General features: G+C 40.3%; 44 protein-coding genes and 1 pseudogene. 6 read left to right on the forward strand and 39 right to left on the reverse strand.

From position 1 onward, the window contains the following. Positions 1–81: 81 nt before the first annotated feature. The 17 genes and pseudogenes from O3793_RS07755 to hprK form a co-directional block, all read right to left on the reverse strand. Complete coding sequence (locus O3793_RS07755; protein WP_371446612.1) at positions 82–267, reverse strand: hypothetical protein; 186 nt, start codon at positions 265–267, stop codon at positions 82–84. A gap of 219 nt (positions 268–486) precedes the next feature. Then, positions 487–564, reverse strand: a complete 78-nt coding sequence (locus tag O3793_RS07760; RefSeq protein WP_371446675.1) for a hypothetical protein — start codon at positions 562–564, stop codon at positions 487–489. A 34-nt stretch (positions 565–598) separates the two neighbouring features. Then, positions 599–772, reverse strand: coding sequence for a hypothetical protein (locus O3793_RS07765; RefSeq protein WP_371446613.1), 174 nt, complete (start codon positions 770–772; stop codon positions 599–601). Then, positions 753–1,190: a DUF6883 domain-containing protein gene (locus tag O3793_RS07770; RefSeq protein ID WP_371446615.1), complete on the reverse strand. Its 438-nt coding sequence runs from the start codon at positions 1,188–1,190 to the stop codon at positions 753–755. Before O3793_RS07770 ends, O3793_RS07765 begins: the two co-directional genes overlap by 20 nt. Positions 1,191–1,232: 42 nt before the next feature. Further along, positions 1,233–1,544, reverse strand: a pseudogene (locus tag O3793_RS07775) (minor capsid protein); the annotation flags it as partial. 167 nt (positions 1,545–1,711) lie between these two features. Then, positions 1,712–1,927, reverse strand: a complete 216-nt coding sequence (locus O3793_RS07780) for a hypothetical protein (RefSeq protein ID WP_371446677.1) — start codon at positions 1,925–1,927, stop codon at positions 1,712–1,714. 215 nt (positions 1,928–2,142) lie between these two features. Next, entirely contained in the window at positions 2,143–3,687 is a 1,545-nt protein-coding gene (locus O3793_RS07785) for an ABC-F family ATP-binding cassette domain-containing protein (protein ID WP_371446617.1), read from the reverse strand. A gap of 111 nt (positions 3,688–3,798) precedes the next feature. Beyond that, positions 3,799–5,511 (reverse strand): ABC transporter ATP-binding protein, encoded by a 1,713-nt coding sequence (locus O3793_RS07790; protein WP_371446620.1) that lies wholly within the window; start codon positions 5,509–5,511, stop codon positions 3,799–3,801. Then, the gene (locus tag O3793_RS07795; protein WP_371446679.1) at positions 5,508–6,905 is read right to left on the reverse strand and encodes an MATE family efflux transporter; all 1,398 of its coding nucleotides are present in this window, start codon (positions 6,903–6,905) and stop codon (positions 5,508–5,510) included. Before O3793_RS07795 ends, O3793_RS07790 begins: the two co-directional genes overlap by 4 nt. Before the next feature lie 791 nt (positions 6,906–7,696). Next, a complete protein-coding gene (gene rpmG, locus O3793_RS07800; RefSeq protein ID WP_005607156.1) occupies positions 7,697–7,849 on the reverse strand; it encodes a 50S ribosomal protein L33 in 153 nt (50 codons plus the stop codon). A gap of 120 nt (positions 7,850–7,969) precedes the next feature. Then, complete coding sequence (locus tag O3793_RS07805) at positions 7,970–8,995, reverse strand: branched-chain amino acid aminotransferase (RefSeq protein WP_048711970.1); 1,026 nt, start codon at positions 8,993–8,995, stop codon at positions 7,970–7,972. 20 nt (positions 8,996–9,015) lie between these two features. Then, complete coding sequence (locus tag O3793_RS07810; RefSeq protein ID WP_371446623.1) at positions 9,016–9,441, reverse strand: hypothetical protein; 426 nt, start codon at positions 9,439–9,441, stop codon at positions 9,016–9,018. Between the two features lie 167 nt (positions 9,442–9,608). Next, on the reverse strand, positions 9,609–10,553 hold the full coding sequence (gene trxB, locus O3793_RS07815) for a thioredoxin-disulfide reductase (protein WP_371446625.1): 945 nt from the start codon (positions 10,551–10,553) through the stop codon (positions 9,609–9,611). Positions 10,554–10,650: 97 nt separating this feature from the next. After that, on the reverse strand, positions 10,651–11,544 hold the full coding sequence (galU, locus tag O3793_RS07820; protein WP_048781810.1) for a UTP--glucose-1-phosphate uridylyltransferase GalU: 894 nt from the start codon (positions 11,542–11,544) through the stop codon (positions 10,651–10,653). Between the two features lie 22 nt (positions 11,545–11,566). Next, on the reverse strand, positions 11,567–12,586 hold the full coding sequence (locus O3793_RS07825) for an NAD(P)H-dependent glycerol-3-phosphate dehydrogenase (RefSeq protein ID WP_371446628.1): 1,020 nt from the start codon (positions 12,584–12,586) through the stop codon (positions 11,567–11,569). A 12-nt stretch (positions 12,587–12,598) separates the two neighbouring features. Further along, positions 12,599–13,456 carry a prolipoprotein diacylglyceryl transferase gene (lgt, locus tag O3793_RS07830; RefSeq protein ID WP_048781807.1) on the reverse strand — a complete coding sequence of 286 codons (858 nt, stop codon included), beginning with the start codon at positions 13,454–13,456 and terminating at the stop codon, positions 12,599–12,601. Between the two features lie 11 nt (positions 13,457–13,467). Beyond that, positions 13,468–14,397 (reverse strand): HPr(Ser) kinase/phosphatase, encoded by a 930-nt coding sequence (hprK, locus tag O3793_RS07835; protein WP_048711442.1) that lies wholly within the window; start codon positions 14,395–14,397, stop codon positions 13,468–13,470. Positions 14,398–14,592: 195 nt separating this feature from the next. Between hprK and O3793_RS07840 the strand changes: the two genes are divergently transcribed. After that, complete coding sequence (locus O3793_RS07840) at positions 14,593–15,042, forward strand: DUF3290 domain-containing protein (RefSeq protein WP_371446631.1); 450 nt, start codon at positions 14,593–14,595, stop codon at positions 15,040–15,042. 1 nt (position 15,043) lies between these two features. After that, positions 15,044–15,676 (forward strand): DUF421 domain-containing protein, encoded by a 633-nt coding sequence (locus O3793_RS07845; protein ID WP_371446633.1) that lies wholly within the window; start codon positions 15,044–15,046, stop codon positions 15,674–15,676. Between the two features lie 140 nt (positions 15,677–15,816). Here the strand turns inward: O3793_RS07845 and O3793_RS07850 are convergent, their stop codons facing one another. The 4 genes from O3793_RS07850 to O3793_RS07865 form a co-directional block, all read right to left on the reverse strand. Continuing rightward, positions 15,817–16,776 (reverse strand): ketopantoate reductase family protein, encoded by a 960-nt coding sequence (locus tag O3793_RS07850; protein ID WP_371446634.1) that lies wholly within the window; start codon positions 16,774–16,776, stop codon positions 15,817–15,819. A 78-nt stretch (positions 16,777–16,854) separates the two neighbouring features. Further along, positions 16,855–17,193 carry a phage holin family protein gene (locus O3793_RS07855; protein ID WP_371446635.1) on the reverse strand — a complete coding sequence of 113 codons (339 nt, stop codon included), beginning with the start codon at positions 17,191–17,193 and terminating at the stop codon, positions 16,855–16,857. Beyond that, entirely contained in the window at positions 17,193–17,492 is a 300-nt protein-coding gene (locus O3793_RS07860; RefSeq protein ID WP_371446637.1) for a PspC domain-containing protein, read from the reverse strand. The genes O3793_RS07855 and O3793_RS07860 overlap by 1 nt, the downstream gene beginning before the upstream one ends. 5 nt (positions 17,493–17,497) lie before the next feature. Further along, positions 17,498–18,934, reverse strand: a complete 1,437-nt coding sequence (locus tag O3793_RS07865; RefSeq protein WP_371446639.1) for a DUF4097 family beta strand repeat-containing protein — start codon at positions 18,932–18,934, stop codon at positions 17,498–17,500. Positions 18,935–19,148: 214 nt separating this feature from the next. Here O3793_RS07865 and O3793_RS07870 point away from each other — a divergent pair, with 214 nt between their 5' ends. Genes O3793_RS07870 through rsmI form a run of 3 tightly spaced genes read left to right on the forward strand, consistent with a single transcriptional unit; the run spans position 19,149 to position 21,098 of the window. After that, the gene (locus tag O3793_RS07870) at positions 19,149–19,913 is read left to right on the forward strand and encodes a tRNA1(Val) (adenine(37)-N6)-methyltransferase (protein WP_371446641.1); all 765 of its coding nucleotides are present in this window, start codon (positions 19,149–19,151) and stop codon (positions 19,911–19,913) included. Next, positions 19,910–20,233, forward strand: coding sequence for a GIY-YIG nuclease family protein (locus O3793_RS07875; protein WP_371446643.1), 324 nt, complete (start codon positions 19,910–19,912; stop codon positions 20,231–20,233). Before O3793_RS07870 ends, O3793_RS07875 begins: the two co-directional genes overlap by 4 nt. Continuing rightward, entirely contained in the window at positions 20,208–21,098 is an 891-nt protein-coding gene (gene rsmI / locus O3793_RS07880) for a 16S rRNA (cytidine(1402)-2'-O)-methyltransferase (RefSeq protein WP_371446645.1), read from the forward strand. The genes O3793_RS07875 and rsmI overlap by 26 nt, the downstream gene beginning before the upstream one ends. Positions 21,099–21,206: 108 nt before the next feature. Here the strand turns inward: rsmI and O3793_RS07885 are convergent, their stop codons facing one another. The 18 genes from O3793_RS07885 to tetA(60) all read right to left on the reverse strand — a co-directional run bounded on the left by O3793_RS07885 (position 21,207) and on the right by tetA(60) (position 39,381). Further along, positions 21,207–21,992 carry a sulfite exporter TauE/SafE family protein gene (locus O3793_RS07885; protein ID WP_371446646.1) on the reverse strand — a complete coding sequence of 262 codons (786 nt, stop codon included), beginning with the start codon at positions 21,990–21,992 and terminating at the stop codon, positions 21,207–21,209. Next, positions 21,992–22,843 carry a formylglycine-generating enzyme family protein gene (locus O3793_RS07890; protein WP_371446648.1) on the reverse strand — a complete coding sequence of 284 codons (852 nt, stop codon included), beginning with the start codon at positions 22,841–22,843 and terminating at the stop codon, positions 21,992–21,994. The genes O3793_RS07885 and O3793_RS07890 overlap by 1 nt, the downstream gene beginning before the upstream one ends. 1 nt (position 22,844) lies before the next feature. Then, complete coding sequence (locus tag O3793_RS07895; RefSeq protein ID WP_371446650.1) at positions 22,845–24,308, reverse strand: arylsulfatase; 1,464 nt, start codon at positions 24,306–24,308, stop codon at positions 22,845–22,847. A gap of 124 nt (positions 24,309–24,432) precedes the next feature. Beyond that, the gene (locus O3793_RS07900) at positions 24,433–24,774 is read right to left on the reverse strand and encodes an initiation control protein YabA (RefSeq protein ID WP_048713589.1); all 342 of its coding nucleotides are present in this window, start codon (positions 24,772–24,774) and stop codon (positions 24,433–24,435) included. 15 nt (positions 24,775–24,789) lie between these two features. Further along, positions 24,790–25,740: a DNA polymerase III subunit delta' gene (gene holB, locus O3793_RS07905; protein ID WP_371446652.1), complete on the reverse strand. Its 951-nt coding sequence runs from the start codon at positions 25,738–25,740 to the stop codon at positions 24,790–24,792. A 10-nt stretch (positions 25,741–25,750) separates the two neighbouring features. Then, positions 25,751–26,080 carry a cyclic-di-AMP receptor gene (locus O3793_RS07910; protein ID WP_048713579.1) on the reverse strand — a complete coding sequence of 110 codons (330 nt, stop codon included), beginning with the start codon at positions 26,078–26,080 and terminating at the stop codon, positions 25,751–25,753. A gap of 12 nt (positions 26,081–26,092) precedes the next feature. Then, entirely contained in the window at positions 26,093–26,740 is a 648-nt protein-coding gene (tmk, locus tag O3793_RS07915) for a dTMP kinase (protein WP_048781779.1), read from the reverse strand. A gap of 518 nt (positions 26,741–27,258) precedes the next feature. Continuing rightward, complete coding sequence (locus O3793_RS07920; RefSeq protein ID WP_239681712.1) at positions 27,259–27,441, reverse strand: hypothetical protein; 183 nt, start codon at positions 27,439–27,441, stop codon at positions 27,259–27,261. Next, positions 27,438–29,678 carry a 1,3-beta-galactosyl-N-acetylhexosamine phosphorylase gene (gnpA, locus tag O3793_RS07925; protein WP_371446654.1) on the reverse strand — a complete coding sequence of 747 codons (2,241 nt, stop codon included), beginning with the start codon at positions 29,676–29,678 and terminating at the stop codon, positions 27,438–27,440. The genes O3793_RS07920 and gnpA overlap by 4 nt, the downstream gene beginning before the upstream one ends. Before the next feature lie 23 nt (positions 29,679–29,701). Next, a complete protein-coding gene (locus O3793_RS07930) occupies positions 29,702–30,580 on the reverse strand; it encodes a carbohydrate ABC transporter permease (RefSeq protein ID WP_048712180.1) in 879 nt (292 codons plus the stop codon). 11 nt (positions 30,581–30,591) lie between these two features. Beyond that, complete coding sequence (locus O3793_RS07935) at positions 30,592–31,476, reverse strand: carbohydrate ABC transporter permease (protein ID WP_371446656.1); 885 nt, start codon at positions 31,474–31,476, stop codon at positions 30,592–30,594. 110 nt (positions 31,477–31,586) lie between these two features. Further along, positions 31,587–32,942, reverse strand: coding sequence for a carbohydrate ABC transporter substrate-binding protein (locus tag O3793_RS07940; protein WP_371446659.1), 1,356 nt, complete (start codon positions 32,940–32,942; stop codon positions 31,587–31,589). A 202-nt stretch (positions 32,943–33,144) separates the two neighbouring features. Beyond that, positions 33,145–33,747, reverse strand: coding sequence for a YitT family protein (locus O3793_RS07945; protein WP_371446661.1), 603 nt, complete (start codon positions 33,745–33,747; stop codon positions 33,145–33,147). Positions 33,748–33,758: 11 nt separating this feature from the next. Further along, positions 33,759–33,938: a hypothetical protein gene (locus O3793_RS07950; RefSeq protein WP_371446663.1), complete on the reverse strand. Its 180-nt coding sequence runs from the start codon at positions 33,936–33,938 to the stop codon at positions 33,759–33,761. Then, positions 33,925–34,611 (reverse strand): NAD(P)H-dependent oxidoreductase, encoded by a 687-nt coding sequence (locus tag O3793_RS07955; protein WP_371446665.1) that lies wholly within the window; start codon positions 34,609–34,611, stop codon positions 33,925–33,927. Before O3793_RS07955 ends, O3793_RS07950 begins: the two co-directional genes overlap by 14 nt. A gap of 1 nt (position 34,612) precedes the next feature. After that, a complete protein-coding gene (locus O3793_RS07960) occupies positions 34,613–35,761 on the reverse strand; it encodes an amidohydrolase (protein ID WP_371446667.1) in 1,149 nt (382 codons plus the stop codon). 144 nt (positions 35,762–35,905) lie between these two features. Beyond that, positions 35,906–37,645: a tetracycline efflux ABC transporter Tet(60) subunit B gene (gene tetB(60) / locus O3793_RS07965; protein ID WP_371446669.1), complete on the reverse strand. Its 1,740-nt coding sequence runs from the start codon at positions 37,643–37,645 to the stop codon at positions 35,906–35,908. Further along, positions 37,642–39,381, reverse strand: coding sequence for a tetracycline efflux ABC transporter Tet(60) subunit A (gene tetA(60) / locus O3793_RS07970; protein WP_371446671.1), 1,740 nt, complete (start codon positions 39,379–39,381; stop codon positions 37,642–37,644). The genes tetB(60) and tetA(60) overlap by 4 nt, the downstream gene beginning before the upstream one ends. A gap of 322 nt (positions 39,382–39,703) precedes the next feature. On the opposite strand from tetA(60), the gene O3793_RS07975 reads away from it, so the two are divergent. Next, complete coding sequence (locus O3793_RS07975; RefSeq protein WP_371446673.1) at positions 39,704–40,687, forward strand: rhodanese-related sulfurtransferase; 984 nt, start codon at positions 39,704–39,706, stop codon at positions 40,685–40,687. Positions 40,688–41,010: the final 323 nt, after the last annotated feature.

Genomic DNA, 41,010 nt, shown 5'->3' on the forward strand with positions numbered 1-41,010 from the left:
TCATACGGTTAGATTTCTATTTTTAAAGTTTTGAGCATCAAAAAAGCACTTAGATTTCTCTAGGTGCTTAATTGTTTTATACTATACTGCGTAATCAAAACCAATTTTAGATTTAATAGTATCGAACAAATCCAAAACAGACTTAGGAGTTCCTTGTTTAAAAGATACAAGAGGTTTATCTTGATCTGGATAAACTTGGTCAACCCACTCATCGATTTGATTATAAAAAATTAACAATTCGTTATTTGGAACAGCCATTACTTCCATCTCAATACCTCCTTTACCTTTTGTAGTAATATTTTATCAATTACATCGTCTCCAATAACCCCAACTTCTGCAACTAGTTCATTGATATTGTTGTGATACATAAAGGCGTTGTACGCGTTCAAGCTAATATTTTTTAAGTAACCGCGATCTATAGATTGTTGTTGTTTTACATAAGTAACTAAATCTGAATTCAACGCAGTCATCGCTTGTTCAATATTATTATAGCGCTTTTTTATTTGCTTTGTAAAATGCTTTAGCAGAATCCCAATGTTTTTTATGCGTTAGTTCATGAACCATGGTATCTTTAATGTTTTGAGCAGCAAAAAAGCACTTAGATTTCTCTATGTGCTACTTTTTCTATTTCATTGATTGTAATTGTTATGGTATCCCAATCTTTGGGTGAATCGCCTATATCAGCAATAAAAGTATCTTCGCTTAGCTTTTCTACAACTGCTGCAGATTGGCCGTTTTTTAAAATGACTGTATCAAACTCTTCTATCTTCATCAGAAACCTCCTTGATATAAGTAGACGTAAGATGGGCACCTTCTTCAGTAACATTCCATGCAACAACAACATTTACAGGATTGTTCTTTATACCATACATTACCATTTTTTGTTCATATCTATGTCCATATTCATCTTTAGTTTTCGCTTTCGTTGGATATTTGGGTGCTCTATTTGATATTTCTTCAATCATCTCGCGATAATTGTTCAAGTCATATCCTAAAAGACGGGTAAAATTCTTACCTTTAGCAAAACCTTTTGGATTATCAGGATTGAAAAGATAATGAGTAAATTTCTTCTCATTTATGATCATATTATCTACCTTAGGTAGTGTTAGTTGCGGATTTTTTTGTAATCTAGTCTGACGCTTAAAATCCAATTGAATCATACTAAACTTATTAACATCATTATACTTCAAATCATAAAAATCTCCAAATGATTGTGGAATATTTTCAGAATCTTAGACCAGTCTGTATTTCATGAATTGCTCTTTAATTCTACGGACTTTTTCCTTGTCTGATTGTTCAAATTGCAATATTTCCTTGTCTACTTTTTCATCTCTACCTAAGCGCTTTGAATCTTTCCTAAAATGCGGAACCGTCGTGCATCGACAGTTAGGATGAAATGGTGGTGCGTTCAATGCTGGAACCAACTCAGATACTTTAAATATCTTCCCGTTGAACGGTTGGCAAATCTGACACGCTTTTAATTCGGTCATGACTTCAAACCATTCAACACCATTAGCCTCATAGTTGGCCTTCTGTGCCTCTGAGTATACCCTTGCGGCTTACAAAATACTTCGCGCTACAAACATTGTTTTGTAGCGTTTTTTGATGTGCAAAAAATATCCACCGGCTAAGCCGGTGGTTTTTCAGTTTCGGGCATAGCCCTGATCTCAGAGCGACGCCTCAAGGCTCTCGTGTTGCCTGCGACGAGCACCTATTTACGTTTTCCTGTAAACGAATCTTCCCATTCTAATTCAAATTTTTCTGCTATATAATCCTCTTTTAATTGATTCCGTGTACACTCTCCAATAGCTTTAGAATTCTTTCTCACCGCATCTACATAATACCCTCTAGACCAAAATGATCTATTTTGATACTTACAGTTCCATTTCGTGTGTGATAAACTGTGTAAGTCATCGGTATATCCTATGACAAAACCTCCTTATTTTTCCGTTGTAGTTTGCAGACCACAAACGAATCACAACTAAGGAGGCTTTTTTCATTATCACTCCGCTAAAGCCTTTTGGCCCCCGGACAATCCGGGGGTTTTAATTAGACCAAAAAAGCAGAACTTGAACTAAATTCAAGCCCTGCTTCGAAAACGGTTGTATCAACTTTCTTCCCTAAAAGTGAAGATTTTAATTTTTATGCGAATTTTGAGAAATCCCAAATATCTGTCACTAATCCTTCGTAAAATTCAGGCTCGTGACATACCATTAATATACTTCCTTTATATTCTTGTAATGCACGTTTTAACTCATCTTTAGCATCTACGTCTAAGTGGTTCGTTGGTTCGTCAAGTACGAGCACGTTTGATTCTTCGTTCATCAACTTACAGAAGCGCACCTTTGCTTGCTCTCCCCCACTGAGTACTTGCACTTGACTCTCGATGTGCTTACTTGTTAAGCCGCAACGAGCGAGCGCCGCACGTACTTCTGGTTGTGTCATTGATGGGAAGGTATCCCAGATTTCTTCTAGGGCTGTCTTACGATTGCCTTTTGGCGTTTCTTGTTCGAAATACCCAAGATCGATATAGTCACCACGCGTTACTTTTCCATTCAATGGCTTAATAATCCCTAATAAGCTCTTGAGTAGTGTCGTTTTACCGATACCATTCGCCCCAACAATCGCAATTTTTTGGCCACGTTCCATCTCAAGATTCACATGTCCTGTTAATGGACGGTCATATCCAATCACTAAGTCTTCGGCTTGGAAGATGTAACGACCAGGCGCTCTAGAAGTCTTGAACTCGAATTTTGGTTTTGGCTTCTCACTAGCTAATTCGATGACTTCCATCTTATCCAGTTTCTTCTGACGAGACATCGCCATATTACGTGTTGCCACACGCGCCTTATTACGGTTTACGAAGTCCTTCAAGTCCGCAATCTCTTTTTGTTGACGGTTATACGCCGCTTCTAGTTGAGATTTCTTCATCGCATACACTTCTTGGAACTGATCATAGTCCCCAACATAACGGTTTAACTCTTGATTGTCCATATGGTAAATCAAGTTCACGACGCTGTTTAAGAATGGAATATCATGCGAAATCAGGATAAATGCATTCTCGTATTCTTGCAAGTAGCGTTTCAACCATTCGATATGTTCTGCGTCCAAGTAGTTTGTCGGCTCGTCGAGTAATAAAATGTCTGGTTTTTCTAATAATAGTTTTGCCAGTAACACTTTTGTACGTTGCCCTCCACTGAGTTCACTTACGTCGCTATCCATCCCAAATGCTGCAACGCCTAATGCACGCGCTACTTCATCGATTTTGGCATCAAGAATATAGAAGTCGTGGCTATCTAATCGCTCTTGCAACTCGCCCACTTCTTCCAGCATTGCGTTCATTTCGTCTTCGTTTGCGTCTCCCATCGCCATATACAGTTCATTAATACGCGCTTCTGCCACAAATAAATCGTCGAAGGCTTTTTGAAGAACACTGCGAACCGTCATTCCTGGTTCAAGGACGGTATGTTGGTCCAAGTATCCCACCTTTACATTTTTAGACCACTCGATTTTCCCTTCGTCGGGTTGTAATTGACCTGTCACGATATTCATGAAGGTTGATTTCCCTTCACCGTTTGCTCCAACGAGTCCGATATGTTCCCCTTTTAATAGACGGAAGCTCACATCATTGAAGATAGCTCTTTCGCCGAAGCCGTGTGTTAATTTTTCTACATTTAAAATACTCATCAACGTTCTCCTTAAGTTTTCTCTGGGTCATTGTATCATAGTTTACGATAAATTCAAAAAAGCTAAAACAAATACGGAGCAAGAAACGAATCCCTACTCCGCATTTTTCTACTATTTAAATTGTGCTTTGTATAAAGCCGCATACGCACCGTTTTTCGCGAGCAATTCTTCATGCGTGCCGTCTTCTGTCAGTCCATCTTCTGTCACCACAATAATACGATCTGCATTTTTAATCGTAGCAAGACGGTGAGCAATAATAAAGGTCGTTCTACCTTCTGCCAACTCGTCAAACGATTGTTGAATAAACTTCTCGGTTTGCGTATCGAGCGCGCTCGTTGCTTCGTCCAAGATTAAAATAGAAGGATTCTTCAAGAAAATACGAGCAATTGAGAGGCGTTGTTTTTGTCCGCCTGACAATTTCACACCGCGTTCTCCGATATGTGTATCCACGCCATCTTCTAAATCTTCAATGACTTCTTTCAGTTTCGCTTGCTCGATGGCACGATCTACTTCCTCATCTGTCGCATCGAGTCTACCGTACAATACATTCTCGCGAATCGTTCCATTAAAGAGGAACACATCTTGTTGCACGATACCGATTTGTCGGCGAAGAGACTGTAAGGTGAAACGATTGATGTTGGTTCCATCAACCAAGATTTCCCCTTCTTTTAAATCATAGAAGCGAGGCAATAAGTTCACGAGCGTTGTCTTCCCAACCCCACTTGGTCCAACGAAGGCAACCGTTTGACCTGGTTCCACCGTCAAGTTGATATGTTCCAACACCTTCTTATCTTCTTCGTATCCGAATCCAACATTTTTATATTCCACACGTCCTTCAAACGCAGGAGCCGGAATGGCATCCGGTGCATCTTTGATATCGATTTCGACATTCATTAATTCTTTGAAACGACGGAAACCTGCGAACCCTTTTGGATACAATTCAATCATCGAGTTCATTTTATTAATCGGTCCCACGAACACATTGGATAGTAAGATGTAGCCGACTAATTCTCCCGCTGTTAGATCACCAAGGACCGTGAAGTACGCTCCTACGATTAAGCTGAAGAGATTAATACTGCGCATTAATAAGTAGTTGAAACTACTGCTTGTCCCCATCGTACGATAGAACGCGATTTTATTCGAGCGATACTCTTGAATGAGTTCTTCGAAGAGTTGTTGCTCATGACTTTCATTCGCAAAGGCCTTCACCACACGCATTCCGCTCAGTACATTTTCTAGTCCTGCCGTATAGTTGGCTAACCCCTTATAGATGTTTCGATTGATACGAGACATGCGACGATTAAATACCGCCAGTGCCACCGCAATAATCGGAACGAAGAAAATCGTCAATAGCGCAAGCGTTGGATGCACTTGATACATCAACACAAACGAACCGATTAAGGTCATAATGGCGATGAAGAATTCTTCTGGCCCATGGTGCGCTAATTCGCTAATATCGAATAAATCACTCGACAATCGGCTCATTAATTCCCCGATTTTCATATTGTCAAAAAACGAGAAGGATTGTTTTTGAACCTTCGCGAATAACTCACGGCGCATATCCGTTTCGATGTTAATCCCTAAAATATGCCCCATGTACACTACGATAAAGTTCAAAGTTGTCGAGAAGGCATACAGCGCAAGTAGCCCTGCACCCACGAGTATAATTTGTTGCAAGTTTTGAGACGGCACGATGTTATCGATGACACTTCTCACCATTACTGGAAAGGCAAGTTCGAGAATGGCCACGATTACCGCACAGGTAAAATCGAGTAAGAATAATTTTTTATACGGTTTGTAATAATGAATAAAATCTTTAATCACGACTGCTCTCCTTTCGCATAATGTAATGTGCTCCAGTCTTTTGTCTTATAGACGATATGTCCATAAAGAACCGTTAACGCGTTTGATAATAACATGGCAATCCATACACCGGTTGCCCCGAGTGCTGTAAAGGCTCCAAGCACCCAAATAATCGGCAAGCGTAATACCCAAAGTCGTCCCACTGACATATTCATCGAGTATTTCGTCACGCCACACCCTTGGAAGAATCCGTTGTACGCCGAGAACATTCCCATGAAGAAAATGATAAAGGCGGTATAGTTTAAATACTCAACGGCATTTGCCCAAAGAACGGCATCGCTTCTATCTTTAATGAAGACTCCAAGAATCGGAGACTGGAAGAAGAAGACGATGATACAGCCAACTGTTGAAATCATGAGCACCCATAGTAGCGCTCGTCTAAAGATGGCGTGTGCACGATCATAGAGACCAGCACCCATGTTTTGTCCGATGATAGCTGTTAGCGCCGCCCCGATTCCCATCTGTGGTTGCGTTAGTAAATCCGAAATACGGTTTACCATCGAATACGCAGCAAGTACTGACGTTCCATACGACTGAATAAGTCCATTTAAGACGGTGAATCCTAATGCAGCTCCACCATACCCGAAGGCAGATGGCCATGCGACTTTAAGGATTTCTTTCATCACTTCTTTGTCAATTTTGACATGTCTTAAGTAGATTTGAATATCTGATTCCTTACGAACGGCACGAATGGCAAGCGCTAATAATAGTACTTTTGCAATAACAGTCGCCCATCCTGCCCCTTCAATTCCCCAGTTCAAGCCAGTGAGGCCGACAAAAGGAATCGTCGCAAAAATAAAGATTGGATCTAGAATAACGTTAGCAATCGAAGACGCCGCACTGATCATCGTAATCGTACGCGTTCTTCCTTGTGCATTTAATAAGGACTGATAGCCGAAGTAGCAGAAATCAAAGAACAACCCAATGAAGTTAATCTTCAAATAAGCTACGGATTTTGCCAGGAAGGTCCCCTCTGCTCCCATCAATTCCACGAATAATGGTGCAAGGAAATAACCAAGTACGGATAGCACAAACCCAAAGAAATACGTTAACACCATCGCATTCCCTGCATAACGCTTCGCATCTCTATATTTTCCTGCTCCAAAATACTGAGCAATAAGCGCCGTCGCTCCGACACTAATCCCCATTCCAAGAGAAATAAATAAGAAATTCAACGGCCAAATAAACGCGGTTGCCGCAAAGTCTTCTGCAGAAAGTTGCGCCACATAAAGCCCGTCTGTCAAATTGTATAAAGTTCGAATTAAATTATTAATCATTAACGGAGTCGCAATCGTTAAAATCACCCGATTAATGTGCCCCGTCGTTATAAAATTTTGTTTTTCCAAAATAATCACCTGTTCTAGTATACATGATATCCCCACTGCTGTGAACACATACAGTGAACAAATCCACTTTTCTGCTTTTCTCTAAGAGTATTTGAGCTCGCTTTTGGGACACGGGATGTCTTCATAATAGCTGTAATAGGGCACCGGTTCGAGCCGAAGTCTCTCACCTCTAAAACTCAAAGCGGGAGTAAGGAAACCTTCCTAACTCCCGCTAATTCGCTTTTAGCGCCATCCCCTATTACTGCTATTATAGAATCCCATGTCTCCTCGCGAGCCTCACTGCATCTTATAAGGTAGAAAAAGTATCCTTCTCTGTCTCTATTCACCAGATTTGGTGAATAAACTACTTCTTATGATTTTGCAAAACAAAATTTCAAAGCACGTGATTTTAAGTAGTACCTTATTCTATTTCTAGCCCGTACGAAGCACGCACTACCTCGCTTCCGTCCCTCCGAGACAAAATTTCTAAACACCTTGTTCAAAGAAACAAAAAATAAGTAATTCAAAAAGTTAAGCACTCCCTAACTTTTTTTGCAAGCAGGTCTGAAGAATCATTTGGTCCATAGTAGCAACAATAGCGAGTGTAATCGATGCGAATTAGTAGGAGTTAGGAATTGATTCCTTACTCCTACTTTGAGGCTCGATAGGCGGTGAGACGAAAGACTCACGCCGGTACAGCTATTGTAGCAACTATGGAATATCCAAATGATTCGTTAAAGACCTGCGGTCTTTTCTCAAAAGCACAAAAAACAAAATAAAAAGAGTTAGGCAGCAGCCTAACTCTTCCGAATTTCTCAAAATTATTTTTTAGTTTCTTTGAAGACAACGTGTTTACGTAATTTTGGAGAATATTTTTTTAATTCTAAACGCTCTGGATTGTTACGTTTGTTTTTGCTTGTTAAGTATAAACGTTCACCTGTTTCAGCACATTCTAATAAAATGTTGATACGCATGGATGACACCTCTCATTCAATTTATTTCATTAACTCATTGAGTTTCATACTGGTATATATTAACAAATGCAGTGCACTTTGTCAATTCAGATTACCACGGATTTTTTGAAAAATTTATTCTTATAAAACTTTTTGAATCCAACCTTCTGGAGCCTCTACATCTCCGTATTGGATGCCTACTAATTCATCGTATAAACGACGTGTGACAGGACCTACTTCTGTTTCAGAATAGAATACATGGAAGTCGTCTCCGTTTTGAATACCGCCAACTGGAGAAATAACAGCTGCAGTACCACAAGCCCCTGCTTCTGCAAAGATATCTAATTGGTCTACATATACATCGCCTTCTTTAACAGTCAACCCAAGACGGTGTTCTGCTAACCAAAGTAATGAGTATTTTGTAATACTTGGTAAGATTGATGGAGAGTAAGGTGTGATAAATTGGTTATCTTTAGTAATACCAAAGAAGTTCGCAGCCCCTACCTCTTCAATTTTTGTATGTGTCAATGGATCAAGGTAAATACAGTCACTGAAATGACGTTCTTTCGCTTCTTTACCAGGAAGTAAGCTTGCCGCATAGTTCCCGCCGACTTTAGCAGCCCCTGTACCTACGTGTGCTGCACGGTCGTATTCAGAAACGATGAAGTTCGTTGGTGTTAATCCGCCTTTGAAATATGCCCCTACTGGCATTACAAAGATTGAGAAAATATATTCTGTTGCAGGACGTACCGCAACATTATTTCCTACCCCAATCATGAATGGACGGATATATAAGCTTCCGCCAGTTCCGTATGGTGGTAACCATTGTTCATTTGCTTTTACCACTTTTTTCACGGCTTCGATAAAACGTTCTTCTGGAAATTCAGGCATGAGTAATCGACGGCATGAACGCGCCATACGAGCAGCATTTTGGTCGACACGGAATAAATTGATGCTACCATCTTTACAACGGTATGCTTTTAACCCTTCGAAACATTGTTGTCCGTAGTGAAGTGCTGTTGCAGCTTCGTCTACTTTTAAGACATTATCTTCAATCAACGCACCTTCGTCCCACTGACCATCTTTGTAATAGCTGATGTAACGTAAGTCTGTCTTAATGTAATCAAATCCTAAATTATTCCAATCTAAATTTACTGTGTTTGTCATATAAACCCTACTTTCCGAGATTACTCTACTGATTTAAATTCCCCAGTGGTACTATCCATCTCTTCTAACTTTTTATCACTGGCATGATAGCGGAAGAACCCATAAATGGAGGTGTTCGAATTCTCTACATGACGTACTTGTACGTCAACCGAGTCATTCGTTTGTGCCTGAATGATAATCTCATAGTTCTCACCTAAAACGACATTTTTGCGTTTTTCAATTTCTGCAATGGCCTCACGCGCTAAATTATTCGCATTACGTGTCGTATCGCTTGTTGTTTCTTGTGCAGCCGTTGTAGATTGAGCTGTAGTAGATTCAGCGTTATTTTTAGAAATTTGAACGACTGGAGCCGAGTTATTGGCTGTTTGCTCTGGTCTGCGAGAGCAAGCCATCAATGCTAGTACGATAACTGCAATTCCTAATCCTTTTATGACTTTGCGATTCATTCATTCACCACCTTCTTTATTTTATCTATTCTATCACAATTTTTATAAAAAGTATTTTATCCCATGAATTTGTAATGATAATGAAAAATTTTATATAAATTTGGTTCTTTTCATTTCAAAAATAAAAAAACTCTAATGCAACACGAGTCACACTAGAGTTTCTTCGATTATTTAGCTAATTTTTCTTTGATTTCTTCAACATAGTTATAAACCATGTGTCCTGCTTGTCCGCCATCTCCAACAGCTGTTGTGATTTGACGTAATGTTTTTTGACGAACATCGCCCACTGCAAAGATTCCAGGAATAGAAGTTTCCATTTGCTCGTTTGTCACGATCCAACCTTCTGCATCTGTGATGTTTAAGTCTTTGAATGGATCAGAAACTGGTAATAGGCCTACATAAATGAAGACACCATCCGCTTCATGCGTTGTTACTTCTCCTGTATTCACATCTTTTACGCGAACGCCTGTGATTTTAGAACCGTCTCCTACGAATTCTTCAACGGTTGAATTCCATAAGAAGTCGATTTTTTCGTTGGCGAATGCACGGTCTTGCAATACCTTTTGCGCACGTAATTGGTCACGACGGTGAACGATGGTTACGCTTTGTCCGAATTGTGTTAAATACGTTCCTTCTTCTACGGCTGAGTCTCCCCCGCCGATAACAAAGATTTTCTTATCTTTGAAGAATGCTCCATCACATACCGCACAGTATGAAACGCCACGTCCAGCGTACTCTTCTTCACCTGGAACTTCTAATTTACGGTGATAAGAACCAGTCGCAATCACTACTGCATAAGCATAGTATGTTTTCTTGCCGGCTGTGATCACTTTAAGGTCGCCCTCTAATTCGATTTTTGAAACTTGACCATATGCATATTCAGCACCGAATTGCATCGCACCTTTATACATATTGTCGGCTAATTCTGGTCCAGAAATCGTTGGGAATCCTGGATAGTTTTCAACATCTGAAGTATTTAATAACTCTCCACCAGGAACACCTTTTTCGAGGATTAATGTTTTTAAATTTGCACGAGAAGTATAAAGCGCTGCGGTCATCCCACCAGGGCCGCTTCCGATAATGACTACATCATAAATTGTTCTTTCTTCCATCAGAGATTCTCCTTTTGTATAAACTAAGAGCGCTGAGACATAGTCCAACGCTCCTCTTCATTTTTTAGTTTAAGATACTCTCTTTAAAACGGCAACTTTATTGCTCATCTAAAGTTCCTTCGAGTTTTTTACCTAATTCAATCACGTATTGTTTTAAGCTGTCTTTGATTTCAGGATGTTCTAATCCAAATTCAATACTTGTCTTCATAAAACCAAATTTATCACCCACATCGAAACGCTCACCCTTGAATTGTTTTGCAAACACTCTTTGTGTAAGGTTCAATGTATCAATGGCATCTGTTAATTGAATTTCGCCACCCGCACCTGGTTCTTGTTTTTCTAAGATTTCAAAGATTTCAGGAGTTAATAAATAACGACCAATAATCGCTAAGTTACTTGGCGCATCTTCTGGTTTTGGTTTTTCTACGAAACGACGTACATTATATAATCCCTCTTCCACTTGGCTTTCAGGATCGATAATTCCGTATTTATACGTTTCTTCATGAGGAACTTCCATTACAGCGATATTTGACGCATGTGTTTTTTCGTAACCTTCAATCAATTGTTTTGTTAAAGGTACTTCATCACGCATAATATCGTCCCCAAGCATAATCACGAATGGCTCGCCACCCACGAATGCTTTGGCTTGAAGAACCGCGTCCCCTAATCCTTTTGGATAAGATTGACGCACAAAGTATAAGTTAATTCCTGTTGTTTCTTGAACAAGTTCTAACAACTCTGTCTTCCCTTTTGCTTCAAGGTTTGATTCTAATTCGATGTTTGAGTCGAAATGGTCCTCGATTGGACGTTTGCTCTTACCAGTTACGATTAAGATATCCTCAATCCCTGATGCTAGAGCTTCTTCAACGATATATTGAATCGTTGGTTTGTCTACGATTGGCAGCATTTCTTTCGCCATCGCTTTTGTTGCTGGAAGGAAACGAGTTCCGAGTCCTGCTGCTGGAATAACGGCTTTTCTAACTTTTGTCATAGGTCTTTTCCTCCGATTTGGTTTATTGGTGTTCTTTAATTGATGCTTCTGATTTAAATTCACGACCCATTAGGCGTTGAATCTCTTCGCGAACATCATGTCCTTTATATAAAACATTGTAAACAGCAGTTGTAATTGGCATTTCGATGTTCTTCTCTTGTGCCAAAGCGTAGACGGCTTTACACGTTTCTACCCCTTCTACAACCATTCCCATATTTTCCAAAATCGTTGGAAGCGGAATGCCTTTCCCGATTTGGTCCCCACATCTCCAGTTACGAGAATGAATACTCGTACATGTTACGATTAAATCGCCCACACCACTAAGTCCAATAAAGGTCAGTGGATCTGCTCCAAAAGCAATTCCTAGACGACTAATTTCTGATAATCCTCTTGTCATTAACGCAGCTTTTGCATTGTCCCCATAGCCTAAACCATGAAGAGCCCCTGCTCCAACCGCAATAACGTTTTTAAGTGCAGCTCCCATTTCCACTCCGACACAGTCCGTATTTGTATAAACACGGAAGAAAGAATTACTGAAAAGAGTTTGCACGTATTTAGCAGATTCCAAGTTTTCGCATGCTGCAGTGATGGTTGTAATATCACGGCGCGCCACTTCTTCGGCATGACTTGGTCCAGATAACACCACGATATCCTCGTAGCTGTCACGGTCCAATTCTTCTGCTAAAATTTCTGAAATACGTTTAAACGTTTCTTGTTCTAACCCTTTACTTGCATGAATAATCATCGGTTTGTTTTCAAGCAATCCATTTAATTGTTTGGCTACTAAACGAATGACTTTTGTTGGGAGTACGAATAAGACCGCATCCACACCCTTCACGGCTTCGGCTAAATCTAAATAGCCTCGAATTGCTGGGTCCAGAAACACCCCTGGAAGGTAATGTTCATTCGTATGACGCTCATTAATTTCTTGAATTTGAGCTTCGTTATTTCCCCATAAGCGAGCTTCATGATGGTTTTCTGCGAGCACCATTGCCAGTGCTGTCCCCCATGAACCTGCTCCTAAAATAGCTACTTTTGTCATAGTTGTTCTCCTTTACGCTTTTCCAAACAATACTGGAGATTGTGGATCGTCAATCGATACATAATCTGGCACGGCTGGAACTCTACGTCTTCTCACCACGATAATAGCGATGCCTAATAAGAATAACACAATTGAGACTAATTGCGAAATTCGGATAATACCAAACATCCAGAGGCTATCTGTACGCATTCCTTCAATAAAGAAGCGCCCAAATGAATACCATAATAAGTATCCTGACATGATTTCTCCGACTTTTACGCCTTTACGTCTGCGTAAGTAGAATAAAATTAATACGCCGACAAAAGACCAAAGTGATTCATATAAGAAAGTTGGATGGTAATAAACACCATCAATATGCATTTGCTCAATAATAAAAGTTGGTAAATGCAAGCCTTCTAGGAATGCACGCGTTACAGCTTCTCCATGCGCTTCTTGGTTTGTGAAGTTTCCCCAGCGCCCAATCGCTTGTGCGAGTAAAACGACAGGTGCCAAGATGTCTAAGAGTAATGCAAACGATACTTTTTCTTTTTTCGCAAACCAGTAGACAGTTGCTGCACCGGCAATGACACCACCGTAGATGGCTATTCCTCCATGCCAAATTTGGATGATTTCACCAGGATTTGCTAAGTAGTACTGCCATTCAAATAGAATGTAGTACAAGCGAGCTCCGACAAAGCCAAGAGGCACAGCCCAAAATACTAAATCAATGATAAATTCTTTTCGATACCCTTTACGAGTGGCTTCTTTATCCGCCAATGTTGTTGCTAAGTAAATTGCAAAAGCAATAATAATCCCATACCAACGCACTTGTAATCCACCGATTTCAAACGCAATCGGATTAATGGCCGAAACCATTTCTAAAACATTCATGTAACTAACCTCTAAACTTCTTTATTTTCTGCAATTAATTGTGTTAAACGATTCGTGAAGCTTTCTGTTGCATCGAATCCCATTTTCTTCGCACGGAAATTCATACATGCCACTTCTAAGATAATCGAAACGTTACGACCAGTCTTCACTGGGATGCGGATTTTTGGAACCTCAACACCCAACAATTCAACATTTTCCATATATCCACCTAAACGGTCATATCTCTTATCAGGTGTCCAGTTTTCAAGATGAACCACTAAATCGACTTGTTTTTGATCCAGAATTGCCCCTGCACCAAAGAGCGTCATCACATCCACAATACCAACACCACGGATTTCGATTAAGTTGTTCAAGATTTCTGGTGCTTCCCCGATTAATGTTAATTCATCGTATTGATACAATTCTACTCGGTCATCCGCAACAAGACGGTGTCCTTTTTGCACAAGCTCTAACGCCGTTTCAGATTTACCGACGCCACTTTCCCCTGTAATCAACAGACCAATTCCGAATACATCGAGTAATACACCGTGTACCGAAGAACGCTCCGCCAATCTTCCTTCTAAGAAGTTTGTAACACTACTTGATACTTGTGTTGTCTTCGAAGTTGCTTCTAAGATTGGAATTTGCGCTTTTTCAGCAGCTTCAACTAATTCTTTTGGTGGCTCTAATTTTCTTGAAATAATAAAACATGGTGTCTCTGGTTTACAAAGACGTTCCATCACTTCTAATCGAATCCCTTCATCCATGGATGCCACAAAAGAAGTTTCTGTACGACCTAATAACTGGATACGTTCTGCTGGATAGAAATTTAAAAATCCTGCTAATTCTAATCCCGGTCTTGAAATTTCACTTGTAACGATTGGACGGTCAAGATACTCCTCTCCATAAATTGGTTTTAAATGAATATTCTTGATTAATTCTCTAACCGTAACACTTTTCATATTATCCCTCATTTCTTTATACCCTTCTACTATACCATATTTGAGCGCTTTCTTGTATGCTTTTAGAATTTATTAATCTTCTGTTCATTCTGCCAAATAATCTAAAAAATATTTTTTAAAAAAAATTGAGCAACCTACTTGAATATTTTATAGGATTTTATATAATAGTCTAAGTTTCTGAATAGGAGGAAAAACATGGTATTTTATTCATATGAATTTTTAAAAAGTAAAGTTCAACAAATTGATTATATTCAATTAGGACTGACACTTTTTGTCATTGTTATTTTAGCAATTGCCTTATATCGTTATTTTAAAAATAAACAAGACACAAAATTTCGCGAATTAGCATTAATCGCCGTCATCGGTATCTTAATTCTTGCTGGTTCTAAGATTGCTGACTTACAGTCTTCTAAAAATTCAGAAAATCAATATTCTGGAGCCCTTCGCTTCGTTGAAACTATTGCGGAGGATTTACATGTTAATAAAGAAGATGTCTATATTAATACTGAAGCCGCAAAGGATGGAGCCATCGTCAAAGTTGGCGATCAATTCTATCGAGTATTAACAGGAGATAGCCCGGAACATTACCTACTCGAAAAAATGGAATTGCAAAATCCAAAAGTTACGATTAAGGAGGCTGAATAAGTTGAACCTTTCATATATCGATGTCGCAATCAAACTTGCACTTGGACTATTATCATTAATTGTTGTAATCAACTACACTGGGAAAGGAAACCTCGCCCCTACATCTGCAAGTGACCAAATACAAAACTATGTACTCGGGGGAATTCTCGGGGGTGTGATTTATAATCCATCCATTACCATCTTACAATACTGCATCATCTTATTAATTTGGTTTGCGTTAGTACTAACCCTTCGCTGGGTAAAAACAAATAATCGTACAGTGAAGAAGATGCTTGACGGTGAACCTTTACAATTAATTAAACATGGGAAAATGGATGTTGAAAATGTGCGTTTAGCTGGTCTAACGGCTCAAGAAGTTGCTTTTAAATTACGTTCACAAGGAGTCTTCTCTATTCGCGATGTAAAAAGTGCCATCTTAGAACAAAACGGTCAACTCATCCTGACAAAATTTGGAGAAGAAAATCCAAAATATCCAATCATTACAGATGGTGTCATTCAACAAAATATACTTGATGTTATCGATAAAACAGAAGATTGGGTTACTGAACAACTTGCTGCCCAAGGTATTCAAGATGTTTCAGAAGTATTCCTTGCAGAATACAATAGCGGCCAATTAATGGTTGTGAAATACTAATTAAAATTAAAAGATTCCGTAGAAATTTACGGAATCTTTTTTGCTTAATTTACAACTATCTGATGATATAAAATAGGCACCTTCAGTTAGATTTGAAATTAATATTTCAACCCTTACTAAAGGTGCACTTTTTATTATTATCATTCTATTAAAGTTCCTATCCCAGCCAAATTAGATTCCATAAAAGGCATATTCACACCTAATTTACGGCCAGTCTGATAAACACTTTCACAGCAATATAAAATATCCTGTTTATCATTATGAAGAGTCATGATTTTTCTTGTCAACTCATTCTTAGCAAACATAACTTTCATCGCTCTACTTGCAATACAAATAGGAATTTTATACGGTAATAATTCTGATTTATACAGCTTCAAATCCACACCACGAGCTTCCACAACTTTAAGGGCTTCTCGAATAGTTTTAATTGCTAAAGATAATTCTGAAGAATTATTCATTAAATTCAAAGCTAATTGTTGCGGATCATCTAAATTTCCTGAACGCGCAGCAGTCGATGTAACACCAGAATTAATCGCCATGTGAATCCAAATCCACTCAATCATGTCATGGGGAATCTCACACTTCAAATCTGCAGAAGTGAAAAGTGATATTAATTCCGCATAATTTGGAATCTGTGCGTTTCTCTCACTTTCCAGCATCAGATGATCAAACAAGACGCCTTCCAGATGGCCGGCCTCCATATATCCTCCTGCTGTTGGGAACGCGATGATATAGTTATATCCATCCGCCCACTCTTCAACCTCTTCTCTAGAGTTCCAGAAATTACAGAAAAAAACTAATGTCCCTCTGATATCATTTTCTTTCAAGGTTTTCACAGCTTCTTTTATCAGACCGTTACGTACACTTAGAAAGATAAAATCATATTCTGTACCTGGATTAGCGACTTGAACAGTATAAGTATCCTGCTTAACTTCTCCTTTAGAGTTATAGCGTCCATCCAACAAATCGACAGTTAAACTATCTGGCGCTTCTTTACGTTTTGCTTCTCTTAAGATATGTTCGCCTTGATGACCAGCTTTTTGAAAAGCATAGGCATATGTTGTCCCTATAACTCCAAGCCCCAATATAGCTATTTTCATCTTTAAGTTAATTCCTTTCCTAAATTCAAATACACTATCGATCCATCGTTAAATAAAATCGGGTATCTTTCAACTGCTTTAGTCTACTAGATTTTCAACAAAGCGTTGGAAAATCGTTAACAGAACGCTCACCACTAAGGTAATGAATGGATTCGCAAATGAGAATCCAGGTCCTACAAACCATGATGTTAAGCTTAACATCATCGCATTTAACACAAAGCTAAAGCATCCAAACGTTACAATTGTGACTGGTAATGTTAAAAGGAATAAAATCGGTTTAACAAATAGGTTTAGTACCGCAAGAACGATACTTGCAACAAGCGCTGCTACCCAGTTCGTAACGTAAAATTGTGGTACAAACCACGCAATCACCAAGAACCCTAATGTGTTAATGGCAATCTTTTTAGTAATTGACACTAAAAATCACTCCAATCGTCGTCATCATCTTCCTCTACGCGGCGCGCTGTTTTACGCGGGCGAGAGCTTCCAGAAGTGTAATAGTAAGTATTTCTGCGTCTATTGTCACGATAATACCCTGTGCTTTCTTCTGGAATAATGATAGCAAGTAAGATGTAAAGGATGATAGGTAAACCTGAGAAACTACAAATGATAAACAGCACACGTACAATTGTTGGATCTACATCAAAGTATTCGGCAATACCGCCCATAACCCCACAAACGATTCTGTTCTTTCTTGAACGTCTTAATTTTTTCATTTTGTTTATCCTTCTTTCTTGCTACTTGAATCTGATTGTAGCTGATTTACTTGTATATTTCCAGTTGTAGTTTCTGCGACTACTCTTGTCATTGAGTTTCGAGTTTTACGAATCAATGCACTTCTTTCGGCTAAATCCTTCGTTTGTCGAATCACTTCGAAGACTGTTTCATCAAAGCGAATCGAACCAAGAGATGTTTCAATTTCGGCTTCAAGACCAACTTCTTCAGCAACTTCAATTTTAATATTTCCGTTTACTGTTTCAACGTCTACTTTTTTCGTTTCAGGATGTGCTACTGCTACTTTAATATTCCCTGTCACCGCTTCTAGTTTTGTACCAAGGAACTTACCATCGAGATGGATATTCCCGTTTACTGTTTCAGACACGATATCTTTAAATTCGAGATGTTCGTATTTAAGATTTCCGTTCACTGTTTCTGCTTCAAGAAGAACTCCTTTGACATCCTTCAAGCGAATATCTCCATTATCCACTTCGAAGTAATAATCTTTTCCTTCTAATTCTTTCAAATGAATAGTTGTATTCAACCCTTTGATGGCAACATAATCATACACTTTTTGCGGAAGTGAAATCGTCCAGTCACAGTATACGCGCTTGCTGACACTCTTGATGACAATCTTATCGTCGTCTACGCCCACCTTCACACGGTCACGAACAAATCCTTCCGCATCGAAGAACTCTTCGTCTTGCGCAGCCACGCGGCAATTTCCTTCAATCGTCATTGTATTGTCAGGAACAGTCTTCACACGAACAATTCCGTTGGCCACTTTGAAATCGAGAATACTCGCATCATCAATCACTTGATGGAAATGAAACGGTACTTTCTTCCCATTTTTGGCTTCTAAATAAGGCATGTTCACTTCTGTATTTTGAATAACTGATCCCACCGCTGTCACAATGGAGTCTGCGAATTTTGCAGCCCATGAAGAGATATTTCCCGCTGTTCTACGAGTTTTATCTTCCCAGTCAGTGTCTTGCACTTTCTTCTTCGCTTTCTTAAAGCTTTCTTCCCATTCTTCTTTCTTTTCAGCTTTCATTTTGGCATCGGCTTGTTTCTTCTCTTGTAACAAGCTCTTATATTGGTTGTTCAACTGTTCCGCTTCTTCTTGCAGACGAACGAGTTCCATCTCTTCATCTACTGTCAACGGTTCAAGTTGCTCAGCCGTTTTGATTTCATCGATACGACGATCGATTTCTTTTGTACGTTTTAAAACCGCTTGAATCGATTCATTTGTTTGGTCGCTTTGAGCTGAGAATTTTGTAAATACACTCGCTACCCCTTCCAATACAGAATCAACTTGGCTAGAAGTGGGTTGTTCTTTCGCACTTGCTTTCTCACCCATTTTTTCGAGTAAGACTACTGCTTCCTCTGCTGAAATAATTCCTTTGTCTACTAATTCTAAAATTCTATCTTTTTGATTCATTTTCGTTTCCCCCTTAAATCGGTTCGTTCTTGATTACATTCTTAGTGTACAAAACTTCACTGATGAAATCATAGGACCTAAGGTGGATTTTTCGTCCAACCTTCTCTAAACCTAAAGTTGTATATGGAACTCATCTCTTTTTTACTCTATATCTTGCGTGGCTTTCCATTTGTTGTTACACTTTGGATACAGTAATTGTAGGAGTTGGAAGGAAATGACAAAAAAGGAAGTCCCATTGAAATCGCATGAGCGACTCGATCGACTTGAAAAAGAAAATATCGATATCATTCAAAGTCGTGAGGTCTTCTCATTTTCGCTGGATGCTGTCCTTTTAGCAGACTTTGCAAATATCGCAAAAAGCAGAAAGGCCACCATTGTTGACCTGTGCTCTGGGAATGGTGCAGTGGCATTTTTACTCAGCCATAAGACGCAAAATCACATTACCGCTGTTGAAATCCAAGAACAGCTATGGGATATGGCGATTCGTACGAACCAACTCAACGACTTAGAAGACCGCATCACATTTATCAATCAGGATATCCGTCAGTTAAAAGGCATCATCCCGAAAGATTCGGTCGACTTTATTACCTGCAATCCGCCTTATTTCAAGGTCAATGAAACCAACCAAACCAATTTGAAGGAAGCCTACACGATTGCTCGTCATGAAGTGCATTTGCCACTGGAAGACTTGCTTCGGACAATTTCTGGCCTATTGAAGATGAAAGGAAAAGCCTATCTTGTGCATAGGCCCGACCGCCTCACGGATATATTAACCGAGGCAAGGCATCACCGACTCGAAGCGAAACGCGTGCAATTCGTTTATCCAAAAGAAGGCAAAGAAAGCAACATCGTCCTCATCGAATTAATGAAGGACGGACTTCCTGGTGGACTCAAGATATTGCCACCGATTACGGTTTTCGACGAGCATCAAGAATATACGCAGAAGATTAGAAGCATCCTCTGGGGGGACGACGCATGAGCCAGTTTTTTATGTACGTCCTTCTCTGCAAGGATCAGACCTTTTATACCGGCTATACAGTCGATTTGGAAAAACGAATCGCGACTCATAACGCCGGAAAAGGTGCTAAATATACAAGGGTGAGAACTCCCGTGACACTGCTCTACGCTAAAGAATTTGCCACAAAGCAAGAAGCGATGAAGGCGGAAGCGGCGTTCAAGAAGTTCTCTCGCCCCAAAAAGGAAACATTTCTACAGACGATTGGCGCAACCGTCGACCGTCCTGTCATTATTTATTTAGAAGGAGAACAGCCTCATGAGACAACAGAGTTATCGGACTGAAGGCACAGGAAAACTATTCCTTGTTCCTACTCCGATTGGTAACTTAGAAGATATGACTTTCCGCGCGGTTAATACTCTTCGCGACGTGGATTTAATCCTAGCCGAAGATACACGTCATACGCAAAAGTTACTCAATCATTTTGAAATCGAGACTCCGCAAAAGAGTTTCCATGAACATAATACTCAGGAGAGAATCCCTCAGGTCATTGAGTGGTTGCAAGAAGGAAAAAACATCGCACAAGTGAGCGACGCTGGTACACCTTCGATTAGTGACCCAGGTTTTGAACTCGTGCAAGCCTGCGTTGAAGTTGCTATCCCAGTGATTCCTCTTCCAGGGGCGAACGCGGGAATTACGGCTCTTATCGCGAGCGGCCTCGTTCCTCAACCTTTCTATTTCTATGGTTTCTTACCACGTAAAAAGAAAGAAAAAATCGAAGCCCTCGAGCAATTACGCACACATAGCGAGACCGTGATTTTATATGAGTCACCTTTCCGGTTGAAAGATACTTTCTCGGCAATTCAAACTGTCTACGGCGAACACCAATCTGTTGTGTTATGCCGTGAGTTGACGAAAACTTACGAAGAGTTTATTCGCGGAACAGCCGCAGAACTCGTTGCCCTTGTAAACGAGGAAGAATTAAAAGGCGAATGCTGCATCTTGATTGGTTCTAAAAATCCAGACGAAGTGACAACTGCTCTAACTGGTGCGTTAGAAGAAAATACTCCAGACGCTTCACTTTCGATTGCCGAACAAGTCGACTGGTTTATGGAGCATCAAAACCTCACACAAAAAGATGCGATTAAGGCTGTTGCAAAACATCTTGGTTTGAAGAAACAAGAAGTCTACAAAGAGATTCATGCATAAATAAATCCGTAAGATTTTCCATAATCAACATGCTATAAATTTTATGATGGTTTCCTCTACGATTGAACACAAACAGCAACACCCAAGCAAAGCTGCTTGGGTGTTTGTTTATACTCCGATAAATTTAAAAACATTGAAGGCGGTCATAAATACTAAAATAGCCATCAGTCCTAGATAGAGTTTCTCAACGGCTTCGTGCGTGAGTTTCGATTGGATTTTTGTTCCAATCCAACCACCGAGTACCGCAAAAATCGCAATCGCTAAAATCACGAGACTGACATTGTTGTATTTTTCAAAGTCACGAATGACAGTGCCCATCTTAATAATCTGTGCAAAGAAAATCATCAAAATGGAATACGCTGCTGCGTCTTTGGCTTTCATCGAGAAGAAGTAAACCAAAAGTGCAATATTCAGCGGTCCTCCGCCAATGCCGAGATAAACAGAAATCATACCAACTGTTAGCCCAATCGTCACAATCGCCACAAGGTTTGAGACTTCTAGCGTTCGAATGCTTTCCTTATTGAGCGTGAATAAAATAATTCCACCTAGTAATAAGAATAGAATCACGGATTGTGTCGCGCTCACTGCCTGGCTGCCCCAACTATCTACGGCCTGAAGGAAAATCACATCTCCAATTTTACCACCGATAATCGACCCGAACGCCAGACCTAAAGCGATTTGTTTTTGGACATGAAAGCCTTGCTTACTTCGTTTATAAATCGAAACAAGACACATCGTAAACACGGCCACAGTCGAGTACACACTAATCATGCTCGTGGTATCGATGCCCACAAAATCAAAGGCTGGCTTGATAATAATACCGCCACCTAAACCAGTGATGGCTCCAATCATCGTTGCACATAACACGATAATACTATAAATAATAATATGCATTAGCGACCTCCAACATTACGGACACATCTAAACCCTAGATGGCTAGATGTTGAGTCCCACAACGCTCCATTACGGGCGGCTACACGATACCTGTTGCAGTATGAGCAATGGCATAAGAAGGAACCTCCACGAATCGCATATTCATATTCAAAATTAATGGGGCGAGAGGCATCTTCTTCGATTTCTTCAAACGGAATTCCGCGATGATTACAACACCATTCCCAGACATTCCCAATCATTTGATAGAGACCAAATCCGTTTGGCTCGAAGCTCTTCACAGGCGCCGTTCCTAAAAAACCGTCTGCTTTCGTATTCGTATTAGGGAAATCCCCTTGCCAAGTATTGGCATGAAACTCTCCGTCTTCTTCGAGGTCATCTCCCCATGGAAATTGCGTGGTTGTCCCACCACGTGCTGCATATTCCCATTGCGTTTCGGTCGGCAATTTCACCTTTGCCCAATCACAATAAGCTAGTGCATCCTGCAAAGATACGTGCACCACTGGATGGTCCATCACATCATCAATCGAAGACTCGGGCCCTGTTGGATGATTCCAACAAGCACCTGGCACTAGAAGCCACCAAGGTGAGCCTGATACATGTCCATACTCTGCTCTTTTTTCTGGCTCAACGAATAGGTGAAACACATAAGAATCTCCTATCGTTTCTGCCGTTGTGGTATAACCTGTCGCATCTATAAAGGCTTTAAACTCACGATTCGTCACGGTCGTATCCGCGATTTCAAACGCAAGCACCTTTTTCATGACTGGTGGTGCCTCATGGTCTTCGATAAAGCCTTGGCCAAGAGAATCTCCCATTTGAAAGATGCCAGATTTTAAAGGCACAAAATTCATACTATCGACCTCTCTTTAGAGTGGCAACGATGCGTTCTAATGGTACTTGGCAAAGTTGCCCGTCTCGCACAAAGCCCTCTTCTCTCTCCTGTAAAATACGTGCAAGTTTTGCTTTGAACTCGTTCACGAGAGAAGTGTACTTTGTTTCCGCAATTAAATTGCATTTCTCCTCTGGATCTTCTGTCATATGGAAGAGTTGATACTCGTCTTTGACAGGGAACCAAATAAATTTCCATTCATCTGTTAAAATATATTGGCTAGAATCCACACCTAGACTATGTTCGCCATGGAATTCATTTCGCCAACCTGCAAATTCGCCGAATAATAATTGGCGAACGCTCTTACCGTCTGTTTCAACTTTTTCACCTGTGGCAAGCTCTACAAGTGATGGGAAAACGTCTTGAATCTTCACGAGTTGTCTGACGCTCTTCTTCGTACCCGCGATTAAGTTACCCGGATCGAAAATAAACGCTGGAATCTTAATACTACCTTGGTAAGGATAGCCTTTTCGGAATAAATAGTGTTCTCCGAGTTGATCTCCGTGGTCACTCACGAACCAGAAAATCGTATTTTCAAGTAAATCAAATTCCTCAACGGCTGTTAAGAAGCGACTTAATTGATTATCGATATGCGTGATTAAGCCGTAGTACGCAGCCAACATTCTCTTTTGTGCGTCCGCTGGAATTTTTCCGCGTTTCGCATAAAGACTTGGAATCTTCTCTTCGAGTTCTTCCCAGTTCCCGATATGCAAGTCCGATACGTCCCCTAATTTGTCCATGTATAAATCATAGAAATACTTCGGTGGATTGAGCGGCGCATGCGGTTTTTCAAACGACATCTTCAAGAAGAACGGAACGCTTGGGTCACGTCTCTTCAAGAAACGAATACTTTCGCTCACAATCCAGTTCGTTGGATGGTATTTTTCAGGAAGTTCAAACGGACGTACATCCCATGAATTACAGTTTGCTCCATCATCGATTATATCTGCATCGCTGCCGAGTTCTTGTTTGATCCAATCCAAGTAATCGCTCGAATGTTCAAAGGTTTCACCATACGCTTTATTGTATTTACGGTCGACATGTAAGTAGCCATCGTGCAAGAGAACATGGTCAAATCCCATGCGCTTACGGCTTGGATACACATGCATTTTCCCGATACATTCTGTTTGGTAGCCTAAATCCTTGAACGTTTGAGGAAGTGTATTCGTGTAGTTCCAAGGCACTTCGTCTTCGTATCCCACTCTTCCTGACTTTTCTTGGTCCATCCCTGTTAAAAGCGCGGCTCTTGCTGGCACACAACTTGGCACTGGTGAGTAGGCATTTTCAAAGTTATATCCCATGCTGGCCATCATATCTAACGTTGGTGTTACCACTAGGTCATCACTGCGGTTAATAGACAATGCGTCCGCACGCATTTGGTCCACTACGATGAGGATGACATTTGGTTTTGATTGTTTTTGATTCATACTGTTTCCCCCAAAAAAGATAAAACGATTTCATCTTTTATTATAACAAAAGAGCCCGTCCATGGACAGGCTCTTTTTAGTACTTTATTGGCTTTTTATATGACAATCTTGCTCTTTTCACGCATTAATCTTCGCTATACAAGATTTCTGTACAAAACATACAACTTTCATCGTTTTCTCTACGTTTTCCATAGTATAAATTGCAAATATGGAATCCTTGGTCGTAAATATTTTCTAAGTTGATGATGGATTGGCTTCTTTTTTTCTTTTTAGCCACTTTCTTCGTGTGCGTGTTTGGCTCTAATTCGTCTAAACGATCTTTCAAGTGACGATTTTCCATCGTTAAATTATGATTCTCTTCGATGACTTTTTGCAACTCTTCAGAAATCTGTTCGAGTTCATGTAGTTGCAACAAAGTTTGTTTTGTTAAGCGTTCGATTCGATCATACAATTGTCTGTTTGGCATTCACGCACCTCCTATCTATTTTGGGATTTTTAACACCCATTGTTCTAATACTGCTTGAACTCCAACGTTGGCACTTACTTTGGCAATGGCATTGGTCATTTTTTCATGTTCTTTAATCCATTCACTCACGGTAAGATGATTTGCAAAACTCTTCATCGTTGCGAGTTTATCGCTTTGAATAATGGCTCCTTCGACACCTCGTACATACAGCAAGGCATCACGGATGTAAATTTGTAATAGCGTTAAAAACAGCTCGCTATCGGCTTTTGTCGCTAAGAGTGGCATCACTTGAGACTGAATCGTCACAAAGGCCATCGCACGATTCGTAAATACGCGGACAAACCAATTCCAGCTTTCTTGGCGAATCTGTCCAAAGCTTTCACTCTCGAGCATCTCTACTGCTTGGTCAATATTACTCGTCAATTGAGACAGTAGCTGCGCTGTCGCATTCAGTACGCCGCGTTCTTTCAGCGTTGCAACAATATTTTCTCCTGCATTCGATTGGAAACGAATAATCTGACAACGTGATTGAATCGTAATCAGAACCTTGCTGAGTTGCTCTGTTAGAAGAATGAAATGGATATTTCCCGTTGGTTCTTCTAAAAACTTCAATAAGCTATTCGCAGCGCCTTGTGTCAACGTATCGACTGCGTGAATTACACAAACAATCGCACTCGACTCCATCGCTGTTTTTGTCAACTGCGATTTCAACGTACGAATTTGGTCCACCTTCACCGTTGTACCTTCAGGTTCTACCACAATATAATCCGGGAAGTTCCCATGCTCAATTCTTGTGCAGTGTTCACACTCTCCGCATGCAGGCTCGCCTTTTTTTCGCTTCGTGCAGTTAAGCATCTTTGCGATTTCCTTGGCCATCTCCGCTTTCCCAATTCCCTTTGCTCCTTCAAACAAATAGGCATGGCTCAGATGACCATTATCGATGGCACGAATAAACGCTTCTTGCATCTTTTCCATCTTAGAAACGGAAGAATGAGTCTACAGGTAATACGAATACTGTAGCTCCACCTACACGAACTGGAACTGGAGTTGTTAGCGCGCTATCAAGCATGCTGTCGATATGCACTGGTGGCACAGTCATTTGTTCACGTGATTGGCAGTTTTCTTTAATGATATCTAACGCTTCTTGTACACGTTCTTCTTCAATCCCGATGATGAAAGTAGTGTTTCCTGCACGTAAGAATCCACCTGTTGTTGATAAACGAGTTGCGCGAATATTTGCTTGTGCAAACTCATCTCCTAATAAATGTGCATCTTTATCTTGAACAATCGCAATTAATAATTTCATGATTTCATTCTCCTATTTTGTAAAATATTTTGGGTAACGTTCCACTAAAACGCGGAAGCACTCTTCCACTACTTCTTCAATGGATTTTGTCGCATCAATCGATACAATTCTTTCTGGATATTTTTCTACTAATTCTAAATATCCATTGCGAACCATCGTATGGAAGCTTAACCCTTCTTGGTCTAAGCGGTCAAACTGACGGTTCCCTCTTGCTTTATGAATACGTTCCAATCCAACTTCAGCCGGCACATCTAAGTAAAGCGTCGTGCTTGGTTCTAAGCCATCTGTTGCAAAATGATTTAACTGTGCAACTTCTTCTACCCCAATCCCACGAGCAACTCCTTGATACACCAACGAGCTATCGACAAAACGATCACAAAAAACAATATTCCCTTTTTCTAAATTTGGTAAGATACGATCTTTTAAATGCTGGCGACGACCCGCTGCATATAAAATCGCTTCTGTTCTCTCGTCCATTTCTGTATTGTTCACATCCAGAATGACTTTTCGAATATCTTCAGCGATGCGGCTTCCACCAGGTTCTCTTGTTGAAACAATATCCACGAGCGCGTGTTTTTGTAACAAAGGAATCAGTTGGTTGATGACCGTTGTTTTCCCAGCGCCATCAGGACCTTCCATCGTGATAAACAATCCTTTCATATTATCCCCCATTCCTTTCAATTTCTTTTCTATTATACGATATTTTCATCTTTTAATAAACCAAATTCCTATAAGAAATTTCACCAATTTCTCCTCACTCTCTTTCCTCGCAGAACACAACATTTAAAGATGCTCTGTGATACGAAAAGACTCGTCTGCACCAAATCCCTCTATCCCCTCCTACCCTCCCTTTTCCTTTGCATAACACAATATTAAAAAATAGCACAGTGATTACGAAGAAGACTTGTCGGGTTCTTATAGTAGCAGTAATGGGAATTAGGATCAAAGGTGAATTAACAGGAGTTAGGAATTTATTCCTTACTCCTGTTTTGAACTTTGAAGGCGAGAGACTCCAGGCTCGAGCCGGTCCCTCATTACAGCTACTATAAAACGAACTCACAAATCTTCGCAGTAATCACAAACCTTTGGTTTGCATTATTTATTTTTAAATATTGTGCCCATGCAAACAGGAACAGGGGCTTGTTGGTAAACAAGCCCCTGTTCCTAGTTAAGTTTTATTAACGCTTCATCGATTTAGAGTACGGACGATTGTAATCCCATAGCAAGAGAAGTAATCCAGCTAAGCCAACAAGCATTGTTGCAACGCCTTCTTTTCCAATCATCTGATGCCCTAAAATAACTACATATAAGAATACCAACATCAATACGACGCGGATTAAAATTTTCACTTTAGGATTCATGATATCTTCTCCCATCTAATTTCGCTTGGCTCAAGTTCCACAGTTCTTGATACACCTTCACCATCGTATACAAGAGTTGTTTGCGCTTCGTTAGTATTGTTCACGATCGCATACACTCCTTTTTCAGGATAAGCGTGTACTTCTACTAATGGATTGCTTGCATACCATTTCGTTAATTCACTTTCTTTATTCGCTGCGTAGAATAACGCACGCATTAATAATCTTGTATTTTCTGGTGTGTATGGAAGTCCTGCGATATAAACCCCACGACCTTTTCCGTAAGGGTTCGCAGCAAGGTGAATTTCCCCAAATTCTTTTCCTTCGGCATTGGCTGGAAGAACGATTCCTTCTTCAACGCCACCTGCGCTCACTTTTGGATTGCTAAATTCAAGTACTTCTGTTGCACTCGTTAAGCCATACACGTTTTTAATATTCTCCCCAAAGTCGATTTTATGAACATCTTCAATATCTTCGATGATGAAGTGCTCTTTTAATTCTTTAGTAAAGTATTTATCTGTTGAAAGGCTATATCCCATTTCTCTTTCAACACCCAAAATATCTCCAAGTTGGAAGAATCTTCCTTGATGATGAACGGCTGTTGGTTCCCCAACCCCGACAAATCCGCCACCGTTATACACGAATTCACGAATACGTGTAATGAGCGTTTCATTCTTCCAAACCTCTCCACCGCTAAATGAAGTTCCGGCATCCCCCGCGTTGATGATGACATCGACACCTTCTGGAACTCCACCGTTAATGATATCGTCAAAGCTGATAAAGCTTACGTCCACACTTGCACCACTTAAGGCTTCCATAATTCCAAGGTAAGAATAAATTTGTTTGTATGGAAGTTCATGGGCAACCATGTGTGCTTGCCAAGTTCTTAAACGCCCCCATGCGTTTAAGATCGCTACTTTCAAACCAGTATAAGGTTTTGTATGTTTAACGATATCGTAGATTTCTCTAAATTCATCTGTTACATGTTCAATGTAGTCGACAAATTTAGGGAATTTATATGCAAGACTTAAATAACCGCCATATCCAATACGGTCTACAGGGTTACGCATGATGGCACGTCTTGCAGATAACCAGTTTTTATTGGCTTCAATCGTAGGATCATTTCCTTCACGGAATACATCTGGGAAGAAGTATGGTAAGAATCTTCCTTCTGTATATTTTACGTGTGGAATATCTGAAATCATACGAAGTGTTGCTCCGCCGCCGACAGAACCCACGACTGCATCTAATCCAATTTGTTCGAAGTATGGTCCGTATGGTTCAGTCCCAATCCAGTTATCTCCTAAGAACATCATCGCTTCTTTACCAGCATCGTGTACTTCGTCGACTAATTTTTTAGCTTCTCTAGCAACGAATGCTTGAATGAAGTCGATATAGTCTAAGTACGCTTTACTTGGTGTGCGGAATGTTGAGTTATAGTACCCTTCATCCACGATGTCTTCTGCTCTTAAGCGATAGCCTTTTTCCTTGGCAAAAGCTTCAAGTGCCGCTACTGAAACGCTGGCACCATATCCGAACCAGTCCACAAATTTTTCTTTTCCTAAGTTGTTGAAAATTAATGTGAAGTGATAGAAGAACGTTGTAAAACGAACCACATCAGTATCCGGATTGTCTTTTAACCATTGTTTTAAATAAGAGTGCATGAATTGATTTGAATGAGGTCCACGTACATCAAATGGAATATCGTGAGGAACATCGCCCCAGTTATTCGTAATATGGTTGTACATTTGAGTTGGATCCCAAATCGCATACACTAGAAACGACACTGTATACTCATGGAAAGGACGAGTGCCTTCAATCGTAATCGTGTTGTTTTCTTCATGGACAGTCCATTTCTCAACCGGAACTACTTCTCCAGTAGTACGGTCGATGACTTCCCAATATCGTTTTGGATCATGTACATAGTCTGGTTGCACTTGGTCTTCGAAGTACCCTTCCATAAATGGAATTGTTAGCGTATCTTCTGTTGCTAGCCAGAATTTGGACATGACGAAGATTTGTTGGCACTCTTCCATATAATCTTTAATGAAATCATTATGGTTACGTGCTACAAAGTATGTTGTATAGATTTTTGCATCTAATTGTTTGGTTGCTTCATCGAGTTTCGTTCCATCGCTATCACGAATTGCATCGGCTCCCCAACGGTCGAGCAATTCTTTAGTCTGTTCAAGAAAATTCGATTCACTTGGTAGGGTTAAACGCCCTTTTGTTTTACCCATTTTCTTTCCTCCTGCGATGACGATTACTCTTTAGAGCCGCCTAGTGTCATCCCTTGTGTTAGTTTATTTTGAACAAGAATGTATAGAATTAATGTTGGTAACATTACTAATACCATCCCTGCGTATAATTGTCCGTATTCAGCTGCCCCACGTTGCGCTTGAATTAAGTTTTTCAACCCTACTGGTAAAGTTTGGTTTTTACCTGGCATTAATGTAAGAGCGATAATGTATTCATTCCAGAATGATAGGAAGTTGAATAAGATTACTGTGATAATACTTGGTCTTGCCATTGGTGTCATTACGCGGATCATTGTTGTGAAATATCCTGCACCGTCGATAGATGCTGCTTCTTCAAACGTTGTTGGCAATGTCTTGAAGAAGTTTGATAATAAATAAATCGTAAATGGTAATGATGTCGCTGCATACACAACCGCTAAGACGAAAATGTTGTTCAAGAAGAATCCGTTAATGCCGAATCCTTTTAGTCCTTTATCCCAGTCCAGTAACATTAAGAAGATTGGTACAACGATATAGTTTACGTTGATGAATAATCCACCTTTTAGTAAAGAGTTAATGAAACGACTTCCTGGAAATTTGTAACGTGCTAATACGTATGAAGAAGGAATGGCTACAACTACAAGGATTGTTAACGCTAATGCTGTAACAATCACTGAGTTCAACATGTAGTCACCCATTTTTGCTTTATTCCAAGCATCCACAAAGTTTTGGATGTAGAATCCTTCTGGCATTGTCCATGGAGATCCGTAGAACTCTCTATTCTCTTTAACAGAAGCTAAGAAGACCCAGCCCACTGGTACAATAATACTAATCGCTAATGTAATCAGCGCTACGTATATAAAAGCTTTATACAGCTTTTCGAATGAACGAGTATTTCCTTTCATGATCTCCCCTCCTAGTATTCAAGAATATCGCGTTTCGTAATATGACTTACGATACCTGATAATCCGAATGAGAATATAAAGATAACTACACCGATTGCCATACCGTATCCGTATGAAGAGTTTGTATAAGCTTGTTTGAACATGTAGCTTAAGAACACTTCAGTTGATCCGTCTGGTCCACCGTCTGTCAAGATTTGTACAAGTAAGAAACTTAAGTTAATCGTACTGATAATGAAGAATGTTAATGTTGTACGAATACTATTCCAAATCAATGGTAATGTAACGTTAAAGAATTTACCGATTTTTCCAGCTCCATCAAGGTCAGCTGCTTCGTATAAGCTAGCTGGAATGTTCGCCATCCCTGCCATATACATAACCATGTAGTACCCAATCGCTTGCCAAATTAACGCAAATGCGAGTGAGTAAATAACAATACTTTGATCACCAAGCCATAATTTATTCCATGCTTCTGGTAATACAGCATTTAAAAGTCCAGCTTTTGGATCATAAATTGCTGAGAAAATACCTGCAATAACTACGATTGATAAAATATTAGGGATGTAGAAAATAATTCTGAAGAAGTTGTTTCCGCGAATCTTTTCTGTTGAAAGGATTGCCGCGAAAAGAACTGCCAATACTACTGTAAAGAGTGTTACCACTACGATTAGTAAGATTGTGTTCTGAATCGTTCTAAAGAAATTTTCATCTTGCCATAAGATTTTAAAGTTATCCAATCCAACAAATTGTTGGTTGTTTGAGAATCCGCCCCATTTGAATAAAGACATGCGGAATACTTCAATTGTTGGGTAAATTAGAAACGTAAAGAATAAAATTAGTGCAGGTAATAGACACACGAGAATAAATAAATTTTTCTCTCTTTTTCTACGATTTTTCATCGTTCTGCCCTCTTTCGACCTTTTTTAGATAAAATGAGAGTGGGCGGAAGGAATTTTCATCCTCGAAAATTGCTTCGCATCCCACTCCTATTTAATTCATTCTATTTGAATTATTCAACTGCTGCTTTTAGTTTTTGGCTAACTTCTTCTACAGATTTTTGCCATTCAGCAACTGTTTTTTGACCAGATGCTACAGAGTCGATTTGACCATATAATGTGTCTTTCATGCTTACGCCTTCAACAGGTTTAGTAGCTACGAAGTTACCATTGATTACGCCATCAACTTCATCTACAACTTTGTATAATGATTTCAATTCATCAGGTAACTTAGCTGTTACACCTTTAATTGGTTGAGCTGCGTTGTATTTAGCAAAGATTTCTGCTGCTTTGTCAGAGTATAAGAATGATAAGAATTCTTTAGCTGCTTCTTGGTTCTTAGATTCTTTTGGAACCCAGATGTGTTCGAAGAATGAGTAAACATAACGTTTGCCACCTTTTTCGATTGCTGGTGCAGCTGTCATAGACCATTTGAATCCTTCTGCACGAGGTGCTTTAGCCATTTCCCCAACTACCCAAGTACCGTTTGGCATGAATAAAGCTTTGTTGTCTAAGATTAATTGTTGGTTCTTAGTGAAGCTTTGTGGGTTTGCGTTTGCTACTGTTGAAGGTTCAACGTTTTGTAAGAATGTTCCTAATGCTTCAAAAGCTTTAGTTGCGCCTTCAGAAGTGAATGCTCCTGTGTCATATTTCATTGCTTTGTTGAATAAATCAACGCCTCCAGCGTTTGCTAATAATGCTGGGAAGAAGCTATCTAAGTATCCAGATACTGGATAAGTGAATAATGAAATGCCATCTTTCTTAGCTTTTTCAGCTAATTCTTTCATACCAGGCATATCTTTTGGAACTTCCCAACCTTTAGATTTGAATAACGCTTCGTTGTAGAATAATCCTGTTGGAGCGTAGAACATTGGTGCTAAGTAGTGTTTTCCGTCTCCGTAAGGGTCAGTTACTGTTGTTCCTAATACGTTGTTTAATAATTTTTCAGAAACTTTTTTGTCTTCGCCGTAAACTTTCATATCGAATAATCCAGTTAAGTCAGCTAAAGCTTTTTCTTTAATTAATGTTTCTGGTAAAGCTTTTTTACGTCCTAAAGCTAACATTACGATATCTGGGTAATCGCCAGCTTTCATTTGAGGCGTAATTTTATCTTCAATTTCCTTATCTTGAGTCAATTCCACTTTAACGTTTGGATTAGCCTCTTCATAAGCTTTGATGATTGCTGGCCACATTTCTGCGCCGTAACCACTTTCTAAGGCAGCTAATTTAAGAGTAACTTTCTCTTTAGCAGCTCCTCCTTGTTGAGTAGTTGAATCTGTCTTACTAGTGCTGTTGCTATTATTTCCGCAAGCTGCTAAAGATACAGCTGCTAATAATGCTGCGCTTGATAGTAATACTTTCTTTTTCATGTTGTCTCCCCCTAGTTCTATTACTTTTTAAGACACTTTTAGTTTACAACGAAAAAACCGCTTTCACAATAACTATTTTGCTTTTGACTTGTACTATTTTGCTCTCTTTGGAAACGGTATCATGTTTCATTATTTCGATAAAGCGCTAAAAAACCTATCTACAATAGGATTTCTCATGTAGATAGGTTTCATTTTGTCTATTTTATTTAATTGGTAAAAATTTCTTCAAAATCACCATTGTTTGGTCCATGATAATTCCACTAATTAATAATGACACTACAGGTCCAATATTTGGCCATTGCCCCAAAATCGCTGCGGTTACTACACAGCTTGCATCGATGAAGAATTTGTTTCGAGGAATGGATGTTTTGAATTTCTCATGTAAGGCAAGCGTCGCCGCGATATACGGTCCGACTCCAAGTTCTGCTAAGGCATACACCGCGCATCCCATGGCGATTAAGGCAATCCCTACGACCATGGCCACTACTTTTACGGCGATATCCATTTCGGCAAGAGCGCTAAAGTCGAACAGTTCAATAAAGAAGCTTTGTAAGAACATCCCTACAACTGTTCCAAATCCAATATATCTCCAGTTGATGCTCAGCGTAATCGCAAGAAATACAAGTGAAACGATAATATTACTTGTTCCCATTTCTACACCAAATGTGCGGTTTAACCCTTCCCACACAAGAACGACAACGTCCGCTCCTAATGTACTAGAGCCCGCCATCTTCGCGCCTAGTCCGATTAAGAAGCAGGCGATGACAAGTAACACTAGTCTCAGTCCTAAATAATCTTTTTTCAATCTCATTCTCCTTATTTAGCCCAGTTTTCAGGACTCCACATCCGTCCATCCAATTCACCATGTGCTTGTTCAATTCGTTTTGCTTGTTCTAATAGAAGAGTTTTTGCAGCCACAAGCAATGCGCGTTCTTTATAGTCTTTTGCTTCGCCAATCCATGCATCGAGCAACTGGATTTTCTCAATAATCTCCATACTGACTCTCCTCCCAGTTACTAAGATGCATCTCGAGCTCCAGTCTTTCGTCCTGGTTTTCCTTGATCCACTCTGCGATTTGTTCCCAATGTGCACCAGGCAATGCTTCTGCACGTTTGATGAACCACTCTTCGGTATCTTTTAGTGTTCCGTGATGTTCTTTTGTCACGTATTGTAAATATTCCACGAGTAAGACTTGTTTCGCCTCTTCAGTCTTATAATCAAACTGATGTACCTCAAAAATCGGTAAATAGGTCCACCCCATCGCATTGGCCAACGCTTGGAACGGGCGCAAGAGTTCCGAAATCGTGAATTGCTCTTTTCCTCCTGCACGGAAGGCTTCTTCTTTCACACCGAGTGTCACAACAATTCCGAGTTCCTTAATCTGTTTGGCAAAAGGCGCACTCTTACTCATCACTGTATCGATCCATTCCTTCATCACAGAAGGCGCTTGGTACCAATACATCGGGAATTGAAGAATCAGACGCTGTGCACTAGAATCTGCCAAAGCTTTTTCTTCATCCGATTTTGTAAAATGCGGTTTTGCTTCACTCCATACTTCATCTAAATGACGAACCGCAACCGACTCTTCCCCTTTTAAAGTTGCAAGGAAAAACTGTTGGCTCGATGACGTTTGAATTGTTGGATGGCTAATCACCACCATTGTTTTCATATTACGCGTTTCCTTTCTGTGAAAGTACTTCTAGAAGAGCATTCGTGTTATCCACAAAATACTGAATGGCAAATGGTAATGCCGCATCATCCACTAAGAATGCTGGGTGATGCCATTCGCGTGGGCAACCTGTTCCGATAAAGACGAAACATCCTGGAACGTGTTCCATATAATTAGCGAAATCTTCCGCTCCTAAAGTCACTTCCGGTGTTACCACTGTCGCAAATTTCTCCGTCACACTTTTAACCACTTTTGTGACTGCGGCATCATTATGCACGACTGGTGGCGTTAAAATCCATTCGATACTACCTTTTTGTCCGTATACATCTGCGGTTTGGACAATCATCTTCTCGAATTGCTCGGTCATTTTACGTTCCACTTCTTTATTAAAGGTACGAATCGTTCCTTCAAAAAATACTTTTTCTGGAATCACATTCCATGTATTTCCTGCTTCGATATGCGATACGCTTAATACCACTGGTTCGAGCGGAGAAGTATGACGAGCAACGATGGCTTGGGCATTGGCAATCACTTGGCATGCCGTCACGATTGGATCGTTCCCGTTGTGCGGTGCTGCCGCATGTGTTCCTACCCCTGTAATTTCTGCTTTAAATTGGCCGACTGCTGCCATCAGAGGTCCTTCCTTCACACCAATCGTTCCAACTGGAATTTCTGGTTTATTATGGAATCCAATAATCGCGTCCACTCCGTCAAGCACGCCTTCTGCAATCAATGCGCGTGCTCCTTGGTTACTTTCTTCGGCCGGTTGGAAAATAAAGCGAACTTTCCCTTTTAAATTAGCTTCTTGTTCCTTCAACACTTGAACGGCTCCAAGTAGGCTTGCTGTATGGAAATCATGTCCACACGCATGCATTGCTCCTTCATTTTTTGAAGCGTAGTCTAATCCTGTTTGTTCCACAATCGGTAAGGCATCGATGTCGGCACGTAAGGCTAATGTTGGTCCATTGTCGTTTCCGATTTCTGCCACGACTCCAGTTTTAGACTTTAAACCCCAGCATGTAAGTCCCATCGCTTCTAGGGCTTCGCGGATATAGCGAGTCGTTTCGATTTCCGTTCCGGATACTTCTGGATACATATGTAAATGACGGCGATGTGCCGTAGCGCGTTCAATAACTTCTTTTGTAATCATAACTCTCTCCCCAATCTGTTTCCTACACATTGTAACAAACTAGGCGGCTTTATGCACCATGAATTCCCTTGAAAAACAATAAAAATTCTGTTTACCCACTGCATCAAAATAGACCCTGTTTCAAAAGAAACAGAGTCTATGGGATTAGCCTTTTTGAAGAGCCACCATTTCGGCATATTGTCCATTGAGTTGCATCAATTCATCATGCGTTCCGCGTTCCACAATTTCTCCTTTATCCAACACAAAAATTTGGTCTGCATGAGCAATCGTAGAAAGTCGGTGCGCAATCATAAAGGTTGTACGCCCTTCTTTTACGACATTAATTGCGTTTTGAATAATCTCTTCCGTCTCGGTATCGATATGCGAAGTCGCTTCGTCTAGAATTAAGATTTTCGGGTCAAAGACAATGGCCCTAGCAAATGAAATCAATTGGCGTTCTCCTGAAGAGAAGTCCATCCCTTTTTCTTTTACTTCGTAGTCCAATCCTTTGTCACTCTTTGTAAGTAGATGTCCTCCACCTACTTTCACGAGCGCCTCTTTAATCGTCTCCGGTTGAATCGATTCATTATTGAGCCCGACGTTTGAAGCAATTGTTCCTGTGAATAAATACGGATCTTGAAGCACGATACCCATTTCGCTTCGAACGCTGCGTCTGTTAAAGTCACGCGTGTTTTTTCCATCAATCAAGATGGCTCCACTCGTTGGGTCATAGAATCGAAAGAGCAAGTTCATAATAGAAGATTTTCCTGAACCGGTATGTCCGACAAACGCCACCGTCTGCCCAGGTTCTACCGTGAAATTCAAGTTCTTCAATACAGGAACTCCCGGTGTATATTCAAAACTCACATCTTTAAATTCAATTCGTCCTTCGTCAAAGGTAAAGAGTTCTTCTCCGGAGTCTTCGCTTGGCGTATCCATTAATTCAAACACACGGTCACCGGCAGCCATTGATTGTTGGAAACCAGACACGACATTCATAAAGGTTTGAATCGGCTCGTAAACACGGTTGACATAATCAATAAAGGCATATAGGAGCCCCGCTGAAATCCCCAGCGTTCCACCGATAAATTGCATTCCGAAGTAATACACAATTCCAAATAACGTAAAGTTTCGAAGTAAGCCAACTAAACTCCATGAGAAGTACGACTCAAGAATTAATTCCTTACGACCAACCTCTACCCAAGACGTAGCCGTCTCATCATATTCCGCGACAATTTTTTCTTCTTGTTGGAAGGCTTGAACGATACAAGCCCCTTGAATGCTTTCATTTAACTGTCCGCTCAACTGGCTGTACAGTTCACGACTCTCTGTATAGCATTTTTTCTGCATTACGGCAACGGTTCGCTGCCATAGCATCATCACCGGAACTAGGAATAATAACACGAATCCAAGCGTCGCATTTAATAAGAAAATCGTTGTGTATACCCCAATGAGCATCACGACGGTACTAAGGAGCGTCGAAATCCCATTGACATAAAAGTTTGCACGCACCGATTCCGTATCACTCGTAATTCTAGAAACCACTTTTCCGGCAGGTAAATGGTCGAAATACGATACTGGCAAGGTTTGTACATGTTCGAATACTTCGTCACGAATGCGTTTGGCCACGCGGTTCGAGAGAGTCTTCATATATAAACGGTTTAAATATCCACCAGCCGCTCCAATTAAGTTCACTGCCACGTAAATACCCACCCATAGGAGTACACTTCCAGCATCGAAGACATGCGATTGTCCCATCGGTGTAATCACATTATCAATCATATATTTTGCCACAAGAGGTCCTGTTAAAGTCGCAATGGTTGAAATCAACAGGCAGACGAGTCCAATCAGAACTCCTTTTTTCTCATAGCGGAGGTAGCTTAATAATCGCTTCATCGTTTTCATTCGATCTCCTCCTCTATCTCTTGAATCAGGTACTGTTCATAGTACCAACCACGTTGTGCGAGTAACTCCTCGTGGGTACCGCGATCACTAATGCGTCCTTCATTCATCACAATAATCTCATCAGCATGACGAATCGCAGAAAGTCGGTGTGCAGAAATAATATTCATACAGCCGCCACGCTCTTCTTGCAAGTGCGAGATAATTTCGCGTTCTGTTTTCGCATCAACTGCGGATAACGCATCATCTAAAATCAAACATTCACGGTTGCGTATGAAGGCACGCGCAATCGATAGACGTTGTTTTTGACCACCACTGAGAGATACCCCTTTTTCTCCGACCATCGTATCGAGCTGCTGCGGCATGCGTTTCACGTCTCCATCAAAGGACGCCAACGTCAATGCTTCCCAGATTTCTTCATCGGTTGCATCTTCTTTCCCGAATAACATATTCTCGCGAATCGTGCGTGAGAAAAGTGTGTGTTCTTGCGGAACGTAGGCTAAATGACCTGCCACCATTTGAGGATCGTAATCAATCAATGGTTCTCTGTTAATGAGAAGCTGCTCTCCTCGGTATGGAAATTGATGTAATAATTGCATCAACAGCGTCGTCTTCCCAGAACCTGTTTTCCCAACAATCCCAAGCGTCTCGCCTTTATTTAATGTAAGGTTAATTTCTTTTAATAATGGCGACTCTTCACCTGGATACGTAAAGTTGAAGTCCTTAAACTCAATGGATTCAATCGTCTCGAGCGCTTTTGTACCGCCGCGTTCAATTTCATCATCATGTTTCAACACTTCATTAATACGCTCGGTTGCTACTTTTCCGCGTTTATAGTTCGTGATAATATCGCCAATCATAAACATCGGCCACATAATCGACCCCATATAGACTTGGAATGCAATGACATCCCCGACTAGAATGTCCCCAGTCGATACTAGATACCCACCGTAGAGAAGCGCAATGGTAAAGCTGATCATCATAAATAATTGCGCGAGTGGAATAAAACGAGACTCAATCTCTGCCACGACGATATTTTGCTTCATGGCCTTTTTCGTTTTCGCACGAAATTCATCCATCATCGCATCTTCTTGTCCGTAAGCTCGAATCACATACGTCCCGTCAATCATCTCCAGCACTTCATTATTTAATTGTGAAACTGCATTTTGCGCCTTGTTGTACTCTTCTTCTAAATCGAATCCCCATTTATACACAAGATACGAAAGGATTGGCAGTGGCAAAACTGCTGCGATGGTCAGTGGCAATGAAATCGTTGTAACCATCATATAAAGTGATACGCTCCCCAGTAATGTAGAGTTCATCAAGGCAAACATACCGAACCCCATCATTTCACCAATCGTTGAAACGTCTTCACTGCTACGCGTAATAATATCGCCCGTTCTAAAATGCGCGTAAAACGGAATTTTCTTCCGTAAATTATTGCGCAGTAACTTCACACGTAATTCTTTTTGAACTTCATAATACCCAATAAAAATAAAATATGTCCAAATACTCTCCGTAATATAGGCCACAAGAATAATCCCGACTAAAACCACAAGCTGTGTCCAAAGCCACTCGGCGTTCAGTTCACTCGCCACGATGCTATCGACGACTTGTCCGATAATCCGAGCTGGGTACACCGCCGCAATACTACTTGCAATCATCAAAATGAAACTAACAAGGTAGCGCATCGGATGTTTTTTTATAAAATTAATAATGACTTTCAATAAATCGTTCATCGTTTTCCTCCATCAAAAAAGCCGTAACCTTCCCCACGCATGGAAAAAGTAACGGCTCACTTAAATTTATCTATAAAAATGCGCTATACTTCATTCACCAAAATTGGAAGGTTTCTCAAAACATGTACTTGTTTTACGTTTAAGTTGTTCATTGATTTCTCCTCCAATCTGATAAATTTAACGTTATACTGAATATTATACTCCAAAACGCCTTCATGTCAATACCTTTCGAAGTTTTTCACAATCGAATTCATTGATAATCATTCTCAATAAAGTTACAATAGAATCACTACAAATTAGAAAAGGATGAAAGATTTACAATATGGCAAAAGACATTCGTGTTTTACTTTACTATAAATATGTTCCAATCGAAAATGCGGAACAATTTGCGGCAGATCATTTAGCATTCTGCAAATCAATCGGATTAAAAGGACGTATCCTTGTCGCTGACGAAGGAATCAACGGAACTGTATCTGGTGATTACGAAACAACTCAAAAATATATGGACTATGTTCACTCTCTTCCTGGCATGGAAGACTTATGGTTTAAAATCGATGAAGAAAGCGAACAAGCCTTCAAGAAGATGTTCGTTCGTTACAAAAAAGAAATCGTACACCTTGGTTTAGAAGATAACGACTTCGATAACGATATTAACCCACTTGAAACAACAGGTGCTTACCTTTCTCCACAAGAGTTTAAAGAAGCCCTACTTGACGAAAACACTGTTGTCCTAGACACTCGTAACGACTATGAGTACGATCTAGGTCACTTCCGCGGTGCTATCCGCCCTGACATTCGCAACTTCCGTGAATTACCACAATGGGTTCGCGATAACAAAGAGAAATTCATGGACAAACGTGTCGTTGTTTACTGTACAGGTGGCGTTCGCTGTGAGAAATTCTCTGGCTGGATGGTTCGTGAAGGCTACAAAGATGTCGGTCAATTACACGGCGGTATCGCAACTTACGGAAAAGACCCAGAAGTTCAAGGCGAATTATGGGATGGAAAAATGTACGTATTTGACGAACGTATCGCTGTTGACATCAACCACGTAGACCCAGTAGTAATTGGGAAAGACTGGTTCGATGGTACACCGTGCGAACGTTACGTAAACTGTGGAAACCCAGAATGTAACCGTCGCATTCTTTGTTCTGAAGAAAATGAAGACAAATACTTACGTGGTTGCAGCCATGAATGTCGTGTTCACCCACGCAACCGCTACGTAGCAGAACACAACTTATCACTAGAAGAAGTCGTGGCGCGTTTAGAAGCCATCGGCGAAGAACTAGATACAGTAAAAGCTTAATAGAGAAAACGTATCTAAGAGTTATCATTAGTGATACCTTCGAATCCTAGCGGATTTTATCATAACTACAATAATGGGGTACCGGTTCGAGCCTATAGTCTCTCACCTTTAAAGCCTCAAAGAGGGCGTACGGAATTTAATTCCTACGCCCTCTTTTTCGCATTTAATACTATCCCCCATTATTGTGGTTATGAAATCCGCAAGATTCTTCGGTTTCACTATTTATAAACTACACACGTTTTTCTCTATTAAGCTTCATTGCATTTCTTACACCGACTACTTTTATCTCTCCTGTAGAATCGAAAAACACCATATTTGGCCAT

The sequence above is a fragment of the Granulicatella sp. 20925_1_28 genome (genome assembly GCF_041433575.1).
Lineage (GTDB): Bacteria > Bacillota > Bacilli > Lactobacillales > Aerococcaceae > Granulicatella.

What these genes read in the sequence shown, in the direction of transcription:
- O3793_RS07755 (WP_371446612.1), bottom strand. Translation starts at nt 267, where the DNA reads ATGGAAGTAATGGCTGTTCCAAATAACGAATTGTTAATTTTTTATAAT.
- O3793_RS07760 (WP_371446675.1), bottom strand. Translation starts at nt 564, where the DNA reads ATGGTTCATGAACTAACGCATAAAAAACATTGGGATTCTGCTAAAGCA.
- O3793_RS07765 (WP_371446613.1), bottom strand. Translation starts at nt 772, where the DNA reads ATGAAGATAGAAGAGTTTGATACAGTCATTTTAAAAAACGGCCAATCT.
- O3793_RS07785 (WP_371446617.1), bottom strand. Translation starts at nt 3,687, where the DNA reads ATGAGTATTTTAAATGTAGAAAAATTAACACACGGCTTCGGCGAAAGA.
- rpmG (WP_005607156.1), bottom strand. Translation starts at nt 7,849, where the DNA reads ATGCGTATCAACATTTTATTAGAATGTGCTGAAACAGGTGAACGTTTA.
- O3793_RS07805 (WP_048711970.1), bottom strand. Translation starts at nt 8,995, where the DNA reads ATGACAAACACAGTAAATTTAGATTGGAATAATTTAGGATTTGATTAC.
- O3793_RS07810 (WP_371446623.1), bottom strand. Translation starts at nt 9,441, where the DNA reads ATGAATCGCAAAGTCATAAAAGGATTAGGAATTGCAGTTATCGTACTA.
- trxB (WP_371446625.1), bottom strand. Translation starts at nt 10,553, where the DNA reads ATGGAAGAAAGAACAATTTATGATGTAGTCATTATCGGAAGCGGCCCT.
- galU (WP_048781810.1), bottom strand. Translation starts at nt 11,544, where the DNA reads ATGACAAAAGTTAGAAAAGCCGTTATTCCAGCAGCAGGACTCGGAACT.
- O3793_RS07825 (WP_371446628.1), bottom strand. Translation starts at nt 12,586, where the DNA reads ATGACAAAAGTAGCTATTTTAGGAGCAGGTTCATGGGGGACAGCACTG.
- lgt (WP_048781807.1), bottom strand. Translation starts at nt 13,456, where the DNA reads ATGAATGTTTTAGAAATGGTTTCGGCCATTAATCCGATTGCGTTTGAA.
- hprK (WP_048711442.1), bottom strand. Translation starts at nt 14,397, where the DNA reads ATGAAAAGTGTTACGGTTAGAGAATTAATCAAGAATATTCATTTAAAA.
- O3793_RS07840 (WP_371446631.1), top strand. Translation starts at nt 14,593, where the DNA reads ATGGTATTTTATTCATATGAATTTTTAAAAAGTAAAGTTCAACAAATT.
- O3793_RS07850 (WP_371446634.1), bottom strand. Translation starts at nt 16,776, where the DNA reads ATGAAAATAGCTATATTGGGGCTTGGAGTTATAGGGACAACATATGCC.
- O3793_RS07860 (WP_371446637.1), bottom strand. Translation starts at nt 17,492, where the DNA reads ATGAAAAAATTAAGACGTTCAAGAAAGAACAGAATCGTTTGTGGGGTT.
- O3793_RS07865 (WP_371446639.1), bottom strand. Translation starts at nt 18,934, where the DNA reads ATGAATCAAAAAGATAGAATTTTAGAATTAGTAGACAAAGGAATTATT.
- O3793_RS07870 (WP_371446641.1), top strand. Translation starts at nt 19,149, where the DNA reads ATGACAAAAAAGGAAGTCCCATTGAAATCGCATGAGCGACTCGATCGA.
- O3793_RS07875 (WP_371446643.1), top strand. Translation starts at nt 19,910, where the DNA reads ATGAGCCAGTTTTTTATGTACGTCCTTCTCTGCAAGGATCAGACCTTT.
- rsmI (WP_371446645.1), top strand. Translation starts at nt 20,208, where the DNA reads ATGAGACAACAGAGTTATCGGACTGAAGGCACAGGAAAACTATTCCTT.
- O3793_RS07885 (WP_371446646.1), bottom strand. Translation starts at nt 21,992, where the DNA reads ATGCATATTATTATTTATAGTATTATCGTGTTATGTGCAACGATGATT.
- O3793_RS07890 (WP_371446648.1), bottom strand. Translation starts at nt 22,843, where the DNA reads ATGAATTTTGTGCCTTTAAAATCTGGCATCTTTCAAATGGGAGATTCT.
- O3793_RS07895 (WP_371446650.1), bottom strand. Translation starts at nt 24,308, where the DNA reads ATGAATCAAAAACAATCAAAACCAAATGTCATCCTCATCGTAGTGGAC.
- O3793_RS07900 (WP_048713589.1), bottom strand. Translation starts at nt 24,774, where the DNA reads ATGCCAAACAGACAATTGTATGATCGAATCGAACGCTTAACAAAACAA.
- holB (WP_371446652.1), bottom strand. Translation starts at nt 25,740, where the DNA reads ATGCAAGAAGCGTTTATTCGTGCCATCGATAATGGTCATCTGAGCCAT.
- O3793_RS07910 (WP_048713579.1), bottom strand. Translation starts at nt 26,080, where the DNA reads ATGAAATTATTAATTGCGATTGTTCAAGATAAAGATGCACATTTATTA.
- tmk (WP_048781779.1), bottom strand. Translation starts at nt 26,740, where the DNA reads ATGAAAGGATTGTTTATCACGATGGAAGGTCCTGATGGCGCTGGGAAA.
- O3793_RS07920 (WP_239681712.1), bottom strand. Translation starts at nt 27,441, where the DNA reads ATGAATCCTAAAGTGAAAATTTTAATCCGCGTCGTATTGATGTTGGTA.
- gnpA (WP_371446654.1), bottom strand. Translation starts at nt 29,678, where the DNA reads ATGGGTAAAACAAAAGGGCGTTTAACCCTACCAAGTGAATCGAATTTT.
- O3793_RS07930 (WP_048712180.1), bottom strand. Translation starts at nt 30,580, where the DNA reads ATGAAAGGAAATACTCGTTCATTCGAAAAGCTGTATAAAGCTTTTATA.
- O3793_RS07935 (WP_371446656.1), bottom strand. Translation starts at nt 31,476, where the DNA reads ATGAAAAATCGTAGAAAAAGAGAGAAAAATTTATTTATTCTCGTGTGT.
- O3793_RS07940 (WP_371446659.1), bottom strand. Translation starts at nt 32,942, where the DNA reads ATGAAAAAGAAAGTATTACTATCAAGCGCAGCATTATTAGCAGCTGTA.
- O3793_RS07950 (WP_371446663.1), bottom strand. Translation starts at nt 33,938, where the DNA reads ATGGAGATTATTGAGAAAATCCAGTTGCTCGATGCATGGATTGGCGAA.
- O3793_RS07955 (WP_371446665.1), bottom strand. Translation starts at nt 34,611, where the DNA reads ATGAAAACAATGGTGGTGATTAGCCATCCAACAATTCAAACGTCATCG.
- O3793_RS07960 (WP_371446667.1), bottom strand. Translation starts at nt 35,761, where the DNA reads ATGATTACAAAAGAAGTTATTGAACGCGCTACGGCACATCGCCGTCAT.
- O3793_RS07975 (WP_371446673.1), top strand. Translation starts at nt 39,704, where the DNA reads ATGGCAAAAGACATTCGTGTTTTACTTTACTATAAATATGTTCCAATC.